This window comes from Nonomuraea sp. SYSU D8015 (assembly GCF_008065375.1).
GTDB lineage: Bacteria > Actinomycetota > Actinomycetes > Streptosporangiales > Streptosporangiaceae > Nonomuraea.
The window spans coordinates 394238-450285 of record NZ_VJYI01000007.1 but is presented as its reverse complement, the minus strand read 5'-3'; the positions used below and the strand labels follow the sequence as shown (position 1 = coordinate 450285).

Below are 56048 nucleotides of genomic sequence, written 5' to 3'. Positions count from 1 at the left end.
ACAGGTCGCCGAGGCCCTGGAGCTCTACAGCTCCTTCTACCCCGAGCCCGCCGACTGGCGCGCGCTGCTGGAGGGCCTCGGCCTGGCGGACAAGGCGAGGACCAGGTACGCCAAGCTGTCCGGCGGCCAGAAACAACGGCTGTCGATCGCGCTGGCGCTCATCGGCAGCCCCCGGGTGGCGATCCTCGACGAACTCACCACCGGTCTCGACCCGCAGGCCCGGCGCGACACCTGGGACCTGATCGAGAGCGTGCGCTCTCACGGGGTGACGATCGTGCTGGTGACCCACTTCATGGAGGAGGCCGAGCGGCTGTGCGACCGGCTCGCGCTGATCGACGCCGGCCGCGTCGTCATGGTGGACACCCCGACCGGTCTGACCGAACGGGCGCGCATCGGGCAGCGGATCCAGTTCCGCCCGTCCAGGCCGATGGACGACCGCCTGCTGACGAGCCTGCCCGACGTCTCCGGCGTCACCCGCCGGGGCGAGCTGGTCATCGTCAACGGCAACGACAACGCGCTCAACGCCGTCACCACCGTGCTGGCCCGCAACCAGATCGTGGCCGAGCAGCTGCGCGTCGAGCAGGCCAGCCTGGAGGACGCGTTCGTCCAGCTGACCGGCAAGCGCCTCGACCCCGGCCCCCGATAACGAATCACAGAGAGGACCTCATACCCATGTCAGTTCCGCGCACCGCCGCACCCCCCGTCACCGCCGCGCGAGGTTCCGCAACGTGGCGGCTCATCAAGACCGAGAGCACGTTGTGCGTCCGAGACAAGGTCGGCCCCCTCTGGGGTATCGGCTTCCCGCTGATCCTGTTGATCATCCTCGGCAGCGTCTCCGATCTGCGGCAGCCCGTGGAGGCCGGCGGCGGCCTGACGTACTTCGACCTCTACGTCCCTGTTCTGATCCTGTTCAATCTGGCCGTCCTGGCCACGGGCTCCCTACCGACCACGCTCGCGGGATACCGGGAGAACGGCGTGCTGCGGCGCATGCGGACCACGCCGGTCGGCCCGGCCCGCGTGCTCGCCGCCCAGCTGGTGGCCAACTTCGCCATCGCGGTCGTCGCGATGGTCCTGTTCCTCGCGGCGGCCAGGTTCGGCTTCGGCGTCGACCTTCCGAAGCACCTTCTCGGTTTCGCCCTCGCCTGGCTGCTCGCGGCGGCCGCGCTGCTCGCGATCGGCCTGCTGATCGCCGCGCTCGCGCCCGGGCGTGGCCCGGCCACGGCGATCGGCACGGTGCTGTTCTTCCCGATGATGTTCTTCGCCGGACTCTGGATACCGATCCCGCTGATGCCGCCGCTGCTGAGGAACATCGCCCACTACACCCCGCTCGGCGCGGGCATGAGGGCGTTCCAGGACGCGTTCCTGGGTCACTTTCCGTCCGCCGTGCCGCTGTTGACCCTGGCGGCCTATGCGGTGGTGTGCGCGTTCGTCGCGGTCCGCTGGTTCCGCTGGGAATAGACGCTGAGAATAGAGGCTGGGAACAGAATCCCGCGGGGAGAGGGAAGTCTTGAGCAGGAAGATTTCGCAACAGCCGCCGTTCCTTCTGGTCAACGTGGTGCCGTACGCGCTGCTGACGCTCCTCGTCGCGATCCTGATGATCGTCGAGGACTGGGCGGGCGGCGCCCTGCTCATCGACCTCGGCCTGTGCGGGCTGGCGGCCGCGTGGATGCTCGGCATGTTCACCCTGCGTCCCGGCTGGTGGGACCGGCCACGGATCATGGGGGTGTTCGTCGCGGGGCTGCTCGTGATCACCGCGGTCCTGGTGGTCCGACACCCCGTTTTCGGGCTCTTCACCCCTGCCGCCTACATCTACTCCTTCACGGTCCTGCGCTGGCCGTGGCGGCTGCTGGGCGTGGCCGCCGCGGCCGTCCTGGCCGGTACGGCGCAGGCATCCGGCGTTCCCAAGACGGACGCGCTCGGCCTGACAATGTACGGGATCATCGTCGCCTTCAACATCGCCCTGATGTGCGGCTGCGCCTGGGTCCTGCGGCTCGCCGAGCAGGAGGAGGAGCGGCGCGAGCAGACCCTCGAAGAGCTGAGCCGGACGAACCGGCTGCTGGAGGCGTCGCTCGCCGAGAACGCCGGCCTGCATGCCCAGCTGCTCGCCCAGGCCAGGGAGGCGGGCGTGCTCGACGAGCGCCAGCGGATGGCCCGCGAGATCCATGACACCCTGGCGCAGGGGCTGACCGGCATCATCGCGCAACTCCAGGCGGCCGAGCAGATGCACGAGGTTCCGGCGCCGTGGCGCCGGCCCTTCGACGCCGTCAAGAGCCTGGCGAGGGAGAGCCTGGCCGAGGCACGGCGCTCGGTCGACGCGCTCCGGCCCGAGCCGCTGCGGACCGCGCGCCTGAGCGACGCACTTGCCGACGTCGCCGACAAGTGGTCGAAGCTGCACGGGCTCGCCGTTCACGTCACGACGACCGGCACGGTGCGGCCGATGACACCCGAGGCCGAGTTCGCGCTGCTGCGCACGGCACAGGAGGCGTTGGCCAACGTGGCCAAGCACGCGCACGCGACCAGGGTCGGGGTGACACTGTCCTACCTGGAGCACGAGGTCGCGTTGGACGTGCGTGACGACGGCAAGGGCTTTGATCCGGCAGGTGTCGAAGCCGGCACCGCCACAAACGGCGGGTCACGGCCGCCGTCCCGCGGCGGCGGATTCGGCCTGACCATCATGCGTCAGCGCGTCGAAGGACTGTCCGGCACTTTGCAGATCGAGTCCGAGCCCGGCGCCGGCACCGGGATCTCGGCCTGCATTCCCACACTGCCGGCCGGGAGCCACGCATGACCGATCACGCGGCCGAGCCGGCAGCCGAGACCCCGATCCGGTTGGTGATCGCGGACGACCATCCCGTGGTCAGGGATGGGCTGAGCAGCATGTTCGCCTCCGCACCCGGATTCGAGGTGCTGGGCGAGGCCGCGGACGGCGCCGCAGCCGTACGGCTCGCCCAGGAGCTCCGGCCCGACGTGATCCTGATGGACCTGCGCATGCCGGGCATGGACGGGCTGACCGCGATCAACGAGCTGACCAGGCTCGGCGTCACCGCGCGCGTGCTGGTGCTGACGACCTACGACACCGATACCCACGTCCTTCCGGCGATCGAGGCGGGAGCGACCGGCTACCTGCTCAAGGACTCTCCCCGGGAGGACCTGCTGCGAGGTGCGCGGGCGGCCGCCAAGGGCGAGAGCGTGCTGTCCCCTTCGGTGGCGGCGCGGCTGATGAACCGGGTCAGGACGCCCGCGCCGCAACTGCTCAGCCAGCGTGAGCTCGAGGTCCTCGAACTCGTGGCGGCCGGGAACACCAACCGTGAGGCGGCCGCCCGGCTGTTCATCACCGAGGCCACGGTCAAGAGCCACCTTCTGAACATCTACGCCAAGCTCGGCGTGGGGGACCGCGCCGCCGCCGTCACCGAGGCGTTCAACCGAGGTCTGCTCGTCCCACGAACGCCTGAACAGTCCTGACCCTTAACGTGTCGTCAAGTGTGCGAATAGCGCACCGGATGCTATACGTCCCATTCTCAGTGCATCGAGATGTGGACGTGGTCGAAGTGGTTCTCGGTGATGCTGCCGCGGTCGCCCATCGCGCGCCAGCCCGAGCCGTGGTTGATGCGCTGCTTCCAGATCACGTACTTGATGCCGAGCTTGTCCATGTTCTTGATCGCCCATTCCGCGATCCGGTCGCCCAGGGCGAGGTTCGCGGCGGTGGGCATCGCGCCGCCGGTGCTCATCATGAAGTCGCACGCCCGGCCGAGCGGGTGCTCGCCGCTGGAGCCCGAGCGGAAGCAGCCCACCGCGAACGGCAGTGGGAAGTTCTTCTTCACCTGCTCGCGCATGAGCTGCGTGCGCGGCGTGATGTTGTCCGGGCCTGAGGGCAGTTCGGGGGCCCAGCTGCCGTCGGAGTTGCGGCCCGTGCCGAAGGGCACGAGGTCCTCGAGCTTCTCCTTGATGTCGTCGATGACGTCCTCGGCCTCTTCGCGCTGCTCGGCCACGACCTCCGTGTCCTCGCGGATCTCGGTGGCCAGCGCGGCGGCCTCCTCGGCGGCCTTCTTCTTCTCGTCGCGGGCCTTGGCGACGCCGTGCACGAGGGCCTGCTGCTCGGCGGTCAGCTGGTCCAGGACGGCGGCGCTGGGCCCGTTGTCGATCAGCAGGTAGCCGGGGACCGCCGCGGGGTCGCCGTTCTGGTAGCGCAGGCGGGCGATCTCCGCGACCCGCTGCTCGGTCTCGGCCAGCGTCCGTTCGGCGCCTGCGAGGCGTTCCTTGGCCGTCTCGGCGGCCTTCTGGGCCTCGGCCAGCTCGACACGCTTGAGGTTGTACTGCTCGATGAGCTTGTCGACCTTGGTGTTGAGCTTCTTGAGTTCGGCGCGGAGCTTGGATTCGGACGGTTTCGGCGCAGCCGACACCGCGGTCGCGGGGAACAGGGCGACAGCGGTGGCGGTGACGAGTCCGATGGCAAGTTTCGCGGGGGACGAAGCCGCCACGTAGAAGTTCCTCTCCCTCTGCCGGCCGGGTTAGCTGACGGGTTCGGGCATGGGAGCTGTCCCTACCACCGAAGTGGATTCACCCCACGTGCAATGGGTCCCCGGCTCCCGGGCGACACGCCCGGGATTAGGCGTGCAACGGCTGTTACGGCCGGTGCATAAGGGGATATTAATGGTAGATCACGAGTCATGCGACCTTAACGTGAAATCTACTAGTGATCAATTTGTGATCGAAGCATGCGTGCGGCCTCCTCCGGCAGCACGTCGTTGACGAAGGCGCCCATCGCCGACTCCGACCCCGCCAGATACTTCAGCTTCTCCGGCGCCCGCCTGATGCTGAACAGCTCCAGGTGCAGGTAGGCCAGCTCACGCCCCTGCCGCACGGGCGCCTGGTGCCAGGCCGCGATGTACGGCATCACGACGCCGAACAGCCCGTCGAAGGCCCGCAGCAGCGAGGTGTAGAGCGGCGCGAACGCGGCCCGCTCCGCCTCCGTCAGCGCCGCCAGGTCGGGCACCTGCCGGTGCGGATAGACGTGCACCTCGAACGGCCACCGCGCGGCGGCCGGCACGAACGCCGTCCACAGCTCGTTGGACGCCACCACCCGCGCCCCGGCCTCCCGCTCGGCCGCCAGCACGTCGGCGAACAGGTTCCCCTTGGTGTAGCGGGAGGCGGCGCCCAGCTGCAGCTTGGTCCGCGGGGTGACGTACGGGTAGGCATAGATCTGCCCGTGCGGGTGCGCGAGCGTGATGCCGATCTCCGAGCCGCGGTTCTCGAAGCAGAACACCTGCTCCACGCCCTCGATCGCGGACAGCTCGGCCGTCCGGTCGGCCCACGCCTCCATCACGAGCTCGACCTGGGCGTCGGAGAGCTGGGAGAACGAGGACGAGTGCTCGGAGGTGAAGCAGACCACCTCGCACCTGCCCACGCCCGGACGGACCTCGCTGAGCCCGCCCACAGCCTCATAGGTCCCGAAATTTCCGGAAAAGGAGGGGAAGCGGTTCTCGAACACCACCACGTCGTAGTCGTAGGCCGGGATCTCCGTCGACCGCGCGTCCGACGACGGGCACAGCGGGCACTCCGCCGCCGTGCCGGTCGGCTGGTGCGTCCGCGTCTGCCGGTGCCCGGCGATCGCGATCCACTCCTCGGTCAACGGGTCGTACCGCAGCTCGGAGGCCACCGGCCGGGGGTCGAGCGTGCGACGGTCGATCGCGCTCCGGTCGGCGTCGTCCCGCAGGTCGAAGTAGATCAGCTCTCGGCCGTCGGCCAGGTGGGTGATGGTGCGCTTCAAGGGGTGCCCTCCGCGATGATCAATTGTCCGGCCCTTTCGGCCAGCTCCGTACGTGCGTCCTCCGGCAGCCCCGCGTCGCTGATGACCACGTCGGCCTCGCTCAGCTCGGCGATGGTGCTGATGCCGACGGTGTTCCACTTGGTGTGGTCGGCGGGTACGACCAGGCGGTTGGCGGCTGCCACCAGCTCCCTGTCGGTCTCGGACTCGAGCAGATTGGGCGTGGTGAAGCCGGCGCGGACGCTCATCCCGTGCACGCCGAGGAAGAGGGTGTCCACGTGCAGGCGCCGGATCGCGGCCACGGCCACCGGGCCCACTAATGCGTCGGACGGCGTGCGTACGCCGCCGGTCAGCACGACCGTGCGGTCGGCGCGCGGATTGCGGTGGAAGACCTCGGCGACGGGGATGGAGTTCGTGATCACGGTGAGCTCGGGCACGCCGATCAGCTGGTGCGCCAGCGCCCAGGTGGTGGTGCCCGCGGACAGCGCCACGGCGGTGCCGGGCCGCACCAGCTGGGCGGCGCGGCGGGCGATGGCCTCTTTCTCCTGCTGCTGGCGGGCGGACTTGGCGGTGAAGCCCGGCTCCTCGGTCGATCCGGGGCCGAGGGCGGTCGCGCCGCCGTGCACTTTTTCCAGGAGACCGCGCTCGGCCAGCACCTCGAGGTCACGGCGGATGGTCATGTCGGAGACGCCGAGCTCGCGCACGAGGTCGGCCACCCGGACGCCGCCGTTGCTGCGTACGCGTTCGAGGATCGTCTGCTGACGCTGCTGTGCGAGCACTCCCGCTCCTTCCAACAGATTCCACCAAATTATGACACGAATATGTTGGGGGAATGTTAGTTCAGCAGGAAGGCTTGCCTGGTCGGCGCGGTGGAGAGACTGTGAGGGATCATGCCGTAGCACCGGACGACCGGAGGCGACCTCATGGCCAGGCGCGCACGTAAAGGCAGGGCACGTAAGAAGAAGAGGGCGAACCACGGCAAGCGCCCCACGGCACGATGAAGTGGGCCGCCCGGACCGGGCGGCCTTCTTCACGCCGGCAGCTCGGTGAGGGCCTGATCGATGCGCTCCTGCGGGAGCGTGTAGTCCTCCAGTTGCCCGGTCAGGTAGCGGTCGTAGGCCGTGAGGTCGAAGTGGCCGTGGCCGCAGAGCGCGGTGAGGATGACCTTCTCCTCGCCGCTCTCCTTGCAGCGCAGCGCCTCGGCGATGGTCTCGGCGAGCGCGTGCGTGGGCTCGGGGGCGGGCACGATGCCCTCGGTCCTGGCGAAGCGGACGCCGGCCGCGAAGCACTCGTTCTGGGAGCGGGTGACCGCCTCGAACAGGCCCAGGTCGTACATGTGCGACAGCAGCGGCGACATGCCGTGGTAGCGCAGTCCGCCCGCGTGGATCGGGTCCGGCACGAACGAGTGACCGAGCGTGTGCATCTTGAGCAGCGGTGTGAGCCCGGCGGTGTCGCCGAAGTCGTAGGCGTAGACGCCGCGGGTGAACGACGGGCAGGCGGCGGGCTCCACCGCCCGCAGCACCGTCTGGATCCGTCCGGCCAGCTTCTCGCGCAGGAACGGGAAGGTGAGGCCGGCGAAGTTGGAGCCGCCTCCGGTGCAGCCGATGACCAGGCCGGGCATTTCGGGAAGCTGCTCCAGGGCCTCCTCGCCGATCACCGTCTGGTGCATGAGCACGTGGTTGAGCACCGAGCCGAGCGCGTAGCGGGCTTCGGGGTTCGCGGCGGCCACCTCGACGGCCTCGCTGATCGCGATGCCCAGACTGCCCGGCGAGTCGGGGTGCTCGGCCAGCACTTTGCTGCCCGCGCCCGTCACGGTGGACGGGCTGGCGTGCACGGTGGCGCCGTAGACCTGCATGAGGGAGCGCCGGTACGGCTTCTGGTCGTAGGAGGCGCGCACCATCCATATCTGGCATTCGAGATCGAACTGGGAGCAGGCGAACGCCAGTGCCGATCCCCACTGCCCGGCGCCGGTCTCGGTGGTGAGCAGGCGCACGCCCTCTTTCGCGTTGTAGTACGCCTGCGGCACGGCTGTGTTCGGCTTGTGCGAGCCGGCCGGGGAGACGCCCTCGTACTTGTAGTAGATCCTGGCCGGCGTGTCGAGCGCCTTCTCCAGCCGGCGGGCCCGGATCAGCGGCGTCGGCCGCCAGAGCCGGTAGACGTCAAGCACTTCCCGCGGGATCGGGATGAACCGCTCACCGCTGACCTCCTGTGCGATGAGCTCCATGGGGAAGAGCGGAGCCAGGTCGTCCGGGCCGACCGGCTGGCGGGTGCCGGGGTGAAGCGGCGGAGGAGGGGGTGCGGGCAGATCGGGAACGACGTTGTACCAATCGCTGGGGACCATCGTCTCAGTCTGACGCCCGTGGGCCGCCGCCTTCCAGAGGGCAGGCCGAGATCAACGCCTCGCCCGGTCGTGGACGTCCAGCACGGCGAGGCGAGCCGGGTGGTCGGCCCGGACCACGACGTCCGCCGCCTCCTGGGGGTGGACCTCTCGCTCGTACCGCTCGTACGCGGGCAGCCGCCACCGCTCGTCCTCGGGCGTCCCCCGCTCCAGGGCGCCGGCGGACAGCCACAGGTGCACGCTGACGTCGAACGTCAGCCCCCGCCCCAGCAACAGCGTCCCGTCGACCAGCGCCACCCCGCCTCGGGGCAGGTCCTCGTACGGCGCCCGGTACGCCCGGTCGACCCGGCTGTCCCACAGCGCCGGGAGCACCCGCCCCGACCCGCCCGCGTCCAGCGGTTCGAGCACCTCCCTGCGCAGGGCGGACACGTCGAGCCAGTCCTCGTAGAAGGCGTCGGGGTCTGTCCTGCCGTGCTCGAGGCGCAGCGACGCGGGCCGCAGGTAGTCACCGGCCGACACCCGCACCACGGGACGCCCGCGCAGCCGGAGAGGGGCGACGAGCTCGTCGGCGAGCGCTTCGGGGCGCGCGGCCGGCGCCCCGTCCACGGCCACTCTCACCCATGCGTCCCCCGGCCTGCCGGCGATGAGCTCGGCCAGTTCCCCGACGAGTCCGTCACGTGAGATGGGTCGCGCACGCATCATCCCGAGCCTACGGCCCGCCGCCGTCACATGCGATCATCACCCGGCGCCCGCCGCCAGCGCCCGTCCTTCCCCTCGCGACCGCCACGCGGACAGCACCGACTCCACGACCGCCGCCGAAACGCCAGTGCTGGTGTCCACCTCGTGGTCATACGGCCCGAACATGTGGATCCCGTCGACCTCCACGTGAGTCCGCCCCTCCCCGATGCGCCGATCCCCTCGCTCGCGTTCCCTCCGGTCGATCTCCGTAAGATCGCAGTGCACGCCGACCAGCCACACGTCGAAGCCCTCGAGCAGGCGGGCGAGGGAGTCGCGCCAGGCCGGGAACTCGATGACGTGCTCCACGATCAGATCGTTGCCCGCGCCGGCCAGAGCGGGCAGGCACCGGTGGAAGCCGTCGAAGAACCGCGGCCGCATCGCCTCCCACCACGCGAAGGGGCCGTGTCGGTCCCGCCGTTCCGGCAGGATCCCGCTCGCCACGAACTGGTCGGACGACACGTGGAGGAACGGCTCGTCGAGCGCCCGCTGCAGGGCTTTGGCCAGCGTCGACTTCCCGGAGCTCGAGGCCCCGTTCAGCAGGATGACCCGCCCCGGTCCCCGGTCCGGCGGAATCGGCTCCGGCCCGGACGACGGCATAGGCCTGATCTGCGACATCGTGCGCGTCCTGGCCGCTGTCAGAGGTCCCGCGCGAAGCGCGCCATGGCCTCGGTCGCCTCTTTGAGCATCTGGACCGACGCGACCGGGTCATCGGTCTCCACGCCGTGGTCCGCGCCGGGGATCTCCAGGTAGGGGTGGCCGAGCGTCCGTACGGTGTCGCCGGCCCACGCCCGGTCGGCGGTGCCCCCGATCAGCAGCGTGGGCGCCTGACTGCGGCGCAGGCCGTCGACGACGGAGTCGATGTGAAGCAGCGGTGTGAGCCAGATCGCGGGCAGGCCCCGCTCGGCCGCCAGCGGCGCCGCGAGCGAGCCGAGCGACTTGCCGACCAGGAGCAGGCGTTCGGCCTTCTCCGCCTCGACGGCCCGCCGCGCCTGATCCGTGACCCATCGGGTCAGCACCTCGAGGTCTCGGGTCGCCGGCGCCTCCCACCAGATCTCCTGCACGGACCAGCCCTGACGCGCGAGCACCGACCGCGCGAAGTGAAGGAGTGGACGGGCGGGCAGGTAGCCCGCTCCGGGGAGGATGACGGCCACCCGATCGGAGGCGCCTTCATGCCGGGTGGGAACCCCGAAGACCGTCTCAGGAGCCGCGCTCACCTCAGCGGCCTCCATGCCAGGTGTCGAATCGGAGTGCGGGCTGGTCCAGGAACGCGCTGAGCCGCTTCATCCTGCTCACGCAGTCGGAGCAGATGTGTTGCTCGACCGATCTGGCGGTGGCCTCCGGTGTCGGCTCGCGGAAGGCACCTGACACCGTCATGCCCAACGGAAGGTTGGTGTCGGGGTCCATCCTGACCGTCATGACACTGGCGGGGGTGAAGCTGAAGGTTCGCTTGCACAGGTGGCATCTGCCGATTGTCGTGATCTGCTCATCTGTCATGGTCGTCCGCCCTCCTCCATCGCACCGTACAACTCACGGCTCGGCCGGCGCAGTGGCGGCAAGGTTCCGGAGATCACGGAAGATCCGGAAGAAGAAGCGAAGATCGCGAAAGGCCAGGCTCCCCAGCGGGATGACCTGGCCTTTCGCCGTTTGGAGCGGACGACGGGAATCGAACCCGCGTAGCTAGTTTGGAAGACTAGGGCTCTACCATTGAGCTACGTCCGCGCGAACCGGTCGAACTCTGGTCTAGACTTCATCCGGTCGTCCGAGCGTAAGCGTACCGGAGTCCCGGAGCTCTTGCGCACTCGGCGAAGCGGGGCGTGGCGCAGCTTGGCAGCGCGCTTGCTTTGGGAGCAAGAAGTCGCAGGTTCAAATCCTGTCGCCCCGACTGGCATGACGAGCAGGAAGGCCGCTCTCCGAGATCGGGAGCGGCCTTCTGCGTGACCACGACGGCCGGCTCACTAGTTGACGCAGTCCTGCGTGTCGAGCGCCAGCACCAACTGCCTGACCGCGCCCTTCTCGGTGATGAACGCGTAGTACGCCTTGGGGTTGCGCGGGACGGAGACGTACGGGAACTCGCTCGGGTGAGTCTTCAGGCGCGGGTAGGCCCTCCTGACCTGCTTCATCGTGGAGCCGAGACCGACGCCCTCAGGCGTCTTCATGCCCTTCTGCGCGAAGATGACGGCCACGCCGCGCTTCTTGGAGATGTACAGGCCCACGCTGCCCCTTCCTGTGGGGTACTGCTTCAGATCCCAGCCGGAGCACGGGCCGCCCACCCCCTTGCGCACGATCTTCCCGGTGCCCCTGGCCTTCTTCAGGCTCATCCCCAGTTTGATCACCCCGTAGCCGTACGGCCCCAGCGCCGGCTGGGCGAGCGCGGGTGTGCCGGTGGCGACCAACGCCCCGCCCGCCAGGATCGCGACGAGCACTTTTCTCATTGGCGAGTTTCCCTTCCCCTTGCGAGCCGTCCCCCGAGACCGGAGCCCGGCGCCCACGGTCCCGTGGTGGATTCGCCCGCGGTCCCCTGGTGGATGAAGAGAGCGTCGTCAGGCCGGACCCCGAGCTTCCCCGCATCCGTTGACCTCGCCGGCGCCGGCTACGATTCGCTGAATCCGTGACCGATCCCGCAGCGCGGGGATCAGCGCGCTCGGCACGGCCGTTTCCTCGATGTCAGCGGCCGGCTGCGGGCACGCAAGGAGCGACTCCGGCGGTGACGGGCCCGCCGGTCAGGGCATGCGGGCGATGAGGGATTTCGGGGCGATCTGGCGGTAGGCGTCGGCGACGATCTCGGCGACCTCCGTCCAGTCCACGTCGTCCACGTCCAGATAGACCCCCAGCCAGCCCCTGTGCCCCACGTACGGCGGCCGGAAGAAGCGCTCGGGGTTCTCGGCCACCAACTCCTCCTGCGCCCCTGGAGGGGCCGCGCACCAGAAGGCAAGGCGGTCGTCGTGGTGGTGGTCGGCGAACATGACGAACGTCTTCTTGCCTCTCACGAACCACGTCGGCTCGCCGTGGCTGAGGCGCTCGGTCGTCTCGGGAAGAGCCAGGCAGAGCGCCCGCAACCGGTCCAGGGCCTCCATAGGGGTCAGCCCGTCAGCGTGAGGGGGTTGACGAGGTCGGCGTAGACCAGGAGACCGGCCATGACGATCATGACGATGGCGATCGCGTACGTCAGCGGCAGCACCTTGGCGATGTCGACGTACTGCGGCTCCGGCCGACGCATGATCTTGGCGTAGGCCCGCTTGATGCCCTCCCACAGGCCGCCGGCGATGTGGCCGCCGTCGAGCGGGAGCAGCGGGATGAGGTTGAACATGCCGATGGCCAGGTTGAAGCCCGCCAGCAGGTTGACGAAGATGGCGATCTTCTTCTCGTTGGACAGGTCGGAGGCGAGGATCTCGCCGCCCATGCGGCCCGCGCCCACCACGCCGACCGGGCCCTCGGGGTCGCGTTCCTCGCCGGAGAAGGCCGCGTGCCAGACGCCGACCATCTTCTCCGGCAGGTTGAGCAGGGAGCCCGCCACGCGGGCCGTGAGGGCGCCCATGTAGCCGACGACCTCGCCCATGCTCTGCCGCTCCATGACCTCCGTCGGCAGCACGCCCAGGAAGCCGACGTTCTTGTCGATCTTCTGGGGGTCCTCGAGGCTGGGGCGGTCTTGGGCGATGAGCGTGGCGTCGAGCGTCATCGGCCTGCCGTCGCGGACGATGCCGATCTGGGCCGGGCCGGCGCCGTGGCCGCGGATCAGACGGGTGGCGTCTGCCCAGGAGTTGATCTTCTGGCCGTCGAAGGACACGATGCGGTCGCCGGGCTTCATGCCCGCCTGGACTGCGGGGGTCGGCTTGTCGGTGGCCTTGCAGGTGTCGCGCTGCTCGGAGATCGGGATCACGCACGTGTCGGTCTCGGGCGAGACGATCGGGGCCCAGGTGGGCAGGCCGATGCCGACCAGCAGGATGCTGAAGAACACGAACGCGAGCACGAAGTTCATCAGCGGGCCGCCGGACATGATGATGACCTTCTGCCACCACTTCTTGCGGTAGAAGACGCGGTCCTCGTCGCCGGGCCGCACCTCCTCCTGCGCGGCCTCGCGGGCCGACTCGATGAGCCCCTGGAACGGCCCCGTGGCGGTGCTGCGCACCTTGCCCGGGTCGTCGCCGGGACGCGGCGGCAGCATGCCGATCATGCGGATGTAGCCGCCGAACGGGATCCACTTGATGCCGTATTCGGTCTCACCCTTGCGCCGCGACCACGCGGTCGAGCCGAACCCCACCATGTATTGGGTCACCCTGACGCCGAAGATCTTGGCGGGCACGAGGTGGCCGAGCTCGTGCAGGGCGATGGAGATCATCAACCCGATGAGGAAGATGAGGATCCCCACCAGATAGAGCCAGTTCATCTATGAGCGCTCCAGGGCAAGGCGGACGGTCCCGACAGCCCCAGGGTAGTCGAACTCCCCCAGCGCCACGGGCTTGCGACAGCTTTGGCAGGCATTGACAGTACGCAATCAGACGATCACCCTAAGAGACGACGGAGGGGGACGTCTTGATCAAAATACTGATCGCAGAACACCTGCCCTTGGTGCGCCGCGGCCTTCTGGCCACCCTCGGCGCCGAGCCCGACCTGCGGGTGGTCGCCGAGGTCGGGAGCGCGGAGGAGGTGGTGACGACCGCCCGGTCCAGCGGGCCGGACGTGGCCGTCGTCGACCTCGATCTGCCGGGGCTGCCCGTAGTGGCCGAGCTGGCCGAGCGGGTGCCGCAGTGCCGCACGCTCGTCCTGTCGGCCCGGCCCGATCCCGGTCAGGCGCGCAAGGCCCTGGCGGGGCCGGCACTGGGATTCATGAGCCTGTGCGTGCCGCCGGAGCGGCTGGCCGAGGGGGTGCGCCAGGTGGCGGCGGGGCGGCGGGCCGTCGAGGCGGAGCTGGCGGTGGCCGCGCTGCAGTGCGCGCGCAACCCGCTGACCAGGCGCGAGCTCGACGTGCTGCGGATCGCGGCGGGTGGGGCACGCTCGACGGAGATCGCCGACCAGCTGTTCCTGTCGGTCGGCACCGTGCGCAACCACCTGTCGCGGATCATGTGCAAGACAGGGGCGCGAAACCGGCTCGACGCCGTACGCATCGCGAACGACTCCGGCTGGCTCTGAACCACGCAGACGGGGCTCCGGTGAAGCCGCGCCGCTCCACCGGAGCCCCGGACACCCTAGAGGATTCCAGCCCGGCCAGGCCCTTTCCAGTGACCCGGATCACGACCTCACCGTGTGAAACATCACTAGGGGCGCCAGATGAGCACCAGCGCGCAGTCGTCGTTGTGGCCGGAGGCCATGGCGTTGACCAGGGCCCTGGCGCCGTCGCGGAACCCGGAGGGCAGCAGCCGCTCCGCCTCGCCGAGCAGCCGGTCGAGCCCGGCGTCGATGTCGCGCCCCGGCTGCTCGATCAGCCCGTCGGTGAAGAGCAGCAGCGCGTCGCCCTTGCGCAGGGTGCCGCTGTCGGGCTCGCAGTGCAGGTCGGGCACCACGCCGAGCACCACGCCCTTGGCGGAGGCCACCTGCCAGCTCCCGGTGCCCGCGTCGAACTTCACCACCGGCGGATGCCCTGCCGAGGTGATCGTGTAGTCGCCGGTGGCCAGGTCGAGGCGTACGTGCACGGCGGTCACGAACCCCTCGTCGCCCCGCTGCCGGTGGAGGTAGGCGTTGCAGGCGGGCAGGAAGTCGTCGACCGCGCCGAGGAGCCCGCCGAACGTGCCCGACAGCAGCAGCGCCCTGGTGCCCGCGTCGACGCCCTTCCCGGACACGTCGACCAGGGCGATGTCGACGGTGTCGCCGTCGCGCATGGAGACCAGGAAGTCGCCGCCGAACGACGACCCGCCGGCCTGCTTGAGCACGACCTTGCCGCCCCAGTCCTTCGGCAGCGGGGGCAGCTCGCCCTGGCTCTTGAGCCGGTCGCGCAGCTCCAGCAGCATCGCGTCGCCGCGCAGCCCCTGGACGCCGAGCTTGCCCCTGGTGCGGGACATGAGCACGGCGAGCACGATGGTGAACCCGATCGTCACGGTCAGCCCCAGCCCGATCCGGCCCACGCCGAGCGAGATCGCGATGTAGCCGAGCGCGGCGCCCACCGCCACCAGCAGCTTGACCAGACTGCGCAGCCGCAGCTGGAGACCGCCGATGAGGGTGACCAGGATGAGCAGCGACGGGGAGAACCACTCGGTGGAGACCTTCGCGGCGAGCGCGCCGATGACGAGCGCGAGCGTGCCGAGGGTGATGAGCAGGTTGCGGTCGCGGGCCAGCGGGCCTCTGCGGACAAAACGGACAATAGACACAAGGAATGGCACCCGCACCAGGACCGCGCGGACCCGTGGCGGGATCAGCGGCGCCGGACGGGAACTCATGATGCGCCTGACTGTATCGGTCTGACCCGTGTTTGGGCAGCCCACTTGACCAACGCCTTGATCATTAAGCACGGATATTGAGTGGCCCTCCCCCTTTGCCCGCTCCTACCGTGGACTGATGACGTATCCGATCCGCCCGATTGACGCGTCCGAGTGGCCGCTGTTCTCCGGAGTCCTCCAGGAAGCGTTCGGCTGGACGACCCCTCCGTCCCAGTCGGAGCGGTACAAGGCCATGACAGAGTTCGATCGCACGCTGGCCGTCTTCGACGGCGACCTCATGGTGGGGGTCACCTCCGTCTTCAGCTTCAGGATGACCGTTCCCGGCGGGCAACTGCCCGTCGGCGGGGTGACCGCCGTGGGCGTGCTCCCCTCGCACCGCCGCCGCGGCGTGCTGTCGCAGATGATGCGCAGACAGCTCGCCGACATCCGCGAACGCGGTGAGCCGGTGGCCGCGCTGTACGCCTCCGAGTCGGTGATCTACGGCAGATTCGGGTACGGCAGGGCCTCGAGCTCGCTGTCGTTCCGCATCGACAAGCACGGCTCCGCCTTCGTCAAGGACGCACCGGCCGACCCGTCGCTCAGGCTCAGGGTGGCGAACCCCGCCGACGTGCGGGCCGGCATCGAGCGGCTGTTCGCGTCGGTGGTGACCGCGCGCCCGGGCCGCTACGAGCGCACCAAGGAGTTCTGGGACGACACTCTGGCGGACGAGGAGTCCGACCGGCACGGGCTGAGCTCGCTGCGCTGCATGCTGGCCGAGGACGACCGGGGCGTGCGAGGGTACGCGTTGTACCGGATCAAGAGCTCCTGGGACGAGAACGACGTGGCCAACGGGGAGCTGCACCTCATCGAGCTGGAGTCGGCCGACCCGGCGGCCTGCGCCCTGCTCTGGCGCAGCGTGCTCAACCGCGACCTGGTCACCAAGGTGCGGGCCTACCGGCCGACGGACGAGCCGCTGATCGCGTTGCTGGCCGACCCGCGGCAGCTGCGCGCCGGCTACATGGACGAGCTGTGGGTACGCCTGGTCGAGGTGGACAGGGCGCTGGCCGCCCGCGCCTACTCCGCGCCGGTGGACGTGGTGATCGAGGTGGAGGACGACGTGTGCCCGTGGAACGCGGGCCGCTGGCGGCTCACCGCGGACACGACGGGCGCCGAGTGCAAGCCGGCCGAGGACGAGCCGGACATCACGGTTCCGGTGAGCGCGCTCGGGTCGGCGTACATGGGTGACGGGCAGCTCGTCCAGTTGCTCGGCGCGGGGATGCTGCGCGAGCACGTGCCCGGCGCGGTGCGCGCACTCGCCACCGCCATGTCCTGGAGCCCCAAACCGTGGGCAGGCAAGGTCTTCTGAAGTACCGTCGAATCATGGCCCTGCAAAGCCTGCAGATCACCGCGACCATCGCCATGCGTGCCCGCGACGTGTCGAGGCCGTCGAAGGAGCAGCAGGAGGCCGCCGACCGGCGGCCTCTGCGCGACGAGATGCCCAGACGCGACTCCAGGCGCAAGGGTTAGCCGGGCAGGGAGGGCAGCTGGCCGATGGTCTCGTAGGCGTCCAGCTGAGCGATCCGCCTGCTGTGCCGCTCGCTGCCGGAGAACGACGTGGTCAGGAAGACCTCGACGAACCTGGTGGCGTCCTCGATGGAGTGCATGCGCGCCCCGACGCTGATCACGTTGGCGTTGTTGTGCTCGCGGGCCAGGCTGGCGGTCTCCTCGCTCCAGGCCAGGGCCGCGCGGATGCCGCGCACCTTGTTGGCGGCGATCTGCTCGCCGTTGCCCGAGCCGCCGATCACGACCCCGAGGCTGGCGGGGTCGCCGGCGACGCCCTCGGCGGCGCGCAGGACGAACGCCGGATAGTCGTCCTCGGCGTCGTAGACGAAGGGACCGCAGTCGGTCACCTCGTGCCCGTGGTCCTTCAGCCAGGACACGAGGTGGTTCTTGAGCTCATAGCCGGCATGGTCGGCACCGATGTAGACACGCACCCGCCCAGTCTTCCACAGCCCCCGGCGACCGGGCTCGCTGGCTAGAGTAAGGACCTCACCCGTTGTCCAGTCCTTACGAAAGCAGGGATCCATGCGAGAGATCCGCGTCATCGGCGATCCGGTGCTGCGCACGCCGGCCGAGCCGGTCACGGACTTCGACCGCGAGCTGCGCCGCCTGATCGAGGAGATGTTCCAGGCGATGTACGCGGTCAACGGCGTGGGCCTGGCCGGCCCGCAGATCGGTGTGTCGCGGCGGCTGTTCGTGTACGACATCAACAACCGCAAGGGCCACGTGATCAACCCGACGCTGACGGTGGACGACCCCGAGGAGATCCTCGACGAGGAGGGCTGCCTGTCGGTGCCCGACCGCCAGACGCGCCTGCCGATCTACGCGCCGGTCGCGCGGGCGGCCGGGGTGACCGTCGAGGGGGTCGACCGGTTGCGGCGGCCGGTGCGGATCAAGGCCCGCGGGTCGCTGGCACGCTGCTTCCAGCACGAGACCGAGCACCTCGACGGCAAGCTCTACGTCGACCGCCTGCCGAAGACCGAAGCACGCAAGATCATGCTGAGAGCGTAGTCATCCGTCTCGGGGGTCAGAGCTGCATGGCCTTGACCTCGAGATATTCCTCAAGGCCGTGCTCGCCCAGCTCGCGCCCGACGCCCGACTGCTTGTAGCCGCCGAAGGGGGCCATCGGGTTGAACTTGCCGCCGTTGATGGCGACCTGGCCCGTGCGCAGCCGGCGGGCGAGCGCCACGGCGCGCTCCTCGGTGCCCGACCAGACCGCCCCGGACAGGCCGTATCTGGTGTCGTTGGCGATCTCGACGGCTTTGTCCTCGGTCGTGTACGGGATCAGCGAGAGCACCGGGCCGAAGATCTCCTCCTGCTCGATCGTCATCCCGGGCTCCACGGCCGCGAACACGGTGGGCGCGACGTAGTAGCCCCGCTCGTGGGGCCGGTCGGTGCCGCCGGCCACCAGCCGGGCGCCCTCCTCCTGGCCCCGGTTGATGTAGCGGATCACGCGGTCGCGCTGGACCTGGGAGACCAGCGGGCCGATCCGGGTGGACTCGTCGAACGGGTCGCCGACGGTGTATTTCGCCGCGGCCTCGACCGCCAGGCGCACGGCGTCGTCGTACTGGTCGCGGTGGACGATCATGCGGGTCCAGGCGGAGCAGGTCTGCCCGGCGTTGACGAAGCAGTTGGCCACGCCGACCTTGACGGCCGTCTGCAGGTCGGCGTCGGGCAGGATGACGTTGGCGGACTTGCCTCCGAGCTCGAGCGCCACCCGCTTGACCGACTCGGCGGCGAGCGAGGCCACCCGCCGGCCGGCGGCCGTGGAGCCGGTGAAGGACACCATGTCGACCTCGGGGTGGGCGGCCATGGCCTCGCCCACGACCGGGCCGCGCCCGCTGACCAGGTTGAACACGCCCGGCGGCAGGCCGACCTCGGCGAAGATCTCCGCCAGCGCGTACGCCGCCAGCGGCGCCACCTCGCTCGGCTTGAGCACGACCGTGCACCCGGCGGCCAGCGCGGGAGCGACCTTGCAGACGATCTGGTGCAGCGGGTAGTTCCACGGCGTGATCGCCGCGACCACCCCGACCGGCTCCTTGACGACCAGCGAGTTGCCGACGCGGGACTCGCGCGGGTGGCTCTCGGCGAGGCGGGCGTAGGACGCCAGGACGCCGGCGGGCATGAGCGTCTGCACCTTGAGCGCGAAGCCGAGCGGCGAGCCCATGTCGGTCGCGATCGTCTTGGCGATCTCGTCGGCGCGCTGTCTCAGCAGCTCGGCGGCGTCGGCCAGGAGCTTGCCCCGCTCCGCCGCGGCGGTTTCCGACCAGGCGGGGAAGGCTCTTCGGGCGGCCGTCGCGGCCGATTCCACATCGTCGGGAGAGCCGGCGGGCACGCGGTCGATGATCTCTTCCGTGGCCGGGTTGACGACCTCGATGGGCTCGTCGGACGTCGATGCGGTCCAGGAGCCGCCGATATACAGCTGACGCATAGCACCATCCTGACAGCGCCTCGGGGGGCGATGCGCCGGGTCGTCCTGAGCGGGGGATAAACCTTCTACACCGCCACCAGCCTTATCCCCGTCAGAGTACGACGATTACACCGGCATATCTGGATTTGTTAGTCGAACTGGGGCCGCCGGGTGCGGGTGCGCTTCAGTTCAAAGAAGTCGTCGAATTCTGTCACCGCGAGCACGCCGTCCCACATCCGGCCGGCGTCCTCCCCCCTGAGGATCTTGGTGATCACGGGGCCGAAGAAGGCGTTGGCGCCGACGCGGACGATCGGCGTGCCGACCTCCTGGCCGACGAGCGTGATGCCCTCGTCGTGGGAGGCGCGGATGGCGTCGTCCCATTCCTCCGACTCCATCGCGTCGGCGAGGGTCCGGTCGAGGCCCGCGGACTCGAGGGCGGCCTCGTTGATCTCGCGCAGGCGCTCGGGGTGCTTGCCCAGGCCCTGGTTGTGCAGGCGGGTGCCGAGCTCGGTGTAGAGCTGTCCGATGTACTCCTCGCCGTGCTTGGCCGCGGCCGCGGCTATCGTCCTGACGGAGCCGTGGCTCGTGCGTGCCCGCTGCTTGTAGTCGTCGGGAACGTCTTTGTCCTCGTTGAGGAAGTAAAGGGACATTTGGCGGAAGCGGGGTTCGATGGGGCGGACCTTCTCGACCTCGAGCAACCAGCGCGACGTGACCCAGGCGAAGGGGCAGGAGGGGTCGAACCAGAGGTCCACGGGAATCTTCTCAGCCATGTGTGGCCATAACCTGAGGTGGTTCGGGTCCTATTCCCGTCATGACAGGATACCGACAAACCCCGACGAAGCGGTGAAAAGGAGCGCAACTTGGCAGGCAACCTGACCCGGGACGAAGCGCGTGAGCGCGCCCGGCTGTTGAAGGTCGAGTCGTACGAGGTCGCACTCGACCTGACCGAAGGGGAGGAGCGCTTCGAGAGTGTCACGACGGTCCGCTTCACCAGCACCGCCCCGGGCGCGTCCACCTTCATCGACCTGCACGGCGCGCACGTGCGCAAGGTCACGCTGAACGGCCGGGACCTCGACGTGGCCGCCTACGACGCGGAGAAGGGCCGCTTCCCGATCCCCGCGCTCGCCGAGACCAACGAGCTGCGGGTCGACGCCGACTGCTCCTACATGCGCACCGGCGAGGGCCTCCACCGGTTCGTCGACCCGGTGGACCAGAAGGTCTACCTGCACAGCCAGTTCGAGACGGCCGACGCCCACCGCATGTACGCGTGCTTCGACCAGCCCGACCTCAAGGCCACCTTCCAGCTCACCGTGCTGGCCCCGGCCGACTGGGAGGTGATCTCCAACGCGGTCGCGGTCAACGTGGAGGACCTGCCGGCACAGGCCGGCAAGCACGGCACCGTGCCGGCGGCCAAGCGGTGGGAGTTCGCGGTCACGCCGGTCATGTCGACGTACATCACGGCGCTGGTCGCCGGGCCGTACCACAAGGTCACCTCGGAGCACGACGGCATCCCGCTCGGCCTCTACTGCCGGGCCTCGCTGGCCGAGCACCTCGACGCCGACAACCTCTTCGAGATCACCCGGCAGGGCTTCGACTTCTTCCACCGGGTGTTCGGCCTGCGCTACCCGTTCGGCAAGTACGACCAGTGCTTCGTGCCGGAGTTCAACGCCGGCGCCATGGAGAACGCCGGGTGCGTGACCTTCCTGGAGGACTACGTCTTCCGCTCCCGGGTCACCGACGCGGTGGTCGAGCGGCGCGCGGAGACGATCCTGCACGAGATGGCGCACATGTGGTTCGGCGACCTCGTCACCATGCGCTGGTGGGACGACCTGTGGCTGAACGAGTCGTTCGCCACCTACATGGCCGTGCTCGCCCAGGCCGAGGCCACGCGGTGGGGCAAGGGCGCGTGGACGACGTTCGCCAACGTGGAGAAGGCCTGGGCCTACCGCCAGGACCAGCTCCCGTCCACGCATCCCATCGCCGCGGACATCCCGGACATGCAGGCGGTCGAGGTCAACTTCGACGGCATCACGTACGCGAAGGGCGCCTCGGTGCTCAAGCAGCTCGTCGCGTACGTGGGGCTCGACAACTTCCTGGCCGGCGTGCGCGACTACTTCAACGAGCACGCCTGGGGCAACACCGAGCTGAAGGACCTGCTCGACGCCCTGGAGCGGACCTCGGGCCGCGACCTGTCCGCCTGGTCGAAGGAGTGGCTGGAGACCTCCTGGGTCAACACGCTGCGGCCCTCCTTCGAGGTGTCCGGGGGCCGGTTCACGAGTTTCGACGTGCTGCAGGAGGCGCCGTCCGACTACCCGACGCTGCGCTCGCACCGGGTCGCGATCGGCCTGTACTCCCTGGTGGACGGGAAGCTGACGCGGACCAAGCGGGTCGAGCTGGACGTCGTGGGCGCCCGGACGAGCGTGGCGCAGCTCGTCGGCGAGGAGCAGCCGGACCTGGTGCTGCTCAACGACGACGACCTGACCTACGCCAAGATCCGCCTCGACGAGGACTCGCTGCGGACGCTGGTCGACGGCGGCATCGTCACGTTCACCGAGTCGCTGCCGCGGGCGCTGTGCTGGTCGGCGGCCTGGGACATGACCCGTGACGGCGAGATGTCCACGCGCGACTACGTCAAGCTGGTCGTCTCGGGCGCGGGCACGGTCACCGACATCACGGTCCTGCAGACGATCCTGCGGCAGGCGCGCATGGCCGCGCAGCAGTTCGCGGACCCGGCCTGGCGGGCCGAGGGCCTGGCGCTGCTGGCGGGCGAGCTGCGTTCGCTGCTCGCCACGGCCGAGCCGGGGTCGGACCGCCAGCTGGCCTACCTGCAGGCGTTCGCGCCGGTGGCCACCTCGGCGGAGGATCTCGACCTGCTGCAGGGCATCCTCGACGGCACGGCGGTGCCCGAGGGGCTGAGCGTGGACGCCGACCTGCGCTGGAGCCTGGTCCACGCGCTGGTCGCCGGCGGCCGGATGGCCGAGCCGGACATCGACGCGGAGCTGGAGCGCGACCCTACGGCGACGGGTGAGCGGTCGGCCGCGCAGTGCCGGGCCGCGATCCCGACTCCCGAGGCCAAGAGCGCGGCGTGGGACCGGATCGTGGGCGGCAAGCTGGCCAACCACATCGCCCGCGCCACGATCGGCGGCTTCCAGGACCCGCACCACCCCGAGCTGCTGGAGCCGTTCCGGGAGAAGTACTTCGCCGAGGTCGGGCGGATCTACAAGGAGTGGACGTTCGACCAGGCCTCGTCGTTCGCGGTGGGGTGCTTCCCCTCGCTGCTCATCGAGCAGGAGACGCTGCGGGCCGCCGACGACTACCTCACGAGCGAGCAGCCGCCGCAGGCGCTGCGCAGGATGATCCTGGAGGGCGCCGACGGCGTCCGCCGCGCGCTGCGCAACCGCGAGAAGGACGCCGCGTCCGCCTGATCCGCCGCGTTCGAGGCCCTCGCCACGCCCGGCGGGGGCCTTTCGCGTTTCCCGGACGTTTCCGACCCTTGACAGGGGTCCCCTGGAGGGGGATATTTCGGGACTAACTTTACTTCTAAAGAAAGTCCTCGTACATGGCAGCCACTGACCGCGGCGACCTCACCAGGACGGCGATCCTGGCCCTGCTGGGCACCAGCGGGCCGCTGAGCCGGACCGAGATAGCCCGCGAGCTGGACCTCAGCCCCGCCACCGTCACGCAGCTCACCCGCGAGCTCATGGGGCAGGGAATGCTGGAGGAGCTCGACCTCAAGCCCTCCCGGGGCGGGCGGCCCGCCGTGCGGCTGGGGCTGATCGGCGGGGCCGGGCGGGCGCTGGGCGTCAAGGTGACGGCCGATCACCTGGTGCTGGTGGACGTGCGGCTGGACGGCGAGGTGCTGGGGTCGTGGGAGCGGCCGTTCGACCCGGCCGCGCCCGACGCGCTCGACGAGCTCGCGGCGGCCGTGGAGTCGGTGGTGCCGGCGCCGGGCGGGCAGGCGCCGCCGCTGCTCGGGGTCGGCGTCGGGGTGCCCGGGAGCGTGGACGACCAGGCCGTCGGCACCGTGAACGCGCCGACGCTGGGGTGGCAGGCCATGCCGGTCGGCGAGCGGCTGCGGCGCCGGTTGGAGCTTCCCGTGCTGGTCGAGAACGACGTCAACGCGCTGGCGGCGGCCGAGCGGCTGTACGGGCGGGGGCGTACGCACCGGGACTTCCTCGTGGTGACGATCGGGCGCGGCGTGGGCGCGGCGATCGTCGCGGACGGGCGGGTGTACCGGGGGGCGCGGGGCGGCGCGGGCGAGTTCGGCCACCTGCCGGTGGACCCGGACGGGCCGCTGTGCGGCTGCGGGGCCAGGGGGTGCCTGGAGGCGTTCGTCGGCTCGGCCGGCCTCCTGGCCGCGGCCCGCGCCAAGTCCGCCGCCCGCGAGCACGCCCGCCCCACAGCCCGCGAGGACGCCCGCCCCACAGCCGGCGCCGAGCCCACCGCCCAGCCCGACGCCGGCACCGGCACCGTCGCGCGCCCCGCCCCCCACGCCCCCCAGCCCTCGCCGGGCGGAGGTCCGAGGACGAGCGGGGGTGGCGAAGAGGATGGCATCCGGCCCCCCAGCCCAGGCACGGGGCCGGGAGAACATGGCCCCCTGAGCCCGGTGGGTCGCCCAACCGGTGCAACGGGCGTAGTGGGCGCAGCGGCCGCACTGAGCGCAGGGCACGCAAGGGGCGCAGGGGGCGCAACCGGCTCAGCGGGCGCACTGGGGGCAGGGGGCGCAATGGGCCCAGCCGGCGCGATGGACGCTAAGGGCGCAGAGAGCGCAGCGGGCGCAATGGGCCCAGCGGGCGCAGTGGACGCAGAGGGCGCAGAGGGCGCGGTGGGCGCAGGCGATGGGCCGGACGGGCGCGGGAGCGGCGTCCCCGGCTCGGGTGACGGCGTGGCGTCGGGCCGGGGCGCCGGGTGGGGCCGGGGCGAGGCGGACCCGCTGGGGGCGGTGGCGGCGCTCGGGCGGGCCGGGACCGACGGCGATCCCGTGGCGCGGGAGGTGTTCGCCGAGGCGGGGGCGATACTCGGGCGGGCCACCGCGGGGCTGATCAACGTCGTGGACCCCGAGGTCGTGGTCGTGCTCGGCGAGGGCACGGCCGACTGGCCGCTGTGGCGGGACGGCTTCGAGCAGGCGCTCAGGGCGCAGCTCTATCCGGGGCGGCGCGACATCTCCGTCGAGGTGGAGAGCTGGGACGACACGAGCTGGGCGCAGGGCGCGGCGGCGCTGGTGCTGGCCACCCCGTTCGACGCGGCGGGCGCGGCCGGCGAGCAGGGCCGCCTGGTACGCGCCCGCCTGATCGGAGCCACGCCATGAGGCCCCCGCCACGTCCGCCCGTGCAGCCTCCGGCCGCGTGAGCGAGGAGATGACCCCATGACCCTTACCGCCGCCCCACCGGAGGCGCGGGCCACGCACGAGCGGACCAGACCGCGCAAGGGCTGGCGTTACGCCGCCACCGTCGCGGTGTTCCTGCTGCCCAGCCTCGTCCCCCTGACCCTCTACACGATCGTCCCGATGCTCGGCTCGCTCTGGACGAGCCTGCACGAGTGGGACCTGATCACCGAGATGCGCTGGGTCGGCCTGGGCAACTACGTCGAGCTGATCGGCGACCCCGAGACGCACGCGGCCTTCCTGCACACGCTCTACTTCATCGCGGGCTACCTGCCGCTGGTCTACGCGGGCGGTCTGGGCCTGGCCATGCTGCTCAACCGGGCGCCCCGATCGACTGGGGCCGGCCGGAGCCTGCTGCGCGGCATCTACTTCCTGCCGGTGATCACGAGCTGGGTGGTCGTGGCGCTGATGTGGAAGTGGCTGCTCAACCCGGCCAGCGGCATCGTCAACTGGACGCTCGGGCTGTTCGGGGTCAGCGGCCCCGGCTGGTGGACCGACCCCGACTGGGCGATGCCGTCGATCATCCTCGCCTCGGCCTGGAAGGACCTGGGCTTCGTGATGATCATCCTGCTGGCCGGGCTGCAGGCGATCCCCCGTGAGTACCAGGAGGCCGCCATGGTCGACGGCGCCACGGCGTGGCGCCGGTTCCGGCACATCACACTGCCGCTCCTGTCGCCCTCGACGTTCTTCGTGGTCGTGATCTCGCTGATCAACGGCTTCCAGGTCTTCGACCAGGTCAAGATCATGACGAACGGCGGGCCCGGCGGGGCCACGCAGGTGGTCGTGTCGCAGATCTACGACCTCACCTTCAGGTACGGCAGGGCCGGCGCTGCCTCGGCGCTGTCCTGGCTGCTGTTCGCCGTGGTGCTGATCGTGACGATCATCCAGATCCGGGGCCAGAGGCGGTGGGTGACGTATGGGTAAGTTTCTGCGCTACCTGCTGGTGGGGACGGGCGCGCTGGTGATGGTGTTCCCGTTCGCGTGGGCGGTGATCACCTCCGTCACGCCGGGCGAGGCCGTGCTGGCCGTGCCGCCGGACCTCACGCCCGAGGGCGCGAGCCTGGACGCGTACGCCAGGCTGCTGGAGACGCTGCCGTTCTGGCGGATCGTCCTCAACAGCGCCTGGATCGGCGCCACCTCCACGGTGCTGCAGCTGGTCACCAGCGCCATGGCCGCCTACGCGTTCGCGCGGCTGCCGTTCCCCGGCCGGGGCGCGTTGTTCGCCGTCTACCTGACGACGCTGATGATGCCGCTGCCGGTCCTGGTCGTGCCGCTGTTCATCGAGATGCGCACGTTCGGCCTGGTCGACACGTACTTCGCACTGCTCGCGCCGACGATCGCCTCGGCGTTCGGGGTGTTCCTGCTGCGGCAGGCGATCAACCAGGTGCCGCGGGAGTTCGACGAGGCGGCCGTGCTGGACGGCGCCGGACATTTCCGGATCTTCCTGTACGTGGTGCTGCCGCTGATCCGTCCGGCGCTGGCCACGTTCGCCATCTTCGGCTTCATGGCCAGCTGGAACAGCTACCTCTGGCCGCTGATCATCATCAAGTCGCCCGAGTTCATGACGCTCCCCCTGGGCCTCGCCACGCTGCACGGCCAGTTCACCACCGAGTGGGACGTGGTCATGGCGGGGTCGGTGATCAGCGTCGTACCGATCCTCATCCTCTACGTCTTCGCGCAGAAGCACGTCATCGCCAGCGTCGCGCAGAGCGGGCTCAAGTAAAGGAAACCCCCCATGTCAACAAGACATCTCGCCGTCCTCGCCGCAGTAGCGTTGCTCGCCTCCGCCTGCTCCCAGGGGTCGGCCTCCAGGCCCGCCACCGGCGCCGACGGCAAGGCCACCGTCCGGTATTTCACGTTCTCGGCGGCCCCGGACCACCTCAAGGACCTCGACGCGATCGAGAAGGCCTTCGAGAAGGAGAACCCGAAGGTGGACGTGGTCGTGGAGACCGCGCCCTTCGAGGAATACTTCACCAAGCTCCAGACCAGCATCGCGGGCGGCACCGCGCCGGACGCGTTCGAGCTCAACTACGAGAACTTCGTCACCTACGCCAGCGCCGGCTCCCTGCTCGACCTCGGCACGGTGGCGGGCGACGGCGACACCTCGGTCTACGCCCAGGAGTCGCTCAACGCGTTCAAGCGTGACGGCAAGCAGTACGCCCTGCCCGCCTCCTTCTCCACGGTCGTGCTCTTCTACAACAAGGACCTGTTCGAGAAGGCCGGGGTGGCGCCGCCGACGGCGGACTGGACGTGGGCCGACGAGCAGGAGGCCGCCGCGAAGCTCACCGACAGGAAGAAGGGCGTGTACGGCGACTTCCAGCCGGTCCAGTTCTTCGAGTTCTACAAGACGCTCAAGCAGGCGGGCGGCGAGTTCCTGTCCGCCGACGGCAAGAAGGCGACCTTCAACAGCCCCGAGGGCGTCAAGGCCGCCACGTGGCTGGTGGGCAAGGTCGGCAAGACGATGCCGACCGAGGCCGAGATCGGCGGCGCCGCCGACTACGACACGAACCTGTTCAAGTCCGGCAAGCTCGCCATGTGGCACAACGGCATCTGGCAGTTCGCGGGCCTGAAGGACGTGCCGTTCGAGTGGGACGTCGTCGTCGAGCCCGGTGACGCGGCCAAGGCCAGCGCCGTCTTCCACAACGCCGTCGCGATCTCGTCGAGCACCAAGAACGGCAAGGACGCCTACGCGTGGACCCGCTTCCTGTCGTCCTCGAACGTCGCGGCCACCACCCGCATCCAGTCGTCCTGGGAGCTGCCGCCGGTCGCCGACCAGCAGGTGCTCTCCGGCTACCTCAAGGACCCGAAACCGGCCAACCGGCAGGCGGTGTTCGACTCGCTGAAGTCGATCGCGCTGCCGCCGGTCATCAAGCGCCAGCAGGAGATGCAGGACGCGGTGACCAAGCACCTGACCGAGGCCGCCGCCGGGCGCAAGTCGGTGGAGGACGCGCTCAAGGCCGCCGCCGCCGACGTCGACGCCCTGCTTTCTTAAGGAGAGAACCCCGTTGTCCCTCGTCGCGCACAGCCTCGACGTGATCAAGAGATTGCAGTCGCCCACCGGGGCCTATCCGGCCTCGCCCACCTTCTCCGCCTACCGCGGCTACTCGTGGCTGCGGGACGGGGCGTTCATCGCCGAGGGGGTGAGCAGGCACGGCGACGTGACCGGCGCGGACGCCTTCCACGCTTGGTGCGCCCGGGTGATCGGCGACCGCGCGGGCCAGGTGGACGCGCTGGTCTCGCGTGCCGCGCGCGGTGAGGCCGTGCCCGTCTCCGAGATGCTGCCGACCCGCTTCACGCTCGACGGGATGGAGGGCGCGGACGAGTGGTGGGACTTCCAGCTCGACGGGTACGGGACGTGGCTCTGGGCGCTGCACGAGCACTCCGCCCGCCATGGGAGGCCGGTGCCCGAGGTCGAGAAGGGGGTCAGGGCGGCGGCCAGGTACCTGACGGCGTTCTGGCACCTGCCCTGCTACGACTGGTGGGAGGAGCACGTCGAGCAGCGGCACGTGGCCACGCTCGGCTCGATCCACGCCGGCCTGCGGGCGGCCGCGGTGCTCGGCGTGCTGAGCGCGGGCGAGGAGGCGGCCGCGCTCCAGGCGGTCGAGGGCATCGCCGCGCTGGTCGAGCGGGAGGGCGTCCACGAAGGGCGGCTGCGCAAGTGGCTCGGCGGTGACGCGGTGGACTCCAGCCTGCTGGCGTGCGTCGAGCCGTTCGGGCTCTATCCGGCCGGCCATCCGGTGGGCGCGGCGACGGTGGCCGAGGTCGAGCGGCAGCTCGCCCGCGACGGCGGCGTGTACCGCTACCTCGCCGACACCTTCTACGGCGGCGGCCGGTGGGTGCTGCTGGCGGGGTTCCTGGGCTGGAACCACGCGGCGGCCGGACGGCCCGCCGAGGCCCGCCGCTACCTGGACTGGATGGCGGCCCGGGCGACGCCGGAAGGCGACCTGCCCGAGCAGGTGTCGGACCTGCTGCTGGCCCCGGAGCGGCTGCAGGAGTGGCTCGACCGATGGGGGCCGGTGGCCACGCCGCTGCTGTGGTCGCACGGGATGTACCTGATTCTCGCCGACGAGCTGGGGGTGCGGGCATGAGCATCAGGCATCGGCCGTTCGGGTCGGGGCACCCGTACGCGGAGAGCGAGGACCAGCGCGTGCCCGCCAGGCCGCTGGACGGCGAGCCGGTGGAGCTGCGGGTACGTGCGTCGGCGAAGGTCGTCGCCGTGGTGTGCGAGTGGGTCGTGGACGGCGGGCCGCCGCTGGAGCTGCCGCTCACCAAGGCGGGCGAGGACGCGGGGGCCGAGCGGGGCGGGGTTGCGGACGGCGGGCATCTCGCCGCGGCGCAGGCGCGGGCCGCCCGCGCCGCCGCGGGGACCTGGTCCGTACGCACCCCCGCCCTGCACGCAGGCCACCGCTACGCCTACCGCTTCCGCGCCACGCTGGCCGGCGGCGCGAGCAGGACCGGCAAGTGGTTCGAGGTGTCGGCGGCGCGCTGGTCGGACGACGGCGGGAAGCTCGACGTCAGGGGAACCGACCGGGTCGTGCCCGGGAGCGTGCGGTGGCTGGTGGACGGCGACGGCGTGCGGCGGGTGCGGTTCGAGCTGGACCTGCGTCCCGACGAGCACGTCGTCGGGTTCGGCGAGCGGTACGACGCGGTGGACCAGCGCGGCCGGCGGCTCGACGCCGTCGTGTTCGAGCAGTACAAGGGCCAGGGGCGGCACGGGCGCACCTACCTGCCGATGCCGTTCGCGCTGGTGGTGGGCGGCCCGTCGAGCTGGGGCCTGCACGTGGCGACGTCGCGGCGGACCTGGTACGACGTCGGCGAGCGGCTGCGGGTCGAGGCCGAGGTGGGCCCGGACGGCGTGCTCGAGGTGCGCTTCCACGACGGGCCCGAGCCGGCCGGCGTGCTCCGCGGGTTCCTGGACGACGTGGGGCGGCCGGCCGAGCTGCCGTCATGGGTGTTCCGGCTGTGGGCCAGCGGCAACGAGTGGAACACCCAGGAACGCGTGATGGCCGAGATGGACCGGCACCGCGAGCACGGCATTCCGGTGGGGGCGCTGGTCATCGAGGCGTGGAGCGACGAGACGACGTTCACGGCCTTCCGCGGGGCCGCGTACGAGCCGTCGGAGGAGCCGCACCGCCTGGCCGACTACGCCTTCCCGCCCGACGGCCCCTGGCCGGACCCCAAGGGCATGGTGGACGAGCTGCACGACCGCGACATCAAGGTGCTGCTCTGGCAGATCCCGTTGCAGAAGATGCGCCCGCATCCCCGGCACCAGGCGGCCGTGGACGCCCGGCAGCTCGTCGAGCGCGGCTACGGGGTGCGCGAGGCGGACGGGCGTCCGTACCGGAACCGGGGGTGGTGGTTCCCGCTCGCGCTCATGCCCGACCTGTCGTCGCAGGAGGTCCGCGACTGGTGGACGGCCAAACGGCGCTACCTGGTCGAGGAGGTCGGCGTCGACGGGTTCAAGACCGACGGCGGCGAGCACGCCTGGGGGCACGACCTGCGCTACGCCGACGGCAGGGACGGCGCCGAGGGCAACAACCTGTTCCCCGTCCACTACGCCCGCGCCTTCGGTGACCTGCTCAGGTCGTGCGGCAAGGCGCCGGTGACGTTCAGCAGGGCCGGGTTCGCCGGGTCGCAGCCGCACGGGGCGTTCTGGGCCGGGGACGAGGACTCCACGTGGGAGGCGTTCCGGGCCTCCGTCAGGGCCGGGATCACGGCCTCCGCCTGCGGGATCGTGTACTGGGGCTGGGACCTGGCCGGGTTCTCCGGCGAGGTGCCGGACGCGGAGCTCTACCTGCGGGCGGCGGGGGCGTCGGCGTTCATGCCGATCATGCAGTACCACTCGGAGTTCAACCACCACCGCACGCCCATCAGGGACCGCACGCCGTGGAACGTGGCCGGGCGCACCGGGGACGAGCGGGTGATCCCGGTGTTCAGGCGGCTGGTGGAGGTGCGCGAGCGGCTGGTGCCGTACCTGGCCGAGCAGGCGCGCGAGGCCGTCGCGGGCGGGGCGCCGCTCATGCGGGGGCTGTTCTTCGACCATCCGCGCGATCCGGCCGTCTGGCGGTATCCGCTGCAGTACAAGCTGGGGGACGCGTTGCTCGTGGCCCCCGTGACAGAGCCTGATATTTCGGAAATTTCTGTGTACCTGCCCGAGGGCGAGTGGGTCGACGTCTGGACCGGCCACACCGTGGCCGGCGGCCGCGAGGTGCGCCTGCCCGCGCCCCTCGACCGCCCGCCCGTGGCCTGCGCGGCGGAGCACTGGCACCGCCTCTCCTCCGTGTTCGCCGACTGAGAGGAAACATCCGTGAGCCGGTTACGGTCGGCCGTCATCGTGGTGGTGATCGCCTTGTCATCGTTCTTCGTCCCCGTTCCCGCCGACGCGCTCGACGGCCTCTACCACGGGCCGGCCGGGATCGACGATCTGTACTCGGCCGAGCCCACCGAACGGGTGCCCCGCGACCCGATGGCCGACGAGCCCGTCCAGATCAAGGCGACGACCTGGCCGGTCGAGCCGGGCCAGTCGGTATGGGTCACCTGGTCCAAGAACGGCGTCGACCAGACCCCGATCGGCGCGGCCTGGGACTACAACAGCGGCGGCAACAGCTACTGGAAGATCGGCCTGGGTGCCTTCGCCCGCGGGGACAAGATCACCTACACCGTGCACGCGGACGTGAACGGGGGCGGGCAGAAGAGCGTCGGCCCGTTCTCGTTCACCGTCACCTCGTGGAGCACGGTGACGAACGTGACCGGCCACACCGACAACGGCACGTCGGTCGACGTCACGACCGGCGACAGCGCCGGGAGCTTCACCCCGAAGATCCGTTTCGCGTTCCCCGCACCCGACCGCTTCAGGACCCAGATCGCTCCCAGCGGCCGGGGACTGAACATCTCCGGAGTGCCCGGCTACACGGTGACCGACTCCGCGAGCACGCTCACGATCTCCACGAGCTCGCTGGTGCTGAAGATCCAGAAGTCGCCGTACCGGCTGTCGGTCTACAAAGGCGACGGGACGACGCTGATCACCCGCCAGTACGACCCCGCGACGTTCAGGAACATCGGCTGGGCCAGCGACGGCGCCACGACCATCACCAAGATCGAAGACCACTTCATGTCCCCGGCCGGCGAGCGCTTCGAGGGCTTCGGCGAGCGCTACGACCGGCTCGACCAGCGCGGCACCGACGTGCACCATTACGTCTTCAACCAGTACAGGGACCAGGGCGCCACCAGGCGCACCTACCTCAGCGTGCCGTTCTTCCTGAACTCGGCCGGCTACGGCATCTACATCCCGACCGACCGCTACGCGATCTTCAACCTCAACACCCACCTCAGCGACCTGGCCGGATTCACCGTGGACACCGGGGGCGGGCTGGACTCGACGCTCGACTACCACTTCTATGCCGGCACCCCGGCCGAGATCGTGGACGACTACACCGCGACGAGCGGGCGCCCGCTCCTGCCGCCGAAGTGGGCCTTCGGCGTGTGGATGTCGGCCAACGAGTGGAACACGCAGGCCGAGGTGGACGCCGCGCTGGCCGACGCGACGGCGTACCGGATCCCGCACACGGCGATGGTGCTGGAGCAGTGGAGCGACGAGGCCACGTTCTACATCTGGCACGGCGCGACGTACACGCCCACACCCGGGAGCGGCAAGCTGTCCTACAGCGATCTGACCTTCCCGCCGGGCACGGCGTGGCGGGACCCGAAGGCCATGGTCGACAACGCCCACAGCAAGGGCATCAGGGTGATCCTCTGGCAGATCCCGGTGCTCAAGGAGAACTTCGACACCAACCCGCCGGCCGCGCCGCAGCAGCACCTCAACGACAAGGCGTACGCGGAGTCGCAGGGATATGTCGCGAAAAATCCCACCAACGGCCCCTACCGCGTCCCGACCGGCCAGTGGTTCGGCGACAGCATGATCCCCGACTTCACCAGCCCGGCCGCGACGACCTGGTGGATGAGCAAGCGCGACTACCTCCTCGACGAGATCGGCATCGACGGCTTCAAGACCGACGGCAGCGAGGCGGTCTTCGGCCGGGGCGTGCGCTTCGCCGACGGCCGCAAGGGCGACGAGATGCACAACGCCTACCCCAACAGCTACACCGGCGCGTACAACGCCTACGTCAAGGGCAAGAGGCCGGACGGCACGATCTTCAGCAGGGCCGGCACGGCAGGCGCCCAGACCAGGTCGATCTTCTGGGCCGGCGACCAGAACTCCAGCTTCTCCGCCTTCCAGGAGGCGGTGCGGGCCCAGCTCAGCGCGGGCCAGTCGGGAGTGCCGTACACGGCGTGGGACATGGCGGGCTTCACCGGGAGCTTCCCGAGCGCCGAGCTCTACCTGCGCTCGGCCGCGCAGGCGACGTTCTCGCCGATCATGCAGTATCACTCGGAGAAGGCGAATCCGGGCACCTCGGAGGCCCGCACGCCGTGGAACGTGCAGGCCCGCACCGGCGACCCGAGCGTCGTGCCGGCCTTCCGCAAGTTCGCCAACGTGCGCATGAACCTGATCCCCTACCTCTACACCGAGGCCAGGGCGAGCGCGGCGACGGGCGTGCCGATGATGCGCGCGATGAGCTTCGCCTTCCCCCGCGACGCGACGGCCGCCGCCCTGGACCAGCAGTACGTGTTCGGCTCGCAGCTGCTCGTCGCGCCGATCACCGCGCAGGGCGCGACCTCGAAGAGCGTGTACGTGCCCGCCGGCGAGTGGTACGACCTGTGGAACGGCGGCCGCTTCACCGGCCCGGGCACCAAGACCTACCACGCGGGCCTGGACACGATCCCGGTCTACGCCAGGCCGGGCGCGATCATCCCGCTCAACCTCAACGCCGACTACCAACTCGGCGGCGACATCGGCAACAGCGTCGACACCTACACCAACCTGACCTTCCGGATTTATCCGTCGGGCACCACGTCGTACGCCTATTTCGAGGACAGCGCGAACACCACCCGCACCGTCACCTCGGCCGAGAACTGGGCCGGGCACACGGTGACGGTCACCGTGCCGCCGCTGACCACGACCGGCACGCTGCAGGTGGCGAGCACGAAGCCCACCTCGGTGACGGGCGCGACCGCACGCGGCACCCTCGCCGACCTCAAGGCCGCCGCCGAGGGCTGGTGGTGGGACCCGGTGCAGCAGCTCACCCACGTCAAGCTGGCGAGCGCCGCCTCCGGCCGGACGGTCACCCTGAACGGCGTGGACAAGGCGGCCTACGAGGCCGAGTTCGCGACCGGCACGGGCACCTCCACCAACACCGACCACGCCGGCTACACCGGCACCGGTTTCGCGGACGGCTTCGCCACCTCGGGCGACGCGGTGACCTTCCAGGTCAAGGCCGACACGGCGGGCGCCCACCAGCTCAAGTTCCGCTACTCGACCACGGTGAACGCCACCAGGACCGTCTATGTGGACGGCGTGCGGGCCGGCACGCTGTCGCTGCCCGCGCTGGCGAACTGGGACACCTGGGGCACGGCCACGCTGACCGCCTCCCTGCCGGCAGGCGCCCACACCGTCAAGATCGCCTTTGACGCGGCGGACACCGGCGGGATCAACCTCGACAACCTGGTGGTGGCCCGCCCATGATCCGCGCTCTCGCCTTCTTGTCGGTGCTGCTCGTGCCGCTGCTGCAGGCGTCGTCCGCGCAGGCGGCGGTGCAGCGGGTGGAGTTCGCCAGCGGCTCGGCGTACCTGATCGTGGAGTTCCTGGACGACGACCTCGTGCACTTCGAGCTCGCCGATGGCACCAGCCCCGGGGTGAACGCCCCGCTCTTCGCCACGCCGCAGGTGGCGAAGAAGGACTACCTGGGCCCGGCCAGCTTCACCCGGTCGGGCGACACGCTGACCACGGCCTCGATGAAGGTGGAGGTCGCGGCGGGGACGTTGTGCGTCAAGGTCTCCGACCCGGTCCGGCTGCTGTACGAGGCGTGCCCGCGCAACCTCAGCCAGGCGTGGAAGGGCCTGACGATCACCAAGGGCTCGATGCAGAACGCGTACGGGCTGGGCGAGCAGTTCTTCACGGGCGGCAGCGCCGACGGCGACTGGGTGGGCCGCACCCGCACGCCGGGCGGCCCGTTCGGCAACTCCTGGGTGTGGGACGAGGACAACGGGGCGGCCGGCAACGCGCAGATCCCGGTGCTGTACGCGGTCGGCCCGTCGAACCTGAACTACGGCCTGCTGCTCGACCAGGTCTACAAGCAGGAGTGGAACCTGACCGGCGACCCCTGGACCGTGGACACGTGGGGCGACCAGCTCAGGTGGTACACGATGACCGGGCCGAACCTGCCGGACCTGCGGTCGGACTACATGGAGCTGACCGGCAGGCCGCCGGTGCCGCCGAAGAAGACGTTCGGCATGTGGGTGTCGGAGTACGGCTACGACAACTGGGCCGAGATCGACAACCGGCTCGCCGGGCTGCGGGCCGACGCGTTCCCCGTGGACGGGTTCGTGCTGGACGTGCCGTGGTTCGGCGGGGTGACCCCGGCGTCGGACAACACCCGCATGGGCACCCTTTCCTGGGACACGACGGCTTTTCCCAACCCAGCGAGCAAGATTTCCGACTATGCCGCGAACCAGGGCCTCGGCCTGATCACCATCGAGGAGTCGTACGTCGGGAAGGGCCTCCCCGAGCACGCCGACCTGGCCGCCCGCGGCCACCTCGTGAGATCCGGATGCTCCGACTGCCCTCCCGTCTACCTCACCCAGAACGACTGGTGGGGCTACGGCGGCATGATCGACTGGACGCAGGACGCGGCAGGAGACCACTGGCACGCGCTCAAGCGGCAACCTCTCATCGACCAGGGCGTCCAGGGCCACTGGCTGGACCTCGGCGAGCCGGAGATGTACCAGGCGTCCGACTGGACCGCGGGCGTGCTGCCCGGCAAGCACGCCCACGCCGACTACCACAACGTCTACAACCTCAAGTGGGCCGAGAGCGTGGCCCGCGGGTACCTCTCCGGCGACAAGCGCCCGTTCATGCTGGCCCGCTCGGGCGCGGCCGGCATCCAGCGGCACGGCGTCGCCATGTGGTCGGCCGACATCGGCTCCAAGCTGACCGCGCTGGCCCAGCAGCAGAACGTCCAGATGCACATGTCCATGTCCGGCATCGACTACTTCGGCTCCGACATCGGCGGCTTCCACAGGAAGCTGCTGAACTCCGACCTGAACGAGCTCTACACGCAGTGGTTCGCGAACGGCGCCTGGTTCGAGGTGCCGGTGCGCCCGCACACCGAGAACCTGTGCAACTGCGCGCAGACCTCCCCCGACAAGATCGGCCACAAGGCCAGCAACCTGGCCAACCTCCGCCAGCGCTACGAGCTCGCGCCCTACTACTACTCGCTGGCCCACCGCGCCCACCTCTTCGGCGAGCCGGTGGTGCCGCCGCTCGTGCATTACCACCAGAACGACCCGAACGTGCGCGAGATGGGCCATGAGAAGCTGATCGGCCGCGACCTGCTGGTCGGCGTCGTGGCCGGCGCGAACGAGCGCGAGCGCGACGTCTACCTGCCGGCGGGCACCTGGTACGACTACGCCACCGGCGAGAAGCTCACCAGCACCGGCCAGTGGTTCACCGACCGGCCGCTGTGGGTCGACGGGGTGTTCCGGCTGCCCGCCTTCGCCCGGGCCGGGGCGATCATCCCGAAGATGCACGTGGACGACAAGACCATGAACGTCATGGGCAAACGGACCGACGCGACGACCAGGAACGAGCTGATCGCCCGTGTCTACCCGCACACCGCGTCCACGGAGTTCACCCTGTATGAGGACGACGGGACCACGACCGCGTACAAGAACGGCTCCGTGCGCACGACGCGGATCAGCCAGCAGCTCAGCGGCGGCACGGCCACCGTCACCGTGGCCCCCTCCAGCGGGACCTACGCCGGCGCGCCCGCGAGCCGGCCCACCGTGGTGGAGCTGGTGGCCGACACCCAGGCGTCGGCGGTCACGCTGAACGGCTCCCCGCTCACCCAGCACGCCACCAAGAGCGCCTTCGACGCGGCCGCCGGCGGCTGGTACAACGCCGGAGGCAACCTGATCGTCGCCAAGGCGCCGAGCGGGAGCGTCACGACGGCCAAGACGTTCGCGTTCACGCTCGGGCAGGCACCGGCGGCGATGACGTTCCGCTGCGACAACGGCACCACCACACCCGGCCAGTCGGTGTACGCGGTCGGCGGCGTTCCGCAGCTCGGGTCCTGGTCGGTGGCCGGCGCGGTCAAGCTGTCGCCCACCGCGTACCCGACCTGGACGGCCACGATCGGCAAGCTCCCGCCGAACACGACCGTCGAGTGGAAGTGCGTCAAACGCCAGGAGTCCGGCTATCCCGACACCGCCGATCAGTGGCAGCCCGGCCCGAACACCTCCTTCACCACCCCGCCCAGCGGCAACGGCGGCACGACGAGAGGCGCCTTCTGATCCCCCTGAAGCCGGATCACCATCCTGGACGACAGGTCCCCCTAATGTCACCCGATCGCCAGGGTGGATCGATCCACACACGTCGCCAGCCCCAAGGACGCATATGTGCCACTAATTCCCCCCAAAAGACCTCGCCCCCTACGGAGAGGTCCTTACCCGCCTCCTTGGTCGGGCCGTGAGCATCGGAGCGCCGGTGTTAGCCTCAAGAACGTGCTAGGCGCGGGGACCACTCTTAATGACCGCTACGTGCTCACCGGCCGCCTCGGCGGCGGGGGCATGGGCGAGGTCTGGCGTGCCGACGACACGGTCCTGGGCCGCGCGGTCGCCGTCAAGGTCCTGATGCCCGCCCTCACCGAGGACCCCACGCTCGCCCAGCGCTTCCTCAACGAGGCCAGGGCGATGGCCACGCTGCACCACCCCGGCGTGGTCGACGTCTACGACTACGGCACGTGCGAGGCCGGCGGCCGCCGGCTGAGCTTCCTCGTCATGGAGTACATCCGCGGCGAGTCGCTCGACCGCGTCCTGCGCCGCGGCCCGCTCGGCCCCGCCGCCACCATGCGCCTGATCGCGGAGGTCGGCGACGCGCTGGCCGCGGCGCACGCGCAGGGCATCGTGCACCGCGACGTCAAGCCGGCCAACCTCATGGTGAGGCCCGAGGGCGGCGTGGTGCTCACCGACTTCGGCATCGCCCACTCGGTCTCGGCCGGCCATCTGACGGCCACGGGAACGATGTTGTGCTCGGCCGGTTACTGCGCTCCTGAGCTGGCCACGGCCAGCGAGGTGACGCCGGCGGTCGACGTGTACGCCCTGGGCGTGGTGGCGTACGAGTGCCTGACCGGGGAGCTGCCGTTCCAGGGCAACACGCCCGTACAGATCATCTTCAAGCACCTCAACTCCCCCATCCCGCCTCTGCCGGCGGAGGTGCCGCCCGGCCCGCGGCACGTGGTCGAGCGGGCGCTGGAGAAGGCGCCCGACCGGCGCTGGCCGACGGTCGCCGACATGGCCGAGGCCGCGCGCCGCGCGACGACCTCCCCCAGCACCGTGCCCATGCCGGCACCGCGCCGCCGCCGCACGACGCGGGCGGTGCTCACCATGGCCGCCGCCGTGCTGGTGTCCGCGGGTGTGGCGGGCTCCGTCTGGCTGCGCCCGGCCGAGCCCACGATGGGCACCACCGTGACGCCGACCGTCGAGGCCACCTCGGCCACGGTCGACTCCCCCACGCCCCCGACCACCTCCAGGCCGCCGTCCGCGCCGCCGAGCAGGCGTCTCCCGAGCGCCAAGCCGACCCGCGCCACGCCCTCGCCGAGCCCCACGGTGACGACCACCCCCACCACGCCGACCACGACGCCCACCGTCACCCCCACCACGTCGGAGCCCACGAAGGAGCCGACCCAGGAGCCGGAGCCGAGCTCGCCGGGGCCGGAGGAGCCCACCTCCGAGCCCTCGGCGGGCACTCCGCCCAGCGACATCCAGTGCGTGCGCGAGCCCTGCCCATGACCGCCGCACGTTCGATGTCCATGATCACCCGCCAGTCGTGAGAAGGTCGTCGCGTGGATACGACTCGTGATCTCCTCATAACCCTCGCCTGCCGTTACGCCTTCGCCGATCTCGGGGCGCTCGCGCCCACGGCGGAGATCGCCGAGGTGTGCGAGTTCGGACACCGGCTGCTCTCGCTCGACGCCGAGGACTTCGCGGCCGAGGCGAAGGTCGTGCCCGCCGAGCTGAGGCGACGGGCGCGGGCCTGCCACATGCCGCAGACGCCGCGCGAGCAGCCGCGGGGGGCGCTGGAGTCGCTGCGGCCGGCGTACGGGTTGCTGCTGGAGGTCATCGCCGCGCGGTGGCACCGGCGGGAGCTGAGCCCGATGATCGCGGCCGTGCACATCGCGAGCGAATACCTGCCGCTGCTGGCCTTCGAGCCGCAGCTCGGCCACGCGGGGGATCCCACCCGGTGGCCGGCGGGGCTGAGCGCGCCGGGCAGCCGGTTCGGGGTGATCGGGGACCGGGAGTGTGATCACACCAAGTCCGAGCAGTCCGCCACCAACAGGACGTTGCGCGTGTCGGCGGAGCCCGGCGAGGGGTGGCGCGCGTACTTCGACCGGCAGCACAGCCAGGTCGCGGGCGCTCTCGCCGTGTGCGTCGCCACCTGCCGCAACCCGTGCACGGCCATGGACTGGATCGAGCCCGAGCCCCGCGCCGACCTGCAGCTGCGCTCCCGCAGTGCCCTGGCCTTCGCCGACACGCCGCTGGTCCGGCTGCGGCATGCGGCGCCAGTGGGGCACGGGTTCGGCGTGCCGTCGCCGGAGGAGGTCCTGGAGGCCTGGGAACGCAGCCGGACGGCGCTGGACAAGAACCCGGTGGGCGCCTCGGCCATGGAGGACGACGGCTTCCCCCTGCCGGGCCTGCCGGCCCTCTTCTCCGCTATCGCCGCCGCCCCCATCGCACCGGCCACGATCCTCCAGGGCGTCAGCAACCACATCATCACGCTCCTCGAACGCACCTGACCCACTCGCGGCGCCCGCTCGGCCACATCCGCCCGGTCACGCCAGGTCCCGTCGCTCTCGGCCCCTGACACGGCCTCCGCGCGATCTCACAGCACAGCCGGATGCCGGAGCGGCCTTCGGGCGTGCAGCACTCTGGGCGGCGCGTGCACGAGCGCGGCGGGCGCCGGGGCGTGTGACGGTGAGTCGATGGGGCCGGCGTACGAAACGGTCGCGCAGGGGGCGGTGGGTCAGCGGCGGGCGGTGGCCTGTTCGCCCAGGGAGGCGATGCCGTACAGGATGCCGCCGATCAGGTCGCCGACGCTGAAGGCGGTCGCCATCGACATCGCCGTCATCCGGCAGGCGGCATCGCTCAGCCGCCGTCGCGCGCGCTCGCCGGTCACGATCTCCAGCCCGCGCCCCTTGACGTCCACCAGGATCACCACCGCGTCGTCGGCCTCCTCGCCCAGGGCGGCGTGCAGGCGTTCGGCGAAGTGGCGCCGCCCCCCGACCGGCTCCCCCAGGAAGAGCCCGAACCGGAGCCCGCTGCGCCGTTCGGCGGTGTGCAGGGCCCTCCTGATGTCGTCGGCCTGGGCGGTGGTCAGTCCACGCATCGTCACCTCACCATCCGGCCGACGCGCCGCCGACGTGCCGCCCCGGCTCCGCCGTCTCGGCCGCGGCCACCCAGTCGACCTCGGGCACGGACGTCCAGTGCGCGACCCGCTCGGCCAGCACCAGCTCAGAGGTGCTCACGCCGCGTTCGCTCCCCGACGGCCCGCCGAACCACACCGGGCCGGACTCGATCCGCCGCCGCACGCCACCGCGTCCGGGCACCATGACCAGCAGGCTGATCAGCACGAACAGCCCCATGGATATCCCGAAGAGTGAGAGCAGAATCTCCGCCGCGCTGTCCACACCACGAACGTAAACCTCGTGAGCGGGTCCGGCCAGACCCATGCGGGCGGCAAGTTATGATCTTGTACGAAGCTACGGCATCTCTAGAGAAGAACGTTAGTAATACCCGGAAAACGGGCGTAGAACACGGTGAGCTGAGCCATAAAACTATGGACAGGGCAACACTAGGAATCACTCAGATTCCCGGGCTACGGTGAGTTACGTGGACTCCGACAACCAGCGAGAAGACGGTCACAACGCGTCACCCATCTGGGTGAGCGACAGGCCAGAGAGTGAGCAGACCGCCGCCGCGAAGCCATCGGCGCCCACCTCCACGTACGCGCCGGTAGAGCGCGCGTCCGTGCGCAGCCTGCTGCAACAACCGCGTTATCGTCGCCTGCGCAACCGCCTGCTGCTGGCCGCCGGCGTGGCCTTGGCGGTGGGCTTCCTCGTGGGCGACTGGCGGGTCGGCGTGACCGCGGGCGTGATCGCGGCCATCGTCGAGGCGGTCTATCGCGCGCGTTCCAACTCGTCCGTGCCCGCGTGGCGGCGTTCGTCCGTGGCAGAGCGGCGCACGGAGGCGCAGCTGCGCAAGCTGGAGCGCAGCGGCTACCGCACGCTCCACGCCAGGGCGATCCCCGACACCGAGCACCAGATCGACCATCTGGTGGTGGGCCCGACGGGCGTCTACGCGGTCGACTCCGAGAAGTGGGACAAGCGGCTCCCGGTCCGCGTGCAGATGGGCAAGAAGCTCTTCCACGGCCCGTTCGACCAGAAAGACCGCCTCAACCACGCCAAGCTCGAGGCGTCGAAGGCCAGCGAGCTGATCACCAAGTCGTTCGGCCGCGAGGTCCCGGTGGTGCCGTCGCTCGCCATCTATGGGCCACCGGTGCCGTGGAAGATCATGACGATCCGGGGCGTGGATGTCTACCAGGGCGATCGTGCCCGCAAGTGGATCACCAAGCGGGAGCGGGCGCTGACCGACGCCGAGATCGACCGGATCTACGACATCGCGGCCCAGGTGCTCCCCGCCCGGTACGGCGAGGACTGACCGCCGGCCGCTAACCCGCCCTCAGCCGTTCGCCGAAGTCGTCGAGCGCGGCCACCAGGTCCGCGCTCGCCGGCAGGCTGCGCGGCAGCCGTGAGTACACCGCGGTGCCGAAGCCGGCGACCCGTACGATCTGGTCGATCAGCGCTTCCCTGTCGCGCGGCCACGGGAACGACGGCTGGGCGATGAGCAGAGAGACGCAGCCGTGCACGGCCGACCAGAGGCCGAGCGCCAGCTCCTCCGGGTCGCCCTCGAGCATACGGGTCTCCACGCAGGCCGAGACCGCGTTCACCATGTGGCGGAAGCACGCGGCGGCGGCGGGCGGCACTCCGGGCGCGACCGACGGCCGCATCATCAGCACCCTGTACTGCACCGGGTGGTCGAGGGCGAAGCGGGCGTAGGCGCGCCCGCACCTGCCCAGGGCGAGGAGCGGGTCGCCGCCGAGGTTCTCGCTGAAGAGCCGCCCGAGCTCGTCCCACACGCGCATGCAGACCGCCTCGACGAGCGCCTCCTTGTCGGCGAAGTGGAGGTAGACCGAGGGCGTGGTCACCCCGGCGCGCTCGGCCACGGCGCGCAGCGTGAGCGCGTCCTCGGTGCCCGACTCCGCCAGCAGGTCCTCGGCGGCGCGCAGGATCTCCTCCCGCAGCAGCGGCCCTTCGCCTCGCCTGGCGCGCACGCGTCTGGTGGTGGTCATGGATCTCACATTGACGTCGTCAGGTTAACGCTGTCAATCTGATCAAATGGGGACTTTTCAGGAAGCGACCGCATTAGTCGCGCAGGGTGACGGCGAGTACGCCGCCGTGCTCGACGCCCAGTGGAGCGTCGGGACCCGGTTGCACGGCGGCTACCTGCTGGCCGTGCTCGGCCGCGCGGCCTGCGCGAGCGCCGGGGGCAACGGCCACCCGCACGTGACCGCCGTCAGCGCCTCCTTCATCGAGCCGCCCGAGCCCGGCGACGCCGTCGCGCGCGTCGAGACGCTCCGGGTGGGCAGGAGCGTGGCCCAGGTCAGGACCGCGCTGGTGCAGGAGGGCCGGACGCGGGTGGAGGCGCACGTCACACTGGGCCTCCTGGACGACTCCGACCCCTGGTGGACGGCGAGCGAGCCGGTCGAGCTGCCGCCGGAGCAGGACTGCGTCCTGGCCCCGGCCGACGCGCCCGGCGCAGGCTTCGTCGTGCCGCTGATGGACGTGGTCGAGGAGCGCATCGACCCGGCCCACCTGGCCTTCGTGTTCGGCAACCCGTCCGGGCGCGGCGTCATCGCGTCGTGGCAGCGGCTGGCCGACGGCTCCGACTGGGACCCCCTGAGCCTGCTGGTGGCGCTCGATCCGGTGCCGCCGGTCTCGTACGACCTGGGCGTGCCGGGCTGGGTGCCCACCATCCAGCTGACGGCGTACGTCCGCAGGCTCCCCGCGCCGGGGCCGGTCAGGGTGCGCCTGTCGGCCACGGACGTCGGCGGGGAGCGGATGGACGAGGTGGCGCACGTCTGGGACGCCAAGGGCCGTCTGGTGGCCCAGGCGACCCAGCTGGCCGCCGTACGGCTGCCCGCCTGACCCCCGCACGTCACCGCGACCGCCCGCTCTTTCAGCGAGGCCCTTTTCCGGGGGAAGGGCCGGGAAGCCGGGATCCCCTTCGGGGGAAGGGCCCGGAAGCCGCAGCCGCTTCGGGAGAAGGGCGCGGAAGTCGGTGTCCCTTCGGGCGAAGACCGGCGATGCCGGAGTTCATTCGGGCAAGAGGCGGTGAGGCGGAGGTCCTTCCGGTGGCGGTGAGGTAGAGGTCCTTTCGGGAGAGTCGCGGGAAATCGGGAGCCTTTCGGGCAGTGGGGATCCGTGCGGGGAGGACGGGCCTAGCGGTAGATCTCCGGGATCGAGTCGCACCAGGGAAAGAACTCCTTGCGGTCGGCCGCCGTGATGTTGCCGCACGCCCCGATCTGCGTGGGCCGCTCGGCGCCCTTGGCGTGCAGGATCAGCACGGCCTTGTCCACCGGGTACTGCCGGGGCGACTCCGAGCCGAAGTCCAGCGCCCCCGTGGCGCCCTCGATGGCGTGCCCGCTCTGCCCGGGCGCGTAGAGGGTGCCGAGCTGGCGCCAGACGGTGTAGGAGTTCACCGGCACGGAGTGGCTCTCCTTGCCGAGCCGCCGGATGGCCGTGATCATCGTCTCGGTGGCGTCGTACGAGAGCGCCGCGTGCCCGTCCAGCGTGCGGCCCGGGCCGGGCTCCTCGCACTCGAACGGGAACGTGGCGAACAGGTCGGTGTAGAAGTCGTGCCGCTGCGGCTCGTCGCACCGGTTGGGCGCGGCGGCGAACGACTCGTAGTAGTACCCGACCCGGGTGACGGCGGACCTGAGCCGCACGTCGGCGGCGTACCTGGTGACGTCGTCGCCGCCGAGGACGACCGGCGGCGCGCCCGCGCACTTGTCGGCGATCCCCTTGATGAACTCGGCGAAGTCGGGGATGCCGCGCCCGGCGAAGTACACCAGCCCGTCGAACCCGCAGGCCGACACCCCCGCGTCACGCGGCTCCCCGGCGTAGGCGTCGTCGCTGCGGTCGGCCGGGCCCGGCTTGGCGGCGCCGATCGGCGTGAACCGGTGGCCCTCGACCGCGAAGCCGCGTTCCTTCAGCCGCGCGACCACCCGATCGTGCAGGTTGGAGGAGTAGTAGTCGGTCACGTCGTGCGAGTAGTAGACCCGGGCCGCCCGCCGCTTCACCTCCCCCTTCTTGACCAGCGAGTCCGCGAAGGCCGCGGCCATCCAGGCCTGCCTGGAGTTCTGCGGCGCGACCTGGAAGTAGAACGGCGACTCGTTCACCAGCCGGTCGGCCGACAGCGTGGAGGCGACCATCGGCAGCCCCGCCTTGCCGAGCTCCTGGATGGCGGCCACGGTCTCCTGGCGGCTCTGGTCGAGGCCGACCACGCCCACGATGGGCGCCTCCTCGTCGCGGTAACGCAGCAGCAGCCTGGCGATCCGCGAGCCGTGCTGCATGCGGCCGCCGGCGTTGGCGAGCAGGATGCGGACCAGGGGCTCGCTGGCGCCGCTGGAGGCGTTCTGGCGCTTCTGCGCGATCGCGACCCCGGCCAGGCCCTCACGGGAGGCCGCGAGGGCGTCCCGGTCGGTCGTGGTGAGCGCGGCGAGGTAGACGATGGTCACGTACGGCCGCCGGCCGTCCTCCTCGTGCAGCCGGGCGGCCCGCCCGTTCTCCTGCTGGAGCACCGCCTGGACCTTCTCGATCTCGGCGTTGCCCGGCGTGAACAGGTAGTCGGGCTCGGCCACGCCGACGCATTCCGTGCCGGCCAGCTGCCTGCCGCTCTCGGTCCACGGCGTCCACAGGCCGGTGGCGCAGGCGCTGCGGTGCCAGGCGGCGGTCTGGCCGGCGTACGCGCCGACGGCGCCCGCCAGGACCATCCAGAACAGCGCGATCGCGGTCCACGACGACCACCACGGCGCCACGCGGGCGGGCGGGACCCAGGTGGGGTCCGCGACGTCGTACCTGGCGAGGTCGGCGGGCACGGGCGGCGCGGAGATCGTGAGCGGCGTCCGGATCACCTGCCGCCAGGCGGCGGCGTCGTCGGCCGTGACCAGTTCCCTGCGCCAGCGGATCAGCCGCCACAGCGGCTCCTCGTCGTCCTCCAGCAGCACGGCGTCAGGCGTGTACGAGACCACCACGACCGGGTCGAACCTGTCGAGCTCCGCGCGCCGCTCCTCGACGAGGTCCACCAGGGCGCTCGCGTGCTCGTTGAGCAGCAGCAACGGGTAGAACACATGGCTCGCCCCGCGTACGTGCAGCGGCGAGCGCCGGTACTGCGCGCTCAGGTCGTCCATGAACGCCGACAGCAGCAGCCGGGACAGGCGTTCCCCGTCGGCCGGGTCGAGGCCGGCCAGCAACGCCGCCACGCCGGGCGCCTGGGGGTCGTCCTGTGACAGGGCGCGGCGCAGCCAGCGGAAACGCCCGCTCAGCCACGGCACGCGCCCACTGAGCCGCAGGTCGTGCAGGAAGCCCGGTAACAGCTTGAGCAGCACGTTCACGGGGAACGGCACATGGTCCGCGCCCCGGTCCGCCGCGTCGACGCCCCACCCCCAGTTGCGGTCGGCCTCGCGCAGGACGCGGCGGGCCTGGTCCTCCTTGCCATGGGCCTCGGCGAGCCCTTCGACGATGCGGGCGGTGAGCTGGTAGCGCGGGAAGCGGAGTCTGCTGCCGCGCAGGGCGGTCACGATCCGCGAGAGGATCTCCGGGACCCCCTCGCCCGGCTGGATGTCCGGGTGGGCCCGGGGTATGCCCGGGGAGATCACGTGAGTGGCCGCCCTCCCCTGCGGCGCCAGAATGGCCGGCCAGTCGCCAGCCTCGCTCAGCTCGACCAGCGGGATGCCCCGGCGGCCGGTGTGCTGCTTGGCCGCGTGCGGCGAGTCCTGCACTCCTTCGCCTCTGGCCGGGCGGCGGCACAGGCGGTCTATCGTGTGGATGAAGTTGCCGACCCTGGCGGGATCGTCGAGCATCACTGCCCCGTGGCTCATCTGATCTCTCTAACATGAGCACACCCGGCGACGGCCTCGATTACGGCACGAAACGGTAACCAACCGTCCGATGCGTGGACGGTTGTCTCAGTTGCCGGGCAGTGGTCGTAACATGTGAAGACTTGCTAGCGATGGGAGAAGCGCAATGCCCGCCCTCAGGTCACGTACGGTCACCCACGGCAGGAATATGGCTGGTGCCCGGGCCCTGCTCCGGGCGACCGGCGTAGCCGGGAGCGACTTCGGCAAGCCCATCATCGCGGTGGCCAACAGCTTCACCCAGTTCGTGCCGGGGCACGTGCATCTCCGCGAGGTCGGCGACGTCGTCTCGGCCGCCATCAGAGAGGCGGGGGCGATTCCCCGCGAGTTCAACACGATCGCCGTGGACGACGGCATCGCCATGGGCCACGGCGGCATGCTCTACTCGCTGCCGTCGCGCGAGCTGATCGCCGACGCCGTGGAATACATGGTCGAGGCGCACTGCGCGGACGCGTTGATCTGCGTCTCCAACTGCGACAAGATCACGCCGGGCATGCTGCTGGCGGCGTTCAGGCTCAACATTCCGACGATCTTCGTCTCCGGCGGGCCCATGGAGGCCGGCAAGACGCCCGGCAAGAAGCTCGACCTCATCGACCCGATGATCGCCTCCGCCGACGACTCGGTCTCCGACGCCGAGCTGCTGGAGATGGAGGAGAGCGCCTGCCCGACCTGCGGCTCCTGCTCCGGCATGTTCACCGCCAACTCCATGAACTGCCTGGCCGAGGCCATCGGCCTGGCGCTGCCGGGCAACGGCACGATCCTGGCCACGCACAAGGCGCGAAAGAAGCTGTTCGAGGACGCGGGCCGGCAGCTGGTGGAGATCACCCGCCGCTACTACGAGGACGACGACGAGTCCGTGCTGCCGCGCTCGATCGCGACCCGCGAGGCGTTCGAGAACGCCATGACGCTCGACGTGGCGATGGGCGGCTCGACCAACACGATCCTGCACATCCTGGCCGCGGCCCGCGAGGCAGGCGTCGACTTCGGGCTCAAGGAGATCAACGAGATCTCGCTGCGGGTGCCGTGCCTGTGCAAGGTCGCCCCCGCCACGAACAAATACCACATCGAGGACGTCCACCGCGCCGGCGGCATCCCGGCCATCCTGGGCGAGCTCGACCGGGCCGGGCTGTTGCACCGCGACGTGCCCACCGTGAACGGCGGCTCCGTCGCCGACATGCTGGCCGCCTGGGACGTGAAGTCACCGTCGGCCAAGCCCGAGGCCGTGGAGCTGTGGCACGCGGCGCCCGGCAACGTGCGCACGGTCAAGGCATACTCGCAGGACAACCACTGGGACGACCTCGACCTCGACCGCGCGGCCGGGTGCATCCGCGACCTCGAGCACGCCTACACCGTGGACGGCGGCCTGGCGGTGCTCTACGGCAACATCTCGCGGGACGGCGCGGTCGTGAAGACGGCCGGGGTCGACGAGTCGATCTGGACGTTCAGCGGGCCGGCGGTGGTGTTCGAGTCGCAGGAGCAGGCGGTCGAGGGCATCCTCGGCGGCAAGGTCAAGGCCGGCGACGTGGTGGTCATCCGCTACGAGGGCCCCAAGGGCGGCCCCGGCATGCAGGAGATGCTCTACCCGACCTCGTTCCTCAAGGGCAAGGGCCTGGGCAAGGTGTGCGCGCTGGTCACGGACGGACGCTTCTCCGGCGGCACCTCCGGGCTGTCGATCGGCCACGCCTCACCCGAGGCGGCCGAGGGCGGCACGATCGCGCTGGTCGAGGACGGCGACATCATCGACATCGACATCCCCAACCGGTCGATGGAGCTGCGCGTGCCCGAGGCCGAGCTGGCCGCGCGGCGCGAGCGGCTCCTGGCCGACCTGGGCAGATACCGGCCGCGCGACCGCAACCGGCCGGTGAGCGTGGCGCTGCAGGCGTACGCCGCCATGACGACGTCCGCCTCCACGGGCGCATCACGCGACCTGTCGCAACTCGGCCACTAGGCTCGGCCATAGAACGCTGTCCGGCAGGCGACAAGGTTCTCGCCTGCCGCACAGACTTTCGAAAAATGTCGGTGGTCATCCCTATTGTTGGGGTATGACGACAGTCGTGAAGCACGATACTCGCCCGCTGACGACCGCCGAGATCGCCGCCCTCGCACTCTCCCTCGCCCACCTCGGGTCGGGTCCCCAGGCCGTCACCGCGCGCCGCGGCCTGCAGCACGCACTCGAGCACCTGGAGCTCGACGACGACGTCATCGCCACCACGCTCACGACCCTCACCGAGCCGCTGCCCATGGACGTCGCCTCCCGGGCCAGGCTCATCGCCGACGCCATCACCAGCCGCCTCATGATCCGCCTGCACTACCGAGACGCCGGGGGCGCCGTCACCGTGCGCGACGTCGAGCCGGTGACGTGCCTGGTCCACCGCGAATACTGGTATCTGGTCGGCGTGTGCAGGATGCGCCGGGCCATCAGGGCGTTCAGGTTCGACCGGATCCTCGCGGTCGAGCCCACGCTCACTCCGTCCCGTCCGCACCTTGCCGACCGGTTCCTCCCGTTCCAGCGCCGCAGGCGCAGCAGGGCCGCGTGAGGAAACTGGCCTGCGCTTGACCGGAGGCGCCCCCGCCCTTTGGGGTGCCGGGTGGCAGTCTCCGGCACATGCGCTGGCTCATCGTCCTCGCCTTGGTGGCCGCGGCGCCCGGCTGCGCCATCCCGTCCACCGTGACGCCACCCCCTGCCGCCGCGGCCCCTCAGCGGAAACCCGTCATGGAGAGCGCGCTGCTCCCGGCCGACCGGCGCGCTCTCGACCGGAGACTGGAACGGTACCTCCGTGATCGGCCCGGCCGGCTGGCGCTGGCCGTGTACGACCGGACGACCGGCGCCAGATACTCCTTCCGCGAGCACACGCCGTTCATGCTGGCCAGCGTCGCCAAGATGGACATCCTCCTGGCGTTCCTGCTGGCCAAGCAGCATGAGCGGCGGCGGCTCACCGGCTACGAGCACCGGCTGGCCGCGCAGATGATCCGCACCAGCGACAACGACTGCGCGCACGAGCTGTACATGACCATCGGCGGCCGGCACGGGCTGGACAGGTCGCTGCGCAGGCTGGGCGTCGAACACACGCGCCCGGGGCCGGGCCTCTCGTGGGGTGCGACCCGCAGCCGCCCCTCCGACCAGGTGAAGGTCCTGGAGCAGCTCACCGACCCGGAGGGCCCGCTGTCGGCCCCCTACCGGCGCTACGCGCTGGACCTCATGTCGTCCGTCGCCCCCGAGCAGGCGTGGGGCGTCAGCGCGGCGGCTCCGCGCGGCGACGTGGCGCTCAAGAACGGGTGGCTGCCCGCCGACGTCCACGACGGACTGTGGACGATCAACAGCGTGGGCCGGCTCGGCGTACGAGGGCACGAGCTGCTGATCGCCGTTCTGTCGGAACGCAGCCCGGACATGGAGACCGGCATCGCCACCGTCGAGCACGCGGCCCGGCTGGCAGTCGACGCCCTGACCGCCTAGGACGAGCAGCAGCCCCCGCCGCAGCATCCGCCGCCACCAGCGGCCCGGGGTGCGGCCGCGCCGCCCGTCATGGCCACCGTGGACAGGAGCTTCACTGTGTCGTCGTGGCCTTCCGGGCAGGCCGCCGGGTCGTCGGAGGCCGACATGGGCCGGGACACCTCGAACGTGGAGCCGCAGGCGCGGCAGCGAAACTCGTAACGCGGCATGGACTAATGGTAAGTGACATGCGCGTAGTCGGACACGGGCTCGTAGCCGATGGCTTGATAGATGGCGTTGCTCGTGGGGTTGTCCAAGTCGGTGAAGAGCACGACCTCGTCGCAACGCTCCGCCAGGCCCGTCTGGCTGGCGTAGGCGGTGACGGCGGCGCCGTAGCCGCGCCTGCGGCACGACGGCGGCGTGTAGACCGGCCCGATGCGGCACACGCCGCCGGCCGCCGGCGAGAGCCCCGCGAGCGAGACCGGCACCCCGTCGGCCTCCCACACGAACAGCTCGCGACCGGCCATCCGCCGGGCGACCCGGTCGGCCGCGTCGCCCTCGGGGAGCCGTACCTCGTCGCCGAACGCCTGATACCAGCTCACCATGAGCGGGAAGTCGGCGGGCGTGGCCGGTCTGCCCCTGCCGGGCACGTCGGGGACGCGCAACGTGCCCAGGCGGTAGAGCCGCTCGGAGATCACCCGCTTGGGCGGCCCCAGCAGGCGGCACACCTCGTCGGTCAGCTCCGCCCGGCCGACCAGCGCGGTGATTTCGCGATCGAGCGCCTCGACCAGCGGCGCGACGGCCTCGACCGGCATGACGGCGAGCCCGATCGGAAAGGGAGGGGTGCGGAAGGCCGCCCCGCGCACTTCGCCGTCGACCGTCCACCAGCCGAAACGGGCGTCCTCGGCGGGCATGCCGGCCCGGAGGTTGGCCAGGACGGTCAGCGGAACGGTGTTGCCCACCGGGTCGCCGAGCAGGAAGGGCTCGGCGACCGCGGCGTACTCCTCGACGTCCGAGGTGAAGGTCCACATGCCTGGCATGGTGTCAGGCCGGAACCGCCTCGTTCAAAGCCGTTTTCCCGGGCCGCCTCTCATGCGGCGGCCTCGAGGTAGGGCGCCCACTGGGGGTCTCCGACGAGCGACGCGCCGATCAGTCTCCAATGGGCGCCCCGTGGCACCGCAGGGCTGACGCGTAGCGTCCACCCCAGCTCCTCCAGGTATTTGTCGGCCTTCCGGTGGTTGCACGTCGTGCAGGACGCGACGCAGTTTTCCCAGGTGTGGGTGCCACCCCGGGACCGCGGGATGACGTGGTCGATGGTCTCGGCCCGCTGGCCGCAGTAGGCGCAGCGGTAGTTGTCGCGGCGCATGAGCGCGGCCCTGGTCAGGGGGATGCGCGACCGGTAGGGGATGCGGACGTATCTGCGCAGCCTGATCACCGAGGGGACGTCGAGCGTGCAGCTGGCGGAGCGCAGCACTGCGCCCCGGCCGTCGCGGTGCACGACGTCGGCCTTCTCCCGCAGCACCAGCACGATGGCGCGGTGCAGCGAGAGGGTGGTCAGAGGTTCATAGGTGGCGTTGAGCAGCAGGACCTGGCGCGTCATCGGGCCTCTCCCTGCTGCATGGGTATCAGAGGGGACATGCCGCGGCATGTCCCGGTTATCGGCCCCTCCTGGGGCATCTGTGCTTCCGTCACGTGGACCTCCGCCGGACGGCCCAGCGGATGGTCACCACGGCACCGTCCTGTCACCAAGTCTGGCGTTTGCACCATGCTTCCCGCCACCCCAAAACCGTCCGTCGGGATGACCAGAGAGACGCACGGTACGTTTTATGCCCACTTCACCAGCGCTTTACGCCCCCGCGTTGGCAGTAGGGTTCCCAGCATGACGCGAGAGCCGTACCCGACCGCACGCCGCGAAGACATCGTCGACCTCCTCCATGGAACACCCGTCCCAGACCCCTATCGGTGGCTCGAGGATCCCGACAGTCCGGAGACGAAGGAGTGGCTGATCGCGCAGGCCGAGTTGTTCGGCCGGCGCAGGGGGCCGCAGCGGTTCAAGAGCCGCATCGCCGAGTTGCTCAGGTCCGGTTCGGTGGGCGCGCCGTCGTGGCGCGGCGAGCGCTACTTCTTCACCCGCCGCACCCCCGACCAGGAACACGCCGTCTACTACGTCGTCGAGCCGGACGGCACCGAGCGGGCCCTCATCGACCCGATGGCCATCGACCCGTCGGGGCTGACCACGCTCGACTCGGTGCAGCCGGACAAAGAGGGGCGCCTGCTGGCGTACCAGATCTCGGTGGGCGGCGACGAGGAGTCGGCGCTCTACGTCATCGACGTCGCGACCGGCACGCGGATCGAGGGGCCGATCGACCGCTGCCGCTACTCCCCCATCGCCTGGCTGCCCGGCGGCGAGGCGTTCTACTACGTGCGCCGGCTGCCGAGCACCGAGGTGCCGGAGAACGAGACGCAGTTCCACCGCCGCGTCTACCTGCACCGCGTCGGCACCTCCACCGAGGACGACGTGATGATCTTCGGCGAGGGCCTGAAGATGACCAACTACTACGGCGTGTCCGTCTCGCGGGACGGCCGCTGGCTGCAGGTCTCCTCCCACGAGGGCACGGCCCCGCGCAACGACCTCTGGGTGGCCGACCTGACCGCCTCCCCGATCGACCGGCCGGAGCTGCGGGTGGTCCAGGAGGGCGTGGACGCGCAGACCGGGCTGGTGTTCGGCCGCGACGGCCGGCTCTACGTGCACACCGACCGCGAGGCTCCCAGGGCCAGGGTGTGCGTCACCGACCCGGCGGCGCCCGGCTACGACACCTGGCGCGAGCTGATCCCCGAGGACCCCGAGGCGGTGCTGAGCGACTTCGCGATCCTCGACGACCTGGAGCGCCCGGTGATGCTGGTGGGCTGGACCCGCCACGCGATCAGCGAGATCACCGTCCACGACCTCGAGACCGGCGAGCGGATCGGCGAGGTGCCCACGCCCGGCCTCGGCACGATCGGCGGCATCGCCGAGCGCCCCGAGGGCGGCCACGAGGCCTGGTTCGGCTACACCGACAACACCACGCCGCCCACCATCCAGCGCTACGACGCCAGAACCGGCGAGACCACGCTGTGGGCGTCGTCCCCGGGCGCGGTCGAGGTGCCGGAGGTGCGCACCGAGCAGGTCGTCTACCGGTCGAAGGACGGCACAGACGTCCGGATGCTCGTGATCTCCCCTCCTGAGGAGAGCTCCAGCCCGCGGCCCACGATCCTCTACGGCTACGGCGGCTTCGGCCTGCCCATGACCCCCGGCTACTCCGCCTCGGTCCTGGCCTGGGTGGAGGCCGGCGGCGTCTACGCCATCGCCAACCTGCGCGGCGGCGGCGAGGAGGGCGAAGACTGGCACCGCGCGGGCATGCTGGCCAAGAAGCAGAACGTGTTCGACGACTTCCACGCGGCCGCCGAGCACCTCATCGCGACCGGGGTGACCACGCGCGAGCAGCTCGGCATCTCCGGCGGCTCCAACGGCGGCCTGCTCGTGGGCGCCGCGCTGACGCAGCGCCCCGACCTGTACGCGGCCGTGGTGTGCTCCGCGCCGCTGCTCGACATGATCAGATACGAGCAGTTCGGCCTCGGCGCCACCTGGAACGTCGAGTACGGCTCCGCCGAGGACCCCGAGCAGTTCGGCTGGCTGTATAGCTACTCGCCCTACCACCACGTCAAGGAGGGCGTGGCGTACCCCGCGACGCTCTTCACGGTCTTCCAGTCCGACACCCGCGTGCACCCGCTGCACGCGTGGAAGATGTGCGCGGCGCTGCAGCATGCCTCGACGTCGGACCGGCCCGTGCTGCTGCGCAACGAGACCGAGGTGGGGCACGGGGCGCGCTCGGTGAGCCGATCGGTGGACCTGTCGGCCGACACGCTCACCTTCCTCGCCACGCACACCGGCCTCTAGGCCCGGTTTTCCGCACGTGTCGCCGCCCTCAGCGCCACGGGTGCCCGGTGCCCTTCGACTTCCCTCTCCAGAAGGGACCCCCGCCCAAGTGCGGGGGCGGCACAAGGAACGGGTGAGTCGTGGCGACGTGCGGAGAGCGGGTCTAGGCTCGGCTGCATGAGCACGCTGGGGCTGGCCATGGTCGAGGCCGCCCCCAGCGCTGCGCTCCGGCCCTATGTGACGCGGCTGTGCGCCTATTGCGAGCACTACGACTCCCCGGTCACGCGGTCGGAGGCCGCGCTGCCCGGGGCCGTGCTCATCCTGGCGTTCGGCACGCCGATGGAGGTGGGCGGGGAGCGGTTCACGGCGTTCACGGGCGGGCTGAGCGACCGCTTCGCCGTCACCCGCGTGACGGGGCCGACCGAGGGCGTGGAGGTGGTGCTCACGCCGTTCGGGGCCAGGAGGCTGTTCGGCGTGCCGATGCGGCACCTGACGAACCTCACCGTGCCGGTCGAGGACCTGCTCGGGCCGTGGGCGGACACGACGGTGGGCCGGCTGGCCGAGACGCCGTCGTGGCCGGAGCGGCTGGCGCTGGCCGACCGGCTCCTGGCCGAGCGCATCCACCTGGGGCCGGCGCTGGGGCCGGAGGTGCCCTGGGTGTGGGGGCGGCTGCTGGAGTCCGGCGGCCGGCTGAGCCCCTCGGCGCTGGCGGAGTCGCTCGGCTGGAGCCACCGGCACTTCGTGGCCCGCTTCCAGGACCAGATCGGGCTGTCGCCGAAGACGGCCTCCCGGGTGATCAGGTTCGGCCGGGCGCTGCGGATGTTGCGATCGGGCACGACCATCGCGCGGGTGGCGGCGGAGTGCGGCTTCTACGACCAGGCGCACATGAACCGCGAATTCCGGGTGCTCGGGGACACGACGCCCGGTCAGATTCGTCCAAGACCGGAGAGCGCGCGCCGGGCATCCTGACCCTCATGAAACGAACTGTCTACGCACTTGCCCGCTACCGGGACTGCCAGGCCGCGATCGACTTCCTGACGGGGGCGTTCGGGTTCCGGGCGCACGAGGTGTCCAAGAACGACGAGGGCGTCGTCAACCACGCCGAGCTGCTGGTCGGCGACGACATGATCATGATCGGCGAGGGGCGGCCCGGCGGGCCCGGGATCTACGTCGCGGTCGAGGACGTCGACGCCCACCACGACCGCGCCGAGGCGGCGGGGGCCGAGATCACCATGGAGCCGGTCGACCAGCCGTACGGGTCGCGCGAGTATGGCTGCAAGGACCCGGAGGGCAATCTCTGGTGGTTCGGGACGTATCGGCCGTAAGCGGGTGCCGGAGCGGGTAGGGGCGGCGGCATGCGTGTCGCCACACTCAACCTCTGGGCCCGCCACGGAGACTGGCCCGCCCGCCGGGCGGTCCTCGCCGAAGGGCTCCGCTCGCTCGAACCCGACCTCGTCGCCGTCCAGGAGTCGGTGGTGAACGACTCCTACGACCAGGTCGCCGACCTGCTCGGACCGGCGTACCACATCGTGCACCAGGGCTCGGCGGAGCCGGACGGGACGCGCGCGTCCATCGCCTCGCGGTGGGCCTTCGGGGAGGTGTGGGCGGCGCGGATGCCGGTCACGGGGCGGGTGGACCTGTCGGAGTTCGCGGCCTGGGTGGGGGTGGCGGAGGTGCGGGCGCCCTCGCCGCTGTTGTTCGTCAACCACAAGCCGTCGTTCCGGCTCGGGGAGGAGCGGGAGCGCGAGCTCCAGGCGGTGGCGGCGGCCCGGCTGATCGAGGAGGTGCTGGACGGGCGTGAGTGGCCCGTCGTGATGGCCGGGGACTTCGACGCGGTGCCGGATTCGGCGAGCATGCGGTTCTGGCGGGGTCTGCAGTCGCTGGAAGGCATGAGCGTTTGTTACCGGGATCTGTGGGAGTGGGCCCACCCGGGTGTGGACGGGCACACGTTCACGCCGGTCAACCCCCTTGTGACCGGCGGCAACTGGCCGCTGGAGACCGGGCGGCGCATCGACTACCTGCTCGTGCGCTGCACCGGGAACGGGCCGTCGCTCCGGCTGAGGGACTGCCGGCGGATCTTCGACCGGCCGGTGAGGGGCGTGTGGGCGAGCGACCACTTCGGAGTCGCGGCCGACCTTGGCTAACAGGGATCCCCCAGGACCTGCTCGACGGCCCGCTCGCCGAGAGCCGCGCTCAGCCGCCTAGCGCGGGAAGACGACGGTCTTGTGGCCGTCCAGCAGCACCCGCTGCTCGGCGTGCCACTTGACCGCCCTGGCCAGGGTCACGCACTCGACGTCCCGGCCGATCGCGGCCAGGTCTTCGGGCGAGTGGCTGTGGTTGACCCTGGCCACCTCCTGCTCGATGATCGGCCCCTCGTCCAGGTCGGAGGTCACGTAGTGGGCGGTGGCGCCGATGAGCTTGACGCCGCGGTCGTGTGCCTGGTGGTAGGGCTTGGCGCCCTTGAACGACGGCAGGAACGAGTGGTGGATGTTGATCGCCCGCCCCGCCAGCTTCTCGCACAGGTCCTGCGAGAGCACCTGCATGTAGCGGGCCAGCACCACCAGGTCGACCTGGTAGTGCTCGACCAGCGCCAGCACCTCGGCCTCCTGCTTGGGCTTGGTCTCCGGGGTGATCGGCAGGTGGTGGTAGTCGATGCCGTACGACTGCGTGAGCGGCCGCAGGTCGGGATGGTTGGACGCGACGGCCACGATGTCGATGTCGAGCGTCTTCGCCTTGACCCGGTAGAGCAGGTCGTTGAGGCAGTGGTCGAACTTGCTGACCATGATCAGCACCCGCGG

At 70.7% G+C, this 56048-nt stretch carries 51 protein-coding genes, 2 tRNA genes, 1 pseudogene and 1 riboswitch (2 of these 55 running past the window's edge); of the genes and pseudogenes, 30 read left to right on the top strand and 24 right to left on the bottom strand.

The genetic code is table 11. The annotated features are described in order from the left end of the window. The 4 genes in view from ID574_RS30060 to ID574_RS30045 are tightly spaced (at most 49 nt apart) and all read left to right on the top strand, a layout consistent with a single transcriptional unit that may run on beyond the window. Positions 1-646: the 3' portion of an ABC transporter ATP-binding protein gene (locus ID574_RS30060; protein ID WP_188192321.1), read on the top strand. 275 nt of this gene lie to the left of the window's left edge; 646 of the gene's 921 nt are visible here — the last part of the coding sequence; the start codon falls outside the window, past its left edge; it ends in the stop codon at positions 644-646. A gap of 26 nt (positions 647-672) precedes the next feature. After that, on the top strand, positions 673-1458 hold the full coding sequence (locus tag ID574_RS30055) for an ABC transporter permease (RefSeq protein WP_188192320.1): 786 nt from the start codon (positions 673-675) through the stop codon (positions 1456-1458). Positions 1459-1507: 49 nt separating this feature from the next. Next, positions 1508-2788: a sensor histidine kinase gene (locus ID574_RS30050; protein ID WP_188192319.1), complete on the top strand. Its 1281-nt coding sequence runs from the start codon at positions 1508-1510 to the stop codon at positions 2786-2788. Next, the gene (locus tag ID574_RS30045; protein WP_188192318.1) at positions 2785-3462 is read left to right on the top strand and encodes a response regulator transcription factor; all 678 of its coding nucleotides are present in this window, start codon (positions 2785-2787) and stop codon (positions 3460-3462) included. Before ID574_RS30050 ends, ID574_RS30045 begins: the two co-directional genes overlap by 4 nt. A 56-nt stretch (positions 3463-3518) precedes the next feature. Here the strand turns inward: ID574_RS30045 and ID574_RS30040 are convergent, their stop codons facing one another. The 3 genes from ID574_RS30040 to ID574_RS30030 all read right to left on the bottom strand — a co-directional run bounded on the left by ID574_RS30040 (position 3519) and on the right by ID574_RS30030 (position 6543). Beyond that, positions 3519-4478 carry a coiled-coil domain-containing protein gene (locus tag ID574_RS30040; protein ID WP_188192317.1) on the bottom strand — a complete coding sequence of 320 codons (960 nt, stop codon included), beginning with the start codon at positions 4476-4478 and terminating at the stop codon, positions 3519-3521. A 5-nt stretch (positions 4479-4483) separates the two neighbouring features. Beyond that, positions 4484-4622: riboswitch (cyclic di-AMP (ydaO/yuaA leader) on the bottom strand. Positions 4623-4690: 68 nt separating this feature from the next. Then, positions 4691-5767 carry a galactose-1-phosphate uridylyltransferase gene (gene galT, locus ID574_RS30035; protein WP_188192316.1) on the bottom strand — a complete coding sequence of 359 codons (1077 nt, stop codon included), beginning with the start codon at positions 5765-5767 and terminating at the stop codon, positions 4691-4693. Continuing rightward, complete coding sequence (locus tag ID574_RS30030; RefSeq protein ID WP_188192315.1) at positions 5764-6543, bottom strand: DeoR/GlpR family DNA-binding transcription regulator; 780 nt, start codon at positions 6541-6543, stop codon at positions 5764-5766. The genes galT and ID574_RS30030 overlap by 4 nt, the downstream gene beginning before the upstream one ends. A 144-nt stretch (positions 6544-6687) precedes the next feature. Between ID574_RS30030 and ID574_RS62935 the strand changes: the two genes are divergently transcribed. Continuing rightward, positions 6688-6765, top strand: a complete 78-nt coding sequence (locus ID574_RS62935; protein WP_376768103.1) for a 50S ribosomal protein bL37 — start codon at positions 6688-6690, stop codon at positions 6763-6765. Between the two features lie 29 nt (positions 6766-6794). Here ID574_RS62935 and ID574_RS30025 read toward each other — a convergent pair. The 6 genes and pseudogenes from ID574_RS30025 to ID574_RS30000 all read right to left on the bottom strand — a co-directional run. Then, positions 6795-8108, bottom strand: a pseudogene (locus ID574_RS30025) (TrpB-like pyridoxal phosphate-dependent enzyme); the annotation flags it as partial. A 48-nt stretch (positions 8109-8156) separates the two neighbouring features. Further along, positions 8157-8801 (bottom strand): nucleoside/nucleotide kinase family protein, encoded by a 645-nt coding sequence (locus ID574_RS30020; RefSeq protein ID WP_188192313.1) that lies wholly within the window; start codon positions 8799-8801, stop codon positions 8157-8159. A 39-nt stretch (positions 8802-8840) separates the two neighbouring features. Next, positions 8841-9455 (bottom strand): chloramphenicol phosphotransferase CPT family protein, encoded by a 615-nt coding sequence (locus ID574_RS30015; protein ID WP_223167205.1) that lies wholly within the window; start codon positions 9453-9455, stop codon positions 8841-8843. A 20-nt stretch (positions 9456-9475) separates the two neighbouring features. Beyond that, positions 9476-10054 (bottom strand): alpha/beta fold hydrolase, encoded by a 579-nt coding sequence (locus ID574_RS30010; RefSeq protein WP_223167204.1) that lies wholly within the window; start codon positions 10052-10054, stop codon positions 9476-9478. 1 nt (position 10055) lies between these two features. Next, on the bottom strand, positions 10056-10334 hold the full coding sequence (locus tag ID574_RS30005) for a hypothetical protein (RefSeq protein ID WP_188192311.1): 279 nt from the start codon (positions 10332-10334) through the stop codon (positions 10056-10058). 151 nt (positions 10335-10485) lie between these two features. Then, positions 10486-10559, bottom strand: a tRNA-Gly gene (locus ID574_RS30000). An 89-nt stretch (positions 10560-10648) separates the two neighbouring features. Between ID574_RS30000 and ID574_RS29995 the strand changes: the two genes are divergently transcribed. Next, a tRNA-Pro gene (locus tag ID574_RS29995) sits at positions 10649-10722 on the top strand. Between the two features lie 73 nt (positions 10723-10795). On the opposite strand, the gene ID574_RS29990 is transcribed toward ID574_RS29995, so the two are convergent. The 3 genes from ID574_RS29990 to ID574_RS29980 all read right to left on the bottom strand — a co-directional run bounded on the left by ID574_RS29990 (position 10796) and on the right by ID574_RS29980 (position 13224). After that, entirely contained in the window at positions 10796-11272 is a 477-nt protein-coding gene (locus ID574_RS29990; protein WP_188192310.1) for a hypothetical protein, read from the bottom strand. A gap of 288 nt (positions 11273-11560) precedes the next feature. Further along, positions 11561-11914 (bottom strand): MmcQ/YjbR family DNA-binding protein, encoded by a 354-nt coding sequence (locus ID574_RS29985; protein WP_188192309.1) that lies wholly within the window; start codon positions 11912-11914, stop codon positions 11561-11563. A gap of 5 nt (positions 11915-11919) precedes the next feature. Continuing rightward, positions 11920-13224, bottom strand: coding sequence for a M50 family metallopeptidase (locus ID574_RS29980; RefSeq protein ID WP_188192308.1), 1305 nt, complete (start codon positions 13222-13224; stop codon positions 11920-11922). Positions 13225-13370: 146 nt separating this feature from the next. Here ID574_RS29980 and ID574_RS29975 point away from each other — a divergent pair, with 146 nt between their 5' ends. Beyond that, positions 13371-13967, top strand: coding sequence for a response regulator transcription factor (locus tag ID574_RS29975; protein WP_188192307.1), 597 nt, complete (start codon positions 13371-13373; stop codon positions 13965-13967). A 125-nt stretch (positions 13968-14092) separates the two neighbouring features. On the opposite strand, the gene ID574_RS29970 is transcribed toward ID574_RS29975, so the two are convergent. Next, entirely contained in the window at positions 14093-15208 is a 1116-nt protein-coding gene (locus ID574_RS29970) for a PP2C family protein-serine/threonine phosphatase (protein ID WP_188192306.1), read from the bottom strand. Positions 15209-15326: 118 nt separating this feature from the next. On the opposite strand from ID574_RS29970, the gene ID574_RS29965 reads away from it, so the two are divergent. Next, on the top strand, positions 15327-16553 hold the full coding sequence (locus tag ID574_RS29965; protein WP_188192305.1) for a GNAT family N-acetyltransferase: 1227 nt from the start codon (positions 15327-15329) through the stop codon (positions 16551-16553). Positions 16554-16567: 14 nt separating this feature from the next. Beyond that, positions 16568-16714: a hypothetical protein gene (locus ID574_RS29960; RefSeq protein WP_188192304.1), complete on the top strand. Its 147-nt coding sequence runs from the start codon at positions 16568-16570 to the stop codon at positions 16712-16714. Here the strand turns inward: ID574_RS29960 and ID574_RS29955 are convergent. Then, complete coding sequence (locus ID574_RS29955; RefSeq protein WP_188192303.1) at positions 16711-17181, bottom strand: ribose-5-phosphate isomerase; 471 nt, start codon at positions 17179-17181, stop codon at positions 16711-16713. The genes ID574_RS29960 and ID574_RS29955 overlap by 4 nt on opposite strands. Positions 17182-17272: 91 nt before the next feature. Here ID574_RS29955 and def point away from each other — a divergent pair, with 91 nt between their 5' ends. Next, on the top strand, positions 17273-17758 hold the full coding sequence (gene def / locus ID574_RS29950; RefSeq protein ID WP_188192302.1) for a peptide deformylase: 486 nt from the start codon (positions 17273-17275) through the stop codon (positions 17756-17758). A 16-nt stretch (positions 17759-17774) separates the two neighbouring features. On the opposite strand, the gene ID574_RS29945 is transcribed toward def, so the two are convergent. Beyond that, the gene (locus ID574_RS29945) at positions 17775-19178 is read right to left on the bottom strand and encodes an aldehyde dehydrogenase family protein (protein ID WP_188192301.1); all 1404 of its coding nucleotides are present in this window, start codon (positions 19176-19178) and stop codon (positions 17775-17777) included. Positions 19179-19306: 128 nt separating this feature from the next. Next, entirely contained in the window at positions 19307-19927 is a 621-nt protein-coding gene (locus ID574_RS29940) for a mycothiol-dependent nitroreductase Rv2466c family protein (RefSeq protein ID WP_188192300.1), read from the bottom strand. 90 nt (positions 19928-20017) lie between these two features. Between ID574_RS29940 and pepN the strand changes: the two genes are divergently transcribed. The 11 genes from pepN to ID574_RS29880 all read left to right on the top strand — a co-directional run bounded on the left by pepN (position 20018) and on the right by ID574_RS29880 (position 39446). After that, on the top strand, positions 20018-22582 hold the full coding sequence (pepN, locus tag ID574_RS29935) for an aminopeptidase N (RefSeq protein ID WP_188192299.1): 2565 nt from the start codon (positions 20018-20020) through the stop codon (positions 22580-22582). Positions 22583-22716: 134 nt separating this feature from the next. Then, positions 22717-24465, top strand: coding sequence for an ROK family transcriptional regulator (locus ID574_RS61830; RefSeq protein ID WP_262496066.1), 1749 nt, complete (start codon positions 22717-22719; stop codon positions 24463-24465). Positions 24466-24522: 57 nt separating this feature from the next. After that, positions 24523-25464: a carbohydrate ABC transporter permease gene (locus ID574_RS29920; protein WP_188192298.1), complete on the top strand. Its 942-nt coding sequence runs from the start codon at positions 24523-24525 to the stop codon at positions 25462-25464. Continuing rightward, positions 25457-26263 carry a carbohydrate ABC transporter permease gene (locus tag ID574_RS29915; RefSeq protein WP_188192297.1) on the top strand — a complete coding sequence of 269 codons (807 nt, stop codon included), beginning with the start codon at positions 25457-25459 and terminating at the stop codon, positions 26261-26263. The genes ID574_RS29920 and ID574_RS29915 overlap by 8 nt, the downstream gene beginning before the upstream one ends. 12 nt (positions 26264-26275) lie before the next feature. Next, positions 26276-27532 (top strand): ABC transporter substrate-binding protein, encoded by a 1257-nt coding sequence (locus ID574_RS29910; protein ID WP_188192296.1) that lies wholly within the window; start codon positions 26276-26278, stop codon positions 27530-27532. Positions 27533-27545: 13 nt separating this feature from the next. After that, positions 27546-28628: a glycoside hydrolase family 15 protein gene (locus ID574_RS29905; protein ID WP_188192295.1), complete on the top strand. Its 1083-nt coding sequence runs from the start codon at positions 27546-27548 to the stop codon at positions 28626-28628. Then, positions 28625-30835, top strand: a complete 2211-nt coding sequence (locus tag ID574_RS29900) for a glycoside hydrolase family 31 protein (protein WP_188192294.1) — start codon at positions 28625-28627, stop codon at positions 30833-30835. The genes ID574_RS29905 and ID574_RS29900 overlap by 4 nt, the downstream gene beginning before the upstream one ends. Positions 30836-30847: 12 nt before the next feature. Next, positions 30848-34120, top strand: coding sequence for a TIM-barrel domain-containing protein (locus ID574_RS29895; protein ID WP_188192293.1), 3273 nt, complete (start codon positions 30848-30850; stop codon positions 34118-34120). Further along, a complete protein-coding gene (locus tag ID574_RS29890; RefSeq protein ID WP_188192292.1) occupies positions 34117-36945 on the top strand; it encodes a TIM-barrel domain-containing protein in 2829 nt (942 codons plus the stop codon). Before ID574_RS29895 ends, ID574_RS29890 begins: the two co-directional genes overlap by 4 nt. A gap of 210 nt (positions 36946-37155) precedes the next feature. Beyond that, a complete protein-coding gene (locus ID574_RS29885; protein WP_188192291.1) occupies positions 37156-38442 on the top strand; it encodes a serine/threonine-protein kinase in 1287 nt (428 codons plus the stop codon). Between the two features lie 53 nt (positions 38443-38495). After that, positions 38496-39446 carry a hypothetical protein gene (locus ID574_RS29880; protein ID WP_188192290.1) on the top strand — a complete coding sequence of 317 codons (951 nt, stop codon included), beginning with the start codon at positions 38496-38498 and terminating at the stop codon, positions 39444-39446. Positions 39447-39673: 227 nt separating this feature from the next. Here ID574_RS29880 and ID574_RS29875 read toward each other — a convergent pair whose 3' ends face one another. After that, entirely contained in the window at positions 39674-40036 is a 363-nt protein-coding gene (locus tag ID574_RS29875) for a DUF5130 family protein (RefSeq protein WP_188192289.1), read from the bottom strand. Between the two features lie 7 nt (positions 40037-40043). Beyond that, on the bottom strand, positions 40044-40337 hold the full coding sequence (locus ID574_RS29870) for a hypothetical protein (RefSeq protein ID WP_188192288.1): 294 nt from the start codon (positions 40335-40337) through the stop codon (positions 40044-40046). A gap of 202 nt (positions 40338-40539) precedes the next feature. Between ID574_RS29870 and ID574_RS29865 the strand changes: the two genes are divergently transcribed. Beyond that, positions 40540-41367, top strand: coding sequence for a nuclease-related domain-containing protein (locus tag ID574_RS29865; RefSeq protein WP_188192287.1), 828 nt, complete (start codon positions 40540-40542; stop codon positions 41365-41367). Between the two features lie 10 nt (positions 41368-41377). On the opposite strand, the gene ID574_RS29860 is transcribed toward ID574_RS29865, so the two are convergent. Beyond that, positions 41378-42058, bottom strand: a complete 681-nt coding sequence (locus tag ID574_RS29860; RefSeq protein WP_188192286.1) for a TetR/AcrR family transcriptional regulator — start codon at positions 42056-42058, stop codon at positions 41378-41380. 46 nt (positions 42059-42104) lie between these two features. Here ID574_RS29860 and ID574_RS29855 point away from each other — a divergent pair, with 46 nt between their 5' ends. Further along, positions 42105-42914 (top strand): thioesterase family protein, encoded by an 810-nt coding sequence (locus ID574_RS29855; protein ID WP_188192285.1) that lies wholly within the window; start codon positions 42105-42107, stop codon positions 42912-42914. A gap of 293 nt (positions 42915-43207) precedes the next feature. Here ID574_RS29855 and ID574_RS29850 read toward each other — a convergent pair whose 3' ends face one another. Next, the gene (locus tag ID574_RS29850; RefSeq protein ID WP_188192284.1) at positions 43208-45868 is read right to left on the bottom strand and encodes an ABC transporter substrate-binding protein; all 2661 of its coding nucleotides are present in this window, start codon (positions 45866-45868) and stop codon (positions 43208-43210) included. Positions 45869-46013: 145 nt separating this feature from the next. On the opposite strand from ID574_RS29850, the gene ilvD reads away from it, so the two are divergent. From ilvD to ID574_RS29835, 3 genes are all read left to right on the top strand, one after another. After that, positions 46014-47852, top strand: a complete 1839-nt coding sequence (gene ilvD / locus ID574_RS29845; protein ID WP_188192283.1) for a dihydroxy-acid dehydratase — start codon at positions 46014-46016, stop codon at positions 47850-47852. A 94-nt stretch (positions 47853-47946) separates the two neighbouring features. Then, positions 47947-48441 carry a WYL domain-containing protein gene (locus ID574_RS29840; RefSeq protein ID WP_188192282.1) on the top strand — a complete coding sequence of 165 codons (495 nt, stop codon included), beginning with the start codon at positions 47947-47949 and terminating at the stop codon, positions 48439-48441. 68 nt (positions 48442-48509) lie between these two features. Then, positions 48510-49358 (top strand): serine hydrolase, encoded by an 849-nt coding sequence (locus ID574_RS29835; protein ID WP_188192281.1) that lies wholly within the window; start codon positions 48510-48512, stop codon positions 49356-49358. On the opposite strand, the gene ID574_RS29830 is transcribed toward ID574_RS29835, so the two are convergent. Genes ID574_RS29830 through ID574_RS29820 form a run of 3 tightly spaced genes read right to left on the bottom strand, consistent with a single transcriptional unit; the run spans position 49355 to position 50934 of the window. Then, positions 49355-49564: an FmdB family zinc ribbon protein gene (locus ID574_RS29830; RefSeq protein ID WP_188192280.1), complete on the bottom strand. Its 210-nt coding sequence runs from the start codon at positions 49562-49564 to the stop codon at positions 49355-49357. The genes ID574_RS29835 and ID574_RS29830 overlap by 4 nt on opposite strands. Positions 49565-49567: 3 nt before the next feature. Next, on the bottom strand, positions 49568-50365 hold the full coding sequence (locus ID574_RS29825; RefSeq protein WP_188192279.1) for a GNAT family N-acetyltransferase: 798 nt from the start codon (positions 50363-50365) through the stop codon (positions 49568-49570). Positions 50366-50424: 59 nt separating this feature from the next. Then, positions 50425-50934 carry an HNH endonuclease gene (locus ID574_RS29820; RefSeq protein WP_188192278.1) on the bottom strand — a complete coding sequence of 170 codons (510 nt, stop codon included), beginning with the start codon at positions 50932-50934 and terminating at the stop codon, positions 50425-50427. A gap of 279 nt (positions 50935-51213) precedes the next feature. Here ID574_RS29820 and ID574_RS29815 point away from each other — a divergent pair, with 279 nt between their 5' ends. From ID574_RS29815 to ID574_RS29800, 4 genes are all read left to right on the top strand, one after another. After that, positions 51214-53271: a prolyl oligopeptidase family serine peptidase gene (locus ID574_RS29815; protein WP_188192277.1), complete on the top strand. Its 2058-nt coding sequence runs from the start codon at positions 51214-51216 to the stop codon at positions 53269-53271. 156 nt (positions 53272-53427) lie between these two features. Beyond that, positions 53428-54219: a helix-turn-helix domain-containing protein gene (locus ID574_RS29810; RefSeq protein ID WP_188192276.1), complete on the top strand. Its 792-nt coding sequence runs from the start codon at positions 53428-53430 to the stop codon at positions 54217-54219. A 5-nt stretch (positions 54220-54224) separates the two neighbouring features. Next, positions 54225-54575, top strand: coding sequence for a VOC family protein (locus tag ID574_RS29805; RefSeq protein ID WP_188192275.1), 351 nt, complete (start codon positions 54225-54227; stop codon positions 54573-54575). A gap of 30 nt (positions 54576-54605) precedes the next feature. Beyond that, positions 54606-55394: an endonuclease/exonuclease/phosphatase family protein gene (locus ID574_RS29800; RefSeq protein ID WP_188192274.1), complete on the top strand. Its 789-nt coding sequence runs from the start codon at positions 54606-54608 to the stop codon at positions 55392-55394. Between the two features lie 57 nt (positions 55395-55451). Here ID574_RS29800 and purU read toward each other — a convergent pair whose 3' ends face one another. Then, positions 55452-56048: the 3' portion of a formyltetrahydrofolate deformylase gene (purU, locus tag ID574_RS29795; RefSeq protein ID WP_188192273.1), read on the bottom strand. 258 nt of this gene lie beyond the right edge of the window; only the last 597 of its 855 coding nucleotides appear in the window; the start codon falls outside the window, past its right edge — the gene reads right to left on this strand; the stop codon is at positions 55452-55454.

Bases quoted from the DNA above. Each gene is read 5' to 3' on its own strand.
- ID574_RS30055 (WP_188192320.1), top strand. From the start codon at position 673: ATGTCAGTTCCGCGCACCGCCGCACCCCCCGTCACCGCCGCGCGAGGT.
- ID574_RS30045 (WP_188192318.1), top strand. From the start codon at position 2,785: ATGACCGATCACGCGGCCGAGCCGGCAGCCGAGACCCCGATCCGGTTG.
- ID574_RS62935 (WP_376768103.1), top strand. From the start codon at position 6,688: ATGGCCAGGCGCGCACGTAAAGGCAGGGCACGTAAGAAGAAGAGGGCG.
- ID574_RS30020 (WP_188192313.1), bottom strand. From the start codon at position 8,801: ATGCGTGCGCGACCCATCTCACGTGACGGACTCGTCGGGGAACTGGCC.
- ID574_RS30015 (WP_223167205.1), bottom strand. From the start codon at position 9,455: ATGTCGCAGATCAGGCCTATGCCGTCGTCCGGGCCGGAGCCGATTCCG.
- ID574_RS30005 (WP_188192311.1), bottom strand. From the start codon at position 10,334: ATGACAGATGAGCAGATCACGACAATCGGCAGATGCCACCTGTGCAAG.
- ID574_RS29990 (WP_188192310.1), bottom strand. From the start codon at position 11,272: ATGAGAAAAGTGCTCGTCGCGATCCTGGCGGGCGGGGCGTTGGTCGCC.
- ID574_RS29985 (WP_188192309.1), bottom strand. From the start codon at position 11,914: ATGGAGGCCCTGGACCGGTTGCGGGCGCTCTGCCTGGCTCTTCCCGAG.
- ID574_RS29980 (WP_188192308.1), bottom strand. From the start codon at position 13,224: ATGAACTGGCTCTATCTGGTGGGGATCCTCATCTTCCTCATCGGGTTG.
- ID574_RS29970 (WP_188192306.1), bottom strand. From the start codon at position 15,208: ATGAGTTCCCGTCCGGCGCCGCTGATCCCGCCACGGGTCCGCGCGGTC.
- ID574_RS29965 (WP_188192305.1), top strand. From the start codon at position 15,327: ATGACGTATCCGATCCGCCCGATTGACGCGTCCGAGTGGCCGCTGTTC.
- ID574_RS29960 (WP_188192304.1), top strand. From the start codon at position 16,568: ATGGCCCTGCAAAGCCTGCAGATCACCGCGACCATCGCCATGCGTGCC.
- def (WP_188192302.1), top strand. From the start codon at position 17,273: ATGCGAGAGATCCGCGTCATCGGCGATCCGGTGCTGCGCACGCCGGCC.
- ID574_RS29945 (WP_188192301.1), bottom strand. From the start codon at position 19,178: ATGCGTCAGCTGTATATCGGCGGCTCCTGGACCGCATCGACGTCCGAC.
- ID574_RS29940 (WP_188192300.1), bottom strand. From the start codon at position 19,927: ATGGCTGAGAAGATTCCCGTGGACCTCTGGTTCGACCCCTCCTGCCCC.
- ID574_RS61830 (WP_262496066.1), top strand. From the start codon at position 22,717: ATGGCAGCCACTGACCGCGGCGACCTCACCAGGACGGCGATCCTGGCC.
- ID574_RS29920 (WP_188192298.1), top strand. From the start codon at position 24,523: ATGACCCTTACCGCCGCCCCACCGGAGGCGCGGGCCACGCACGAGCGG.
- ID574_RS29915 (WP_188192297.1), top strand. From the start codon at position 25,457: ATGGGTAAGTTTCTGCGCTACCTGCTGGTGGGGACGGGCGCGCTGGTG.
- ID574_RS29910 (WP_188192296.1), top strand. From the start codon at position 26,276: ATGTCAACAAGACATCTCGCCGTCCTCGCCGCAGTAGCGTTGCTCGCC.
- ID574_RS29900 (WP_188192294.1), top strand. From the start codon at position 28,625: ATGAGCATCAGGCATCGGCCGTTCGGGTCGGGGCACCCGTACGCGGAG.
- ID574_RS29890 (WP_188192292.1), top strand. From the start codon at position 34,117: ATGATCCGCGCTCTCGCCTTCTTGTCGGTGCTGCTCGTGCCGCTGCTG.
- ID574_RS29875 (WP_188192289.1), bottom strand. From the start codon at position 40,036: ATGCGTGGACTGACCACCGCCCAGGCCGACGACATCAGGAGGGCCCTG.
- ID574_RS29860 (WP_188192286.1), bottom strand. From the start codon at position 42,058: ATGACCACCACCAGACGCGTGCGCGCCAGGCGAGGCGAAGGGCCGCTG.
- ID574_RS29855 (WP_188192285.1), top strand. From the start codon at position 42,105: ATGGGGACTTTTCAGGAAGCGACCGCATTAGTCGCGCAGGGTGACGGC.
- ID574_RS29850 (WP_188192284.1), bottom strand. From the start codon at position 45,868: ATGAGCCACGGGGCAGTGATGCTCGACGATCCCGCCAGGGTCGGCAAC.
- ilvD (WP_188192283.1), top strand. From the start codon at position 46,014: ATGCCCGCCCTCAGGTCACGTACGGTCACCCACGGCAGGAATATGGCT.
- ID574_RS29840 (WP_188192282.1), top strand. From the start codon at position 47,947: ATGACGACAGTCGTGAAGCACGATACTCGCCCGCTGACGACCGCCGAG.
- ID574_RS29835 (WP_188192281.1), top strand. From the start codon at position 48,510: ATGCGCTGGCTCATCGTCCTCGCCTTGGTGGCCGCGGCGCCCGGCTGC.
- ID574_RS29830 (WP_188192280.1), bottom strand. From the start codon at position 49,564: ATGCCGCGTTACGAGTTTCGCTGCCGCGCCTGCGGCTCCACGTTCGAG.
- ID574_RS29825 (WP_188192279.1), bottom strand. From the start codon at position 50,365: ATGTGGACCTTCACCTCGGACGTCGAGGAGTACGCCGCGGTCGCCGAG.
- ID574_RS29820 (WP_188192278.1), bottom strand. From the start codon at position 50,934: ATGACGCGCCAGGTCCTGCTGCTCAACGCCACCTATGAACCTCTGACC.
- ID574_RS29815 (WP_188192277.1), top strand. From the start codon at position 51,214: ATGACGCGAGAGCCGTACCCGACCGCACGCCGCGAAGACATCGTCGAC.
- ID574_RS29810 (WP_188192276.1), top strand. From the start codon at position 53,428: ATGAGCACGCTGGGGCTGGCCATGGTCGAGGCCGCCCCCAGCGCTGCG.
- ID574_RS29805 (WP_188192275.1), top strand. From the start codon at position 54,225: ATGAAACGAACTGTCTACGCACTTGCCCGCTACCGGGACTGCCAGGCC.
- ID574_RS29800 (WP_188192274.1), top strand. From the start codon at position 54,606: ATGCGTGTCGCCACACTCAACCTCTGGGCCCGCCACGGAGACTGGCCC.